General features: G+C 67.1%; 55 protein-coding genes and 1 riboswitch. Of the genes, 30 read left to right on the forward strand and 25 right to left on the reverse strand.

Going from position 1 to position 56,208, the window contains the following annotated elements:
* Positions 1-73: 73 nt before the first annotated feature.
* The 3 genes from AWC12_RS05025 to AWC12_RS05035 are packed head-to-tail and all read right to left on the reverse strand — an operon-like array spanning position 74 to position 2,910.
* Positions 74-1,162 (reverse strand): adenosine deaminase, encoded by a 1,089-nt coding sequence (locus tag AWC12_RS05025; RefSeq protein WP_085172739.1) that lies wholly within the window; start codon positions 1,160-1,162, stop codon positions 74-76.
* 9 nt (positions 1,163-1,171) lie between these two features.
* Positions 1,172-2,491 (reverse strand): thymidine phosphorylase, encoded by a 1,320-nt coding sequence (locus tag AWC12_RS05030; protein ID WP_085172741.1) that lies wholly within the window; start codon positions 2,489-2,491, stop codon positions 1,172-1,174.
* Positions 2,488-2,910, reverse strand: coding sequence for a cytidine deaminase (locus AWC12_RS05035; RefSeq protein ID WP_085172743.1), 423 nt, complete (start codon positions 2,908-2,910; stop codon positions 2,488-2,490). The genes AWC12_RS05030 and AWC12_RS05035 overlap by 4 nt, the downstream gene beginning before the upstream one ends.
* Before the next feature lie 217 nt (positions 2,911-3,127).
* Here AWC12_RS05035 and sdhC point away from each other — a divergent pair, with 217 nt between their 5' ends.
* From sdhC to AWC12_RS05060, 5 genes are read left to right on the forward strand one after another with little or no spacing between them, the layout of a single operon-like run.
* Positions 3,128-3,556 carry a succinate dehydrogenase, cytochrome b556 subunit gene (sdhC, locus tag AWC12_RS05040; protein ID WP_082909394.1) on the forward strand — a complete coding sequence of 143 codons (429 nt, stop codon included), beginning with the start codon at positions 3,128-3,130 and terminating at the stop codon, positions 3,554-3,556.
* The gene (locus AWC12_RS05045) at positions 3,557-4,030 is read left to right on the forward strand and encodes a succinate dehydrogenase hydrophobic membrane anchor subunit (RefSeq protein ID WP_085172745.1); all 474 of its coding nucleotides are present in this window, start codon (positions 3,557-3,559) and stop codon (positions 4,028-4,030) included.
* Between the two features lie 14 nt (positions 4,031-4,044).
* Positions 4,045-5,799, forward strand: a complete 1,755-nt coding sequence (gene sdhA / locus AWC12_RS05050) for a succinate dehydrogenase flavoprotein subunit (RefSeq protein WP_085172747.1) — start codon at positions 4,045-4,047, stop codon at positions 5,797-5,799.
* Positions 5,800-5,839: 40 nt separating this feature from the next.
* Positions 5,840-6,622, forward strand: coding sequence for a succinate dehydrogenase iron-sulfur subunit (locus AWC12_RS05055; protein ID WP_024448951.1), 783 nt, complete (start codon positions 5,840-5,842; stop codon positions 6,620-6,622).
* A gap of 1 nt (position 6,623) precedes the next feature.
* A complete protein-coding gene (locus AWC12_RS05060; protein ID WP_085172749.1) occupies positions 6,624-7,532 on the forward strand; it encodes an alpha/beta hydrolase in 909 nt (302 codons plus the stop codon).
* Here AWC12_RS05060 and AWC12_RS05065 read toward each other — a convergent pair.
* Complete coding sequence (locus AWC12_RS05065; RefSeq protein WP_085172751.1) at positions 7,529-8,395, reverse strand: alpha/beta fold hydrolase; 867 nt, start codon at positions 8,393-8,395, stop codon at positions 7,529-7,531. The two genes, AWC12_RS05060 and AWC12_RS05065, sit on opposite strands and share 4 nt — an antisense overlap.
* An 86-nt stretch (positions 8,396-8,481) precedes the next feature.
* Between AWC12_RS05065 and AWC12_RS05070 the strand changes: the two genes are divergently transcribed.
* Positions 8,482-8,985, forward strand: coding sequence for a CGNR zinc finger domain-containing protein (locus AWC12_RS05070; RefSeq protein WP_085172753.1), 504 nt, complete (start codon positions 8,482-8,484; stop codon positions 8,983-8,985).
* Positions 8,986-8,989: 4 nt separating this feature from the next.
* Here AWC12_RS05070 and AWC12_RS05075 read toward each other — a convergent pair whose 3' ends face one another.
* A complete protein-coding gene (locus AWC12_RS05075) occupies positions 8,990-10,156 on the reverse strand; it encodes an AI-2E family transporter (RefSeq protein WP_085172755.1) in 1,167 nt (388 codons plus the stop codon).
* 200 nt (positions 10,157-10,356) lie between these two features.
* On the opposite strand from AWC12_RS05075, the gene AWC12_RS31975 reads away from it, so the two are divergent.
* From AWC12_RS31975 to AWC12_RS05090, 3 genes are read left to right on the forward strand one after another with little or no spacing between them, the layout of a single operon-like run.
* Positions 10,357-10,737, forward strand: a complete 381-nt coding sequence (locus AWC12_RS31975; protein WP_085172757.1) for a CsbD family protein — start codon at positions 10,357-10,359, stop codon at positions 10,735-10,737.
* Positions 10,738-10,792: 55 nt separating this feature from the next.
* The gene (locus AWC12_RS05085) at positions 10,793-11,368 is read left to right on the forward strand and encodes a carboxymuconolactone decarboxylase family protein (protein WP_085172759.1); all 576 of its coding nucleotides are present in this window, start codon (positions 10,793-10,795) and stop codon (positions 11,366-11,368) included.
* 43 nt (positions 11,369-11,411) lie between these two features.
* Positions 11,412-12,002 (forward strand): TetR/AcrR family transcriptional regulator, encoded by a 591-nt coding sequence (locus AWC12_RS05090; protein WP_085172761.1) that lies wholly within the window; start codon positions 11,412-11,414, stop codon positions 12,000-12,002.
* Here the strand turns inward: AWC12_RS05090 and AWC12_RS05095 are convergent.
* On the reverse strand, positions 11,973-12,959 hold the full coding sequence (locus AWC12_RS05095) for an NAD-dependent epimerase/dehydratase family protein (protein ID WP_085172762.1): 987 nt from the start codon (positions 12,957-12,959) through the stop codon (positions 11,973-11,975). The two genes, AWC12_RS05090 and AWC12_RS05095, sit on opposite strands and share 30 nt — an antisense overlap.
* A gap of 35 nt (positions 12,960-12,994) precedes the next feature.
* Here AWC12_RS05095 and AWC12_RS05100 point away from each other — a divergent pair, with 35 nt between their 5' ends.
* Complete coding sequence (locus tag AWC12_RS05100) at positions 12,995-14,164, forward strand: NADH:flavin oxidoreductase (protein WP_085172763.1); 1,170 nt, start codon at positions 12,995-12,997, stop codon at positions 14,162-14,164.
* Here the strand turns inward: AWC12_RS05100 and AWC12_RS05105 are convergent.
* Positions 14,150-15,046: a sigma-70 family RNA polymerase sigma factor gene (locus tag AWC12_RS05105; RefSeq protein WP_024448962.1), complete on the reverse strand. Its 897-nt coding sequence runs from the start codon at positions 15,044-15,046 to the stop codon at positions 14,150-14,152. The two genes, AWC12_RS05100 and AWC12_RS05105, sit on opposite strands and share 15 nt — an antisense overlap.
* A 123-nt stretch (positions 15,047-15,169) precedes the next feature.
* Between AWC12_RS05105 and AWC12_RS05110 the strand changes: the two genes are divergently transcribed.
* Entirely contained in the window at positions 15,170-16,681 is a 1,512-nt protein-coding gene (locus tag AWC12_RS05110) for an APC family permease (RefSeq protein ID WP_085172764.1), read from the forward strand.
* A gap of 15 nt (positions 16,682-16,696) precedes the next feature.
* Positions 16,697-17,560, forward strand: coding sequence for a universal stress protein (locus AWC12_RS05115; RefSeq protein ID WP_085172766.1), 864 nt, complete (start codon positions 16,697-16,699; stop codon positions 17,558-17,560).
* A gap of 84 nt (positions 17,561-17,644) precedes the next feature.
* Here AWC12_RS05115 and AWC12_RS05120 read toward each other — a convergent pair whose 3' ends face one another.
* Positions 17,645-19,120 carry a gamma-aminobutyraldehyde dehydrogenase gene (locus AWC12_RS05120; RefSeq protein ID WP_085172768.1) on the reverse strand — a complete coding sequence of 492 codons (1,476 nt, stop codon included), beginning with the start codon at positions 19,118-19,120 and terminating at the stop codon, positions 17,645-17,647.
* A gap of 123 nt (positions 19,121-19,243) precedes the next feature.
* Between AWC12_RS05120 and AWC12_RS05125 the strand changes: the two genes are divergently transcribed.
* The 4 genes from AWC12_RS05125 (at position 19,244) to AWC12_RS05140 (ending at position 22,708) form a co-directional block, all read left to right on the forward strand.
* On the forward strand, positions 19,244-19,765 hold the full coding sequence (locus AWC12_RS05125) for an Lrp/AsnC family transcriptional regulator (protein ID WP_024448966.1): 522 nt from the start codon (positions 19,244-19,246) through the stop codon (positions 19,763-19,765).
* Positions 19,762-21,150, forward strand: a complete 1,389-nt coding sequence (locus AWC12_RS05130) for an aspartate aminotransferase family protein (RefSeq protein WP_024448967.1) — start codon at positions 19,762-19,764, stop codon at positions 21,148-21,150. The genes AWC12_RS05125 and AWC12_RS05130 overlap by 4 nt, the downstream gene beginning before the upstream one ends.
* 93 nt (positions 21,151-21,243) lie before the next feature.
* Positions 21,244-22,242, forward strand: coding sequence for an SMP-30/gluconolactonase/LRE family protein (locus tag AWC12_RS05135; RefSeq protein ID WP_024448968.1), 999 nt, complete (start codon positions 21,244-21,246; stop codon positions 22,240-22,242).
* Between the two features lie 166 nt (positions 22,243-22,408).
* Positions 22,409-22,708 (forward strand): hypothetical protein, encoded by a 300-nt coding sequence (locus AWC12_RS05140; protein WP_024448969.1) that lies wholly within the window; start codon positions 22,409-22,411, stop codon positions 22,706-22,708.
* 112 nt (positions 22,709-22,820) lie between these two features.
* On the opposite strand, the gene AWC12_RS05145 is transcribed toward AWC12_RS05140, so the two are convergent.
* Positions 22,821-23,711, reverse strand: coding sequence for a LuxR C-terminal-related transcriptional regulator (locus AWC12_RS05145; RefSeq protein WP_085173099.1), 891 nt, complete (start codon positions 23,709-23,711; stop codon positions 22,821-22,823).
* Between AWC12_RS05145 and AWC12_RS05150 the strand changes: the two genes are divergently transcribed.
* Both AWC12_RS05150 and AWC12_RS05155 read left to right on the forward strand, forming a co-directional pair.
* Positions 23,710-25,398 carry an AMP-binding protein gene (locus tag AWC12_RS05150; RefSeq protein ID WP_085172770.1) on the forward strand — a complete coding sequence of 563 codons (1,689 nt, stop codon included), beginning with the start codon at positions 23,710-23,712 and terminating at the stop codon, positions 25,396-25,398. The genes AWC12_RS05145 and AWC12_RS05150 overlap by 2 nt on opposite strands.
* The gene (locus AWC12_RS05155) at positions 25,398-27,011 is read left to right on the forward strand and encodes an AMP-binding protein (RefSeq protein ID WP_085172772.1); all 1,614 of its coding nucleotides are present in this window, start codon (positions 25,398-25,400) and stop codon (positions 27,009-27,011) included. The genes AWC12_RS05150 and AWC12_RS05155 overlap by 1 nt, the downstream gene beginning before the upstream one ends.
* Before the next feature lie 335 nt (positions 27,012-27,346).
* Here the strand turns inward: AWC12_RS05155 and AWC12_RS05160 are convergent, their stop codons facing one another.
* Positions 27,347-28,534, reverse strand: coding sequence for a metallophosphoesterase (locus AWC12_RS05160; RefSeq protein ID WP_085172774.1), 1,188 nt, complete (start codon positions 28,532-28,534; stop codon positions 27,347-27,349).
* A 222-nt stretch (positions 28,535-28,756) separates the two neighbouring features.
* On the opposite strand from AWC12_RS05160, the gene AWC12_RS05165 reads away from it, so the two are divergent.
* Entirely contained in the window at positions 28,757-29,983 is a 1,227-nt protein-coding gene (locus AWC12_RS05165; protein ID WP_024448974.1) for a D-alanyl-D-alanine carboxypeptidase family protein, read from the forward strand.
* Here AWC12_RS05165 and yhjD read toward each other — a convergent pair.
* The 3 genes from yhjD to AWC12_RS05180 are packed head-to-tail and all read right to left on the reverse strand — an operon-like array spanning position 29,980 to position 32,470.
* The gene (gene yhjD / locus AWC12_RS05170; protein WP_024448975.1) at positions 29,980-31,020 is read right to left on the reverse strand and encodes an inner membrane protein YhjD; all 1,041 of its coding nucleotides are present in this window, start codon (positions 31,018-31,020) and stop codon (positions 29,980-29,982) included. The two genes, AWC12_RS05165 and yhjD, sit on opposite strands and share 4 nt — an antisense overlap.
* A gap of 16 nt (positions 31,021-31,036) precedes the next feature.
* A complete protein-coding gene (gene trpS / locus AWC12_RS05175) occupies positions 31,037-32,050 on the reverse strand; it encodes a tryptophan--tRNA ligase (RefSeq protein WP_024448976.1) in 1,014 nt (337 codons plus the stop codon).
* A gap of 33 nt (positions 32,051-32,083) precedes the next feature.
* Positions 32,084-32,470, reverse strand: coding sequence for a MarR family winged helix-turn-helix transcriptional regulator (locus AWC12_RS05180; RefSeq protein ID WP_051226923.1), 387 nt, complete (start codon positions 32,468-32,470; stop codon positions 32,084-32,086).
* A gap of 22 nt (positions 32,471-32,492) precedes the next feature.
* Here AWC12_RS05180 and AWC12_RS05185 point away from each other — a divergent pair, with 22 nt between their 5' ends.
* On the forward strand, positions 32,493-33,323 hold the full coding sequence (locus AWC12_RS05185; protein WP_234813831.1) for an esterase/lipase family protein: 831 nt from the start codon (positions 32,493-32,495) through the stop codon (positions 33,321-33,323).
* Between the two features lie 66 nt (positions 33,324-33,389).
* On the opposite strand, the gene AWC12_RS05190 is transcribed toward AWC12_RS05185, so the two are convergent.
* Positions 33,390-34,202, reverse strand: a complete 813-nt coding sequence (locus AWC12_RS05190; RefSeq protein ID WP_085172778.1) for an exodeoxyribonuclease III — start codon at positions 34,200-34,202, stop codon at positions 33,390-33,392.
* 70 nt (positions 34,203-34,272) lie between these two features.
* Here AWC12_RS05190 and AWC12_RS05195 point away from each other — a divergent pair, with 70 nt between their 5' ends.
* The 4 genes from AWC12_RS05195 to AWC12_RS05210 all read left to right on the forward strand — a co-directional run bounded on the left by AWC12_RS05195 (position 34,273) and on the right by AWC12_RS05210 (position 38,530).
* Positions 34,273-35,106 carry an epoxide hydrolase EphH gene (locus AWC12_RS05195; protein ID WP_085172780.1) on the forward strand — a complete coding sequence of 278 codons (834 nt, stop codon included), beginning with the start codon at positions 34,273-34,275 and terminating at the stop codon, positions 35,104-35,106.
* Between the two features lie 53 nt (positions 35,107-35,159).
* Positions 35,160-35,279: riboswitch (SAM riboswitch) on the forward strand.
* A gap of 42 nt (positions 35,280-35,321) precedes the next feature.
* On the forward strand, positions 35,322-36,662 hold the full coding sequence (locus AWC12_RS05200; protein WP_085172782.1) for a bifunctional o-acetylhomoserine/o-acetylserine sulfhydrylase: 1,341 nt from the start codon (positions 35,322-35,324) through the stop codon (positions 36,660-36,662).
* 12 nt (positions 36,663-36,674) lie between these two features.
* Complete coding sequence (gene metX / locus AWC12_RS05205) at positions 36,675-37,802, forward strand: homoserine O-acetyltransferase MetX (protein WP_085172784.1); 1,128 nt, start codon at positions 36,675-36,677, stop codon at positions 37,800-37,802.
* On the forward strand, positions 37,799-38,530 hold the full coding sequence (locus AWC12_RS05210; RefSeq protein ID WP_085172786.1) for a class I SAM-dependent methyltransferase: 732 nt from the start codon (positions 37,799-37,801) through the stop codon (positions 38,528-38,530). Before metX ends, AWC12_RS05210 begins: the two co-directional genes overlap by 4 nt.
* 105 nt (positions 38,531-38,635) lie before the next feature.
* Here the strand turns inward: AWC12_RS05210 and AWC12_RS05215 are convergent, their stop codons facing one another.
* Both AWC12_RS05215 and AWC12_RS05220 read right to left on the reverse strand, forming a co-directional pair.
* Positions 38,636-38,920: a DUF3017 domain-containing protein gene (locus AWC12_RS05215; RefSeq protein WP_024448984.1), complete on the reverse strand. Its 285-nt coding sequence runs from the start codon at positions 38,918-38,920 to the stop codon at positions 38,636-38,638.
* Complete coding sequence (locus AWC12_RS05220; RefSeq protein WP_207576379.1) at positions 38,917-39,768, reverse strand: bifunctional methylenetetrahydrofolate dehydrogenase/methenyltetrahydrofolate cyclohydrolase; 852 nt, start codon at positions 39,766-39,768, stop codon at positions 38,917-38,919. The genes AWC12_RS05215 and AWC12_RS05220 overlap by 4 nt, the downstream gene beginning before the upstream one ends.
* 27 nt (positions 39,769-39,795) lie before the next feature.
* On the opposite strand from AWC12_RS05220, the gene AWC12_RS05225 reads away from it, so the two are divergent.
* On the forward strand, positions 39,796-41,001 hold the full coding sequence (locus AWC12_RS05225) for an NADH:flavin oxidoreductase (protein WP_024448986.1): 1,206 nt from the start codon (positions 39,796-39,798) through the stop codon (positions 40,999-41,001).
* Here AWC12_RS05225 and AWC12_RS05230 read toward each other — a convergent pair.
* The gene (locus AWC12_RS05230; RefSeq protein ID WP_024448987.1) at positions 40,985-41,548 is read right to left on the reverse strand and encodes a TetR/AcrR family transcriptional regulator; all 564 of its coding nucleotides are present in this window, start codon (positions 41,546-41,548) and stop codon (positions 40,985-40,987) included. The two genes, AWC12_RS05225 and AWC12_RS05230, sit on opposite strands and share 17 nt — an antisense overlap.
* A 48-nt stretch (positions 41,549-41,596) precedes the next feature.
* On the opposite strand from AWC12_RS05230, the gene AWC12_RS05235 reads away from it, so the two are divergent.
* From AWC12_RS05235 to AWC12_RS05245, 3 genes are all read left to right on the forward strand, one after another.
* A complete protein-coding gene (locus tag AWC12_RS05235) occupies positions 41,597-41,992 on the forward strand; it encodes a nuclear transport factor 2 family protein (protein WP_085172790.1) in 396 nt (131 codons plus the stop codon).
* A 54-nt stretch (positions 41,993-42,046) separates the two neighbouring features.
* The gene (locus AWC12_RS05240; protein WP_085172792.1) at positions 42,047-44,665 is read left to right on the forward strand and encodes an FHA domain-containing protein; all 2,619 of its coding nucleotides are present in this window, start codon (positions 42,047-42,049) and stop codon (positions 44,663-44,665) included.
* A gap of 143 nt (positions 44,666-44,808) precedes the next feature.
* Complete coding sequence (locus AWC12_RS05245; RefSeq protein WP_085172794.1) at positions 44,809-45,372, forward strand: TetR-like C-terminal domain-containing protein; 564 nt, start codon at positions 44,809-44,811, stop codon at positions 45,370-45,372.
* Positions 45,373-45,375: 3 nt separating this feature from the next.
* Here AWC12_RS05245 and AWC12_RS05250 read toward each other — a convergent pair whose 3' ends face one another.
* From AWC12_RS05250 to AWC12_RS05270, 5 genes are read right to left on the reverse strand one after another with little or no spacing between them, the layout of a single operon-like run.
* Entirely contained in the window at positions 45,376-45,927 is a 552-nt protein-coding gene (locus AWC12_RS05250; RefSeq protein ID WP_085172796.1) for a pentapeptide repeat-containing protein, read from the reverse strand.
* Between the two features lie 4 nt (positions 45,928-45,931).
* Positions 45,932-46,501, reverse strand: a complete 570-nt coding sequence (locus tag AWC12_RS05255) for a GTP-binding protein (protein WP_024448992.1) — start codon at positions 46,499-46,501, stop codon at positions 45,932-45,934.
* The gene (locus AWC12_RS05260; protein ID WP_085172798.1) at positions 46,482-46,859 is read right to left on the reverse strand and encodes a DUF742 domain-containing protein; all 378 of its coding nucleotides are present in this window, start codon (positions 46,857-46,859) and stop codon (positions 46,482-46,484) included. The genes AWC12_RS05255 and AWC12_RS05260 overlap by 20 nt, the downstream gene beginning before the upstream one ends.
* Before the next feature lie 7 nt (positions 46,860-46,866).
* On the reverse strand, positions 46,867-47,286 hold the full coding sequence (locus tag AWC12_RS05265; RefSeq protein WP_024448994.1) for a roadblock/LC7 domain-containing protein: 420 nt from the start codon (positions 47,284-47,286) through the stop codon (positions 46,867-46,869).
* On the reverse strand, positions 47,283-49,832 hold the full coding sequence (locus tag AWC12_RS05270) for a sensor histidine kinase (protein ID WP_234813832.1): 2,550 nt from the start codon (positions 49,830-49,832) through the stop codon (positions 47,283-47,285). Before AWC12_RS05270 ends, AWC12_RS05265 begins: the two co-directional genes overlap by 4 nt.
* A gap of 361 nt (positions 49,833-50,193) precedes the next feature.
* Between AWC12_RS05270 and AWC12_RS31845 the strand changes: the two genes are divergently transcribed.
* Together AWC12_RS31845 and AWC12_RS05275 are read left to right on the forward strand one after the other, a co-directional pair.
* Positions 50,194-50,325 carry a hypothetical protein gene (locus AWC12_RS31845; protein ID WP_268743654.1) on the forward strand — a complete coding sequence of 44 codons (132 nt, stop codon included), beginning with the start codon at positions 50,194-50,196 and terminating at the stop codon, positions 50,323-50,325.
* A 32-nt stretch (positions 50,326-50,357) separates the two neighbouring features.
* Complete coding sequence (locus tag AWC12_RS05275) at positions 50,358-50,822, forward strand: tRNA (cytidine(34)-2'-O)-methyltransferase (protein WP_085172802.1); 465 nt, start codon at positions 50,358-50,360, stop codon at positions 50,820-50,822.
* 3 nt (positions 50,823-50,825) lie between these two features.
* Here the strand turns inward: AWC12_RS05275 and AWC12_RS05280 are convergent, their stop codons facing one another.
* The 3 genes from AWC12_RS05280 to AWC12_RS05290 form a co-directional block, all read right to left on the reverse strand.
* Positions 50,826-51,485 (reverse strand): nitroreductase family protein, encoded by a 660-nt coding sequence (locus AWC12_RS05280; RefSeq protein ID WP_085172804.1) that lies wholly within the window; start codon positions 51,483-51,485, stop codon positions 50,826-50,828.
* 138 nt (positions 51,486-51,623) lie between these two features.
* On the reverse strand, positions 51,624-54,923 hold the full coding sequence (locus AWC12_RS05285; RefSeq protein WP_085172806.1) for an error-prone DNA polymerase: 3,300 nt from the start codon (positions 54,921-54,923) through the stop codon (positions 51,624-51,626).
* Positions 54,924-54,954: 31 nt separating this feature from the next.
* Positions 54,955-56,121, reverse strand: coding sequence for a diguanylate cyclase domain-containing protein (locus AWC12_RS05290; RefSeq protein WP_085172808.1), 1,167 nt, complete (start codon positions 56,119-56,121; stop codon positions 54,955-54,957).
* Positions 56,122-56,208: the final 87 nt, after the last annotated feature.

Below are 56,208 nucleotides of genomic sequence, written 5' to 3' on the forward strand. Positions count from 1 at the left end.
ACCACCGCGGCCACACCGCACTCGGCGGTCAACCACCAGCCAGCCGCGTACCTAACCTCTCAGGTCAGTACAACTAGCCGACCAGCACGGCGTAGCGGGGCTTGATCACCTCGTCGATGATCGCCAGCCGCTCGTCGAAGGAGATGAACGCCGACTTCATTGCGTTGATCGTGAAGCGCTGCAGATCACTCCACCCGTAACCGAACGCCTCGACCAGACGCAGCATCTCCTGGCTCATCGTGGTGTCGCTCATCAGCCGGTTGTCGGTGTTCACGGTGACCCGGAACCGCAACTTCGCGAGCAGCGCGAACGGATGCTCGGCGATGCTGGCGACGGCTCCGGTCTGCACATTGCTGCTGGGGCACAGCTCCAGCGGAATCCGCTTGTCCCGCAACAGGGACGCCAGCCGGCCGAGCGTCGCATCCCCGTCGTCGTTGACGACGATGTCGTCGACGATGCGCACGCCATGGCCGAGACGGTCGGCGCCACAGAACGCGATCGCCTCGTGGATGGACGGCAGGCCGAACGCCTCGCCCGCGTGAATGGTGAAGCGCGCGTTGTTGCCTCGCATGTACTCGAACGCGTCGAGGTGACGGGTGGGCGGGTAGCCCGCCTCGGCGCCCGCGATGTCGAAGCCGACAACGCCCTTGTCCCGGAACCTGATCGCCAGCTCGGCGATCTCCCGCGACCTCGCTGCGTGCCTCATCGCCGTCACCAGACAGCGGACCGTGATGGAGCGCCCCTCCGACGCGGCGGCCTTCTCCCCGTCGGCGAAGCCGGCCAGCACCGCGTCGACGACGGCATCCAGCGACAGTCCGCCGTCAATGTGCAGTTCCGGCGCGAACCGGACCTCTGCGTAGACGACGTGGTCGGCGGCCAGGTCTTCGACGCACTCCCGCGCAACCCGGTGCAGCGCATCCGCGTTCTGCATGACGCCGACGGTGTGTGCGAACGGCTCCAGGTAGCGCACCAGCGACCCGCTGTGCGCGGCGGTGCGGAAGAACGTCGCCAGACCGTCCGCGTCGGTGACGGGCAGCTCGCGATACCCGTACTGCTCGGCAAGGTCGAGAACCGTCGACGGCCGCAGACCCCCGTCCAGGTGGTCGTGCAGCAACGCCTTCGGTGCCTGCCTGATGTTGTCGAGAGTGAGCGGTGTCTTCACTGATCCCCCTCAGATGGTGATCCGGTCGATGATGAGCGGCCGCACCGGTGGCGCCGACGGGCCGACGCTCCACGCGCCGTCGAGTTCGCGCAGCGCGGGCATGAGACGCTCCGGTGTATCGGTGTACAACGTGAACAGCGGTTCGCCTGCGGTGACGGGTTCGCCGGGCCTGCGATGGATGCGGATCCCCGCGCCGAATTGCACCTGCTCGCCAGGGACCGAGCGGCCTGCCCCCAGCCGCCACACCGCCAGTCCCACCGCCATCGCGTCGATGTCTCCCATCGTGCCACCATGGGCGGCGTTGACGGTTTCGGTCTGCGAACCCAGAGGCAGCGCAGCGGTCGCGTCTCCACCTTGCGCGGCGACCAGTGCGCGGAAGCGATCCATCGCGGTCCCGTCGCGAAGCGTCGCCGCGGGATCGACCTCGTCCAAACCGGCGGCGTCACACATTTCACGCGCCAGTGCCAGCGTCAACTCCACCACGTCGGCTGGTCCGCCACCGGCGAGCACCTCCAGGGATTCGACGACCTCGATGGCGTTGCCCACCGTGCGCCCCAGAGGCACGTGCATGTCGGTGAGCAACGCCCGCGTGTCGACGCCGTACTCGGTGCCGAGTTCGACCATGGTGCGCGCAAGCTCGCGCGACTCCGCCTCGGTGTCGAGAAATGCTCCCGAGCCGACCTTCGAGTCGAGCACCAAAGCCCGAGTGCCTTCGGCGATCTTCTTGCTCATCACCGAACTCGCGATCAACGGCAACGACTCCGTTGTTGCGGTGACGTCGCGTAAGGCATAGATCTTGCGATCGGCCGGCGCGAGCTCACCGGCAGCGAAGATCGCCGCGCCGAGGTCGCAGAGTTGTTGGCGTATCTGAGATTTCGCGATCTCGGCGGTGAAGCCCGGGATGGATTCCAGTTTGTCGAGTGTGCCGCCGGTGTGACCGAGCCCGCGCCCGGCCGCCTGCGGCACCGCGCCTCCGCAGGCCATCACGATCGGCACCAGGGGGATCGTGATCTTGTCGCCGACCCCGCCGGTGGAGTGCTTGTCGACCAGCGCGAGGGGTTTGCCGCCGCGGCGGAGGTCGCTGAAGTCGAGCCGCTCCCCCGAGGCGATCATCGCCGCCGTCCAGCGGGCGATCTCGCCGTTGGTCATGCCGCGCAGGAAGATCGCCATCAGTAGGGCTGACATCTGTGCATCGGCGACACGACCATGGGTATAGGCGTCGATCACCCAGTCGATCGCCGCATCGGACAGCACCCCGCCGTCGCGCTTGGTCCGGATGATGGACGGAGCATCGAGATGCGACACGGGTGCCGCGGCGTCGAACGTCATGGGGTCTCGTCGAGGGGATGACGGTTCCGGTTGAGGTCGTCGGGCCCGAACGCATCGGGCAGAAGCTCGCGCAGTGGTTTGGGGCCCTGCGGGTGGTCGATCAAAAGCTCGCCTCCCCCGTGCTCGAGGAGCACCTGCCGGCACCGGCCGCACGGCATCAGAACGTTGCCGTCAGGGCCCACGCAGGACAGCGCGACCAGGCGCCCGCCGCCCCCGGAATGTAGGGCACAAACCACTGCGCACTCGGCACAGAGACCTACGCCATATGAGACATTTTCCACATTGCATCCGGCCACGATCCGGTCATCGTCGACCAGTGCCGCCGCCCCCACCCGGAAGCGCGAGTACGGCGCATAGGCGTTGGCCGAAACGTCAATAGCCTTGCGGCGCAACACTTTCCAGTCGATATCGGTCGTCATGACATACCGCCCGGAGGCATTCTGAATGCATTCCGAACCCGCAGCGAAGAACCACGAAGTTGCAGATAGGGCACCCTAACTCGGTGTTCATTCGGTGACATATCGCCACACGCTAGTTCGTTGAGGAGTACGAAGGGGATTAGAGTCGCCCCGAGGTTTGGGGGCCGGTAAGCAACACCGTGTTCGCAAGCCTCCACCGATGCCGTTGGAGGGACCTATGAGTACGGCAACACCAGCCGATACCGATGTGCCGGCACCGCGCTCGAAGCCGGCGCGCCGCCGCACGTTCTACCGTGGCGACCCGGGCATGTGGTCGTGGGTACTGCACCGCATCTCGGGTGCGACGATCTTCTTCTTCCTCTTCGTGCACGTGCTCGACACTGCCCTCGTGCGCGTGAGCCCACAGGCTTACAACGAGATCATCGAGACCTACAAGACGCCGATCATCGGGCTCATGGAGATCGGACTCGTCGCCGCCGTTCTCTACCACGCGCTCAACGGCATCCGGATCATCCTCGTCGACTTCTGGTCCGAGGGTCCCCGGCACCAGCGCACGATGCTCTGGGTCGTGGCCGGCGTCTTCCTCGCGGTGTTCATCACCTCGTTGGGAATCATCGGCATGCACATGGCGGAGAGGTTTCTGTAGATGCCTGAGAATCCGTACGACCACATCACCGATCGCGGCGGTCCGGCGCCCGTCATGCAGCGCAGCTACGACCGCCCGCCCGGACTGGACAACCCGCGCGCCCCGCGCCGCGCCGGTGGCATGCCGAACTTCGAGAAGTACGCCTGGCTGTTCATGCGGTTCTCGGGCATCGTGCTCGTGTTCCTGGCCCTGGGCCACCTCTTCATCATGTTGCTCTGGGAAGACGGTGTGTACCGCATCGACTTCAACTACGTCGCCGAGCGGTGGTCCTCGCCGTTCTGGCAGACGTGGGATCTGCTGCTGCTGTGGCTGGCCCAGCTGCACGGCGGCAACGGCATGCGCACGATCATCGCCGACTACACCCGCAAGGACTCCACCAAGTTCTGGCTGAACACTCTGCTGGCGCTGTCCATGGCGTTCACGCTGGTGCTCGGGACCTACGTCCTGCTGACGTTCGACGCGTCGATTTCCTGAGAAGGAGAAGCCCAATGATTGTTGAACACCGCTACGACGTCGTGATCGTCGGCGCCGGTGGAGCGGGCATGCGAGCGGCCGTCGAATCCGGGCCGCGCGCCCGGACCGCGGTGCTGACCAAGCTCTACCCGACCCGCTCTCACACCGGTGCCGCTCAGGGTGGCATGTGTGCCGCGCTGGCCAACGTCGAGGAAGACAACTGGGAGTGGCACACCTTCGACACCGTCAAGGGTGGTGACTACCTGGCCGACCAGGACGCCGTCGAGATCATGGCCAAAGAAGCCATCGACGCGGTGCTCGACCTGGAGAAGATGGGGATGCCGTTCAACCGCACCCCCGAGGGCCGCATCGACCAGCGCCGTTTCGGTGGCCACACCCGCGATCACGGCAAAGCGCCCGTGCGCCGCGCCTGCTACGCCGCCGACCGCACCGGCCACATGATCCTGCAGACGCTGTACCAAAACTGCGTCAAGCACGACGTCGAATTCTTCAACGAGTACTACGCCCTCGACATCGCGCTGACCGAGACGTCGTCGGGCCCCGTGGCCACGGGTGTGATCGCCTATGAACTCGCGACAGGTGACATCCACGTCTTCCACGCCAAGGCGATTGTCTTCGCCACCGGCGGTTCAGGCCGGATGTACAAGACCACCTCGAACGCGCACACGCTGACCGGCGACGGGCTGGGCATCATCTTCCGCAAGGGACTTCCCCTGGAAGACATGGAGTTTCACCAGTTCCACCCGACGGGCCTGGCCGGCCTGGGCATCCTGATCTCCGAGGCCGTGCGCGGCGAGGGCGGGCGACTGCTCAACGGAGAGGGCGAGCGCTTCATGGAGCGCTACGCACCCACCATCGTCGACCTGGCTCCGCGCGACATCGTGGCGCGCTCGATGGTTCTCGAGGTGCTCGAAGGCCGCGGCGCCGGCCCCAACAAGGACTACGTCTACATCGACGTGCGGCACCTCGGCGAGGACGTGCTCGAAGCCAAGCTGCCCGACATCACCGAGTTCGCCCGCACGTACCTCGGCGTGGATCCGGTCAAGGAGCTGGTCCCCGTCTACCCGACGTGCCACTACGTCATGGGCGGAATCCCGACAACCGTCAACGGCCAGGTTCTGCGCGACAACACCACCGTCATTCCCGGTCTCTACGCCGCAGGAGAGTGCGCGTGCGTGTCGGTGCACGGGGCGAACCGGTTGGGTACCAACTCGCTGCTCGATATCAACGTGTTCGGACGCCGCGCCGGTATCGCCGCCGCGAACTACGCACTGGGACACGACTTCGTTGAACTTCCGGAGAACCCCGCCGAGATGGTGGTCGGCTGGGTCGGGGACATCCTCTCCGAGCACGGCAACGAGCGGGTGGCCGACATCCGCGGCGCGCTGCAGCAGTCGATGGACAACAACGCCGCGGTGTTCCGCACCGAGGAGACCCTCAAGCAGGCGCTGACCGACATCCACGCCCTCAAGGAGCGGTACTCCCGAATCACGGTGCAGGACAAGGGGAAGCGCTACAACAGCGATCTGCTCGAGGCGATCGAGCTGGGCTTCCTGCTCGAGCTCGCCGAGGTCACCGTCGTCGGGGCGCTCAAGCGCAAGGAGTCTCGCGGCGGACACGCCCGCGAGGACTACCCCAACCGCGACGACACCAACTACATGCGCCACACGATGGCCTACAAGGAAGGCTCCGACCTTCTGAGCGACATCCGGTTGGACTACAAGCCCGTGGTCCAAACGCGGTACGAGCCAATGGAACGGAAGTACTGACCCTCATGACTTCCGACGAGCGCTTGCGCGAGGAGACGAGATGACCTCCGTTTTGGAGAAGCCCGGCACCGGCGATTCCGAGCTGCCGCCCGTGCCAGAGGGCGCGGTGATGGTGACCCTGAAGATCGCCCGCTTCAACCCTGAGTCGCCTGACGACGCCGGGTGGCAGAGCTTCCGCGTGCCGTGCCTGCCGTCGGACCGCCTGCTCAATCTGCTGCACTACGTGAAGTGGTACCTGGACGGGACGTTGACGTTCCGCCGGTCCTGCGCGCACGGCGTGTGCGGATCCGATGCCATGCGCATCAACGGCGTGAACCGGCTGGCGTGCAAGGTGCTGATGCGCGACATGCTGCCGAAGAACCCGAAGAAGCAGTTGACGATCACGATCGAGCCGATCCGCGGACTGCCGGTGGAGAAGGACCTCGTCGTCGACATGGAGCCGTTCTTCGACGCGTTCCGCGCCATCAAGCCGTATCTGATCACATCGGGCAATCAGCCTACGCGCGAACGTATTCAGAGCCAGACCGACCGGGCCCGCTACGACGACACCACCAAGTGCATCCTGTGCGCGTGCTGCACGACGTCGTGTCCGGTGTACTGGAGCGAAGGGTCCTACTTCGGCCCCGCGGCGATCGTCAACGCGCACCGGTTCATCTTCGACTCGCGTGACGAAGGCGCCGCCGAGCGGCTCGACATCCTCAACGAGGTCGACGGCGTCTGGCGCTGCCGCACGACGTTCAACTGCACCGAAGCCTGCCCACGCGGCATCCAGGTGACCAAGGCGATCCAGGAAGTCAAGCGCGCGTTGATGTTCGCGCGCTAGCGTGTCGCTGCTGTCCTGGCAACCCGTCGCCGACACGGCGGCGCGGCTGTTCGCACTGACCGTCAACCCGGCGCCGAAGCCGGCCGTTCGGTTTCCTGACATCGAAGGCATCGTCGAGAGCGACACCGTCGCCACCCGGCACGGACCCACCCCGGTCACGATCTACCGTCCGCCCACGTCCACCGGCCGCCCCGCCGTCTACGTCAACATTCACGGCGGCGGCTTCGTCGTCGGCCATCCCGAGCAGGACGACCCGTGGTGCCGGTATCTCGCCGCCCACGCCGGCGTGGTCGTCGTCAACGTCGACTATGTCCTGGCCCCCGCTCGCCGTTTTCCGGCCGCGGCGGAGCAGGTGTTCGACGTGGTCCGCTGGGCCAGCGCCGCCGAACGCGACTGGGACGGCAGCCGGCTCTGCGTCGGCGGCCAGAGCGCGGGCGGCAACCTGTCAGCGGCGGTCTCGCGGATGGCGCTGGAAGCCGGCGGACCGCGTATCTCTGCGCAGGTGTTGCACTATGCCCCATTGGATTTGGTGACGCCCACATCGGAGAAGAAGTCTCCGATCGGCTCCCGCGCGATCCTGACGCCATGGATGGGTGAGGTCTTCGACACCGCCTACCTTCCGCGCCGCGAGGACCGGGAGCACCGATTCGCCTCGCCCGCTTGGGGATCGAATGCCGACGACATCTCCGGCATCGCGCCCGCGATCGTCGTCACCACCGAGTACGACCGGTTGCGCGACGAAGGCGTGCGCTACGCCGCGAAGCTCGACGAGGTCGGCGCGCTGATGCGCCACTACGACGTGGCGGGCGTCGACCACGGCTACAACATCATGAGCGACGACGTCGACACCACGCGGCGGATGTACGACGCACTGGTAGCCGACGTCGTCGCGGCCACCGCTCCCGCTTAACGGTTGCGGCGTGCCAGGAAGTCGCGAATCAGATCCGTGACGGCGTTGAAGTCGCTCTCCAGCAGGAAATGGCCGCCGTCGCGAAGGTGGATCTCCGCGTCCACCGCGTCCTGGGCGAAGGCCCTCGCGCCATCGGGCCCGAAGAACGGATCCTTGTCGCCCCAGACGGCCAACAGCGGAACGCCGCTGGCCCGCAGGTAGTCGTGCAGCGCGGGATAGAGCTTCGGGTTGGTGGCGTAGTCGAGAAACAACTTCAACTGGATCTTGTCGTTGCCCGGCCGCGACAGCAGCGCATAGTCGTGATGCCACGTGTCGGGGCTGACCACGGACTCGTCGGGAACACCGGCGACGTACTGCATCTTCGTCGTCTCGAAGGTCAGGATCTGCCGCAGCGCCGACTCGGTCTCCGGCGTCTGCTCCCGCTGATAATCCCAGGCCGGCTGCCAGCCGTCGGCGACGAATCCCGCCTCGTACCCGTTGCCGTTCTGCGTGATGATGGCCGTGATCGCCTCCGGGTCCCGCAGAGCGAGGCGCCAGCCCACGGGCGCGCCGTAGTCCTGGACGTAGATCGCATAGCGCGACACCCCGAGTTGGGTCAGCAGATCGGCGACATGGTCGGCCAGGGCGTCAAAGGTGTAGTCGAACTCGTCGACTGTCGGGGCGTCGGAATAGCCGAAGCCGAGATAGTCGGGGGCGATCACGCGATACCGGTCGGCCAGCGCCGGGATCAGGTTGCGGAACATGAACGAGCTGGTCGGGAACCCGTGCAGGAGCACGACGACGGGCGCATCGAGGGCGCCCGCTTCCCGATAGAAGACCTGACGGCCGCGGACAGTGGCGTAGCGATGGTGAACCTCGAGCACGACTAACTCCTATAAGTAGTTTTGATGGTTATAGGCAGTTAACCGCGTCGTTGTGTAACCTGTCAACAGTCTTTTGGAGGTTAGTTATGGAGCTTCGTGTCACCACCGCGTCCGACGAGGCATTCCTGCTCGATCTGCTCAACACCACGCCGGTCGTCGACGGCGTGCCGACCGATGCACTGCCTGACCTCGCCACGTCCGCCGACTGGTTGGCCGCCCACGGGGTGCCTGTGCGCACCCAGGAGTGGGCGGCGCTGGTCGAAGCCAGAGCCGCATTGCAGGCGGTGGTTCGCGGCGACGCGTCGCCCGCGGTTCTTCAGCCGTTCGTGACCGACGTCGTCGTGACACCGACCGTCGGCGACGACGGGGTGACATGGCAGCCGCGCGGGATGGAAGGGGCTGCGCGGGCGGTGCTGGCCTGGGACGGACTGCGGGTGCACAGCCCCGGCCGGCTACGTCCGTGTGCGAACACCGATTGCCACCTGTTCTTGATCGACAGGAGCAAGCCGAACACCGCCCGGTGGTGCTCGATGGCGATCTGCGGCAACCGGATGAAGGCCCGCAGGCACTATCACCGTTCCCGCGGCTAGGGCCTCACTCGCCCTTCTTCGGGTCCGCGACGCCTGCGGGGTCGGGTTCGTCCTCGGCAGGCTCGGGAGGCTCGGGCTCGGTGCCCTCGCCTGTCCGTTCGGCGACCTGCTCGTCGTAGTAGCGGATGACGACCGCCAGCGCCGCGGCGACCGGGACGGCCAGAAAAGCACCGATGACGCCGAACGCCGACGCGCCCAGCGTCACGGCCAGCAGCACGAGCACGGCGTGCAATTTCATCGACTTCGACTGCAACCACGGCTGCAGGACATTGCCCTCGAGCTGCTGTACGGCCAGGATGATCCCCAACACGATCAGCGCCGTCACCGGACCGTTGGCAACCAGAGCGACCAGCACCGCCAGACCGCCGGCGACAAAGGCACCGACGATCGGCACGAAGCCACCGATGAACGTGATGACCGCCAGCGCGTAGGCCAACGGCACACCGAGGATGACCAGCCCGATGCCGATGAGCACCGCATCGACGAGGCTGACCAGGGCCTGCGTGCGAATGAAACCACCCAGCGTCGTCCACATCCGCTCCAGCACAGCGGCCAGATGCGGCGCCGCGGGATGCCCTGCCGCGCGCCGCAGCCACGGAATGAAGCCGGGCCCGTCCTTGAGCAGGAAGAAGGTGACGACCACAGCGGTGAAGAAGGTCACCAGCGCCGAGGTCGCAGCGCCGACGCCGGTGAACACTCCCGACGCGATCTGCGCGCTACTGGAGTTGAGTCGGTCGGTGATGGCGGCGACCGCCGAATTGAGTTGCGCCTCACTGATGTTCAGCGGAGGTCCACCCAGCCAGTCCCTGACTTTGACGACGCCCGCGCTAGCTTGCTCGGCCAGTTCGGTGGATTGCTCGACGATCGCCGGGGCGATCGCGGCGACCACTCCGCCGACGACGCCCAGGGCCACCAGCAGCGCCAGCAGAACCGCCGCGGCCGGGGGCACCCCCTTGTTGCGCAGCCACCGCACCGGCGGCCACAGCACGGTACACACGATGAGTGCCAGCGCCACCGGCAGAAGAATCACCCAGGTCTCACCGACCACCCATGCCAGCACCCACAGCGCCGCGGCGATGGCAAGGAACTGCACCGCCACGACGGCACTGGACCGCAGGTGGCTGGCGTAGACCGCACCGCGGCCGGGCAACGTGCTCGATCTGTCGTCCACGCTTCCTTCGTACCCCGCGGCGGCCGTTTCACGTGTGCACCGCGCGCCAAACGGGCCGATCTGTCAGGTGAGCTGCCCATCCCCGCCGTGCGACAGGTCACAGCTGCGCCGCGTTCGGTTTCGGCCGTTCGTCACGTCGGTACATACAACCGACCAACATCCGTCCCGCATACCAGGGACGGCGCAAAGGAGACACGACGATGGGTGAACTGTCCAACGGTGCCGAGAAGCTGACCGGAGCCGCCAAGGAAGCCGCCGGCAAAGCCCTCCAGGACGACCAGCTGCAGACCGAGGGCAAAGCCGATCAGGTCAAGTCCGATGTCACCAAGGCAGTCGACGACGCCAAGGAGGTGGCGGCCGAGAAGGCGCAGGACGTCAAGCAGACCATCAGCAGCACCGCCGACGATCTTGCCGCCAAGGCCGACAGCGTCAACGGCAAGGGTGTGGCCTTCGGCATCGGGGCCGCGGCCCTCGCTGTGGGAGCTGTCTGGGTCGCCTATCGGGTGGCCAAGGCGTCGGCGAAGCGCCATCCGGCCGTCCGGGTCGCGCGGTCGGCGGTGCACGCAGTCCGCGAGCGCTGAGCCCGGCGGTGCGGCGCGGCTGTCACATTCGGCCGCGCTGCGCCGTCTCATGGGTATGACGCCAACACGCATCGCACCCGTACCCCCGCAACGCGCATCGCTGATGACCCGGCTGATGTGGCGCTACGCCAAACGCCGTTTCGGCGAAGTACCGGAACCGTTCGCGATCTACGCCCACCATCCCGGTGTGATGATCGCGGGTGCCATGCACGAGGGCATGCTGGAACGGGCCTCCACCGAGTTGCCGGCCAGCGTGCGCGAACTGGCCGTCTACTGGGTTGCCCGGCAGATCGGCTGCTCGTGGTGCGTCGACTTCGGGGCGATGCTGATGCGCCTGGACGGCCTGGACATGGCCCGGCTCAAAGACATTGACGACTACGCGACCTCCCCGAACTTCTCCGACGACGAGCGCGCCGCCATCGCCTACGCGGCGGCGATGACGACAGACCCGCACACCGTGACTGACGAACAGGTCGACGATCTTCGCCGCCGGTTCGGGGACAAGGGCGTGATGGAGCTGACCTACCAGATCGGTGTGGAGAACATGCGGGCCCGGATGAACGCCGCGCTGGGGATCACCGAGCAGGGCTTCAATTCGGGCGATGCCTGCCGGGTGCCCTGGCGTACCTGACGCCGGTGCCTGGACTCCGGGTGAATGCGGTTGAATCGACCTGATGAGTGAGGACGAAACCCGCACCGGTGGACGGCCGCGCGACGCCTCGATCGATCAGAAAGTGCTGTCGGCGACGCGCGAACTGCTCATGGAGGTCGGGTGGGACGAGCTCAGCGTGCGCATGGTCGCCACGCGGGCAGGTGTCGGCCGCGCGAGCCTCGCCCGGCGCTGGAACTCGAAGGCCGAACTGGTGTTGCACGCGATCCTCGGTGAATCCCCTGACCTCTCACCGTTCTCGGGAACCGACCTCGCCGGCTGGATCGACTGGGTCGTGCGGGGCAGCCACGAGCTGTTCAGCGCCCCCGACGTTCGCGAAGCAGTCCCCGGCCTGCTGCTCGCGCTTCGGGAGAACGCCGACCTGCGCAACGCTCTGTGGGCTGATTTCAGCGGCCCAGCCGTCAAACTTTTCACCGAGCACGTGGAGTCCGGCACACCTGCGCAACGCAGACGGGCCGCGTTGGATGCCAAGGCTCTACTCGTGATGGCAGCGGGCGCAGCACTTTTCATGACCAGCATCGCGGTCGAGGATGACTCCGATGCCCTGCGTAAACGCATCACCGCGCTACTGCAGGCCGGCGTGCGACGCGAATGACTCGACGATGGCGGCCTGCGGGGATCGCCATTGCAGGTCGAGGTCGCCCAAGGTGGCGCTGTCGTCGGTGGGCGTCGCCGCGGTCAGCAGGGTCATGGCTTCATAGCTCAGTCCGTCAGGCAGCGCGATGAACCGCGACAACAGATCTGCGGCGCGGGCCGCGGTCAGCAGTGCGCCCACCGGTACGCGAACGCGGCGGATCCGCCTGCCCAGGCCACGCTCGAGCGCATCGATCATCTCGTCGAACGTCAGCAGCACCCCGCCGCAGACATAGCGGCGTGGCCCCTGGCCGGGCCTCATCACCCGGGCGTGCACCTCGGCGACATCGCGAACGTCGATCATCTGCATGCCGCCACGCAGCCTCGGCGCCACGGCGTGGCGTATTAGCGGCGCCCACCCGCGTTCGGTGACCCCCGCGGCGGTGTGGAAGGGGGCGCCGACGACACTCGACGGGTAGGTGACCACCACAGGCGCACCGCCGCACTGCAATTCGCGCGCCACCCGATCGGCGTAGCTCTTCGTCTTGGCGTAGGCACTGCGTCCGTCGGCCGGAGGGGTGTCGGGCGTGATGACGCCGTTCGCGGGCGGAAACAGCGCGCTGTAACTGCTCACGGACACCACCGGATCGAGCCCGGCCTCGACGGCGCGCCGCATGATCGATTCCGCCGCATAGGCATTCACGTCCCACATCAATCGGCTTCGGCGCTCGTCGGTGCCCACCACCCCTGCCGCGTTCACCACGGCGTCGACACCTGTGAGCAGCCTGGCGATGTCAGCATCCCGTCGGACGTCTCCAACGACGATCGTCACGGATCCGAGCGCGCGCAACGCACCGATGACGGGCGCAGTGTCCTCGCCTGGTGGCACCAGCAGACGGACGTCATGCCCGGCCGTCAGCAGCCCGCGAGCGATATGGGCGCCGAGATATCCGGTCGCGCCTGTCATTGCGACGTACACGGGACGACCTCCTGTGGTGGTAAGTTACGGTGCCAATGGTATCGAAAAAGGCATTCGCCCCCGCGCGGCTGGGTCCCCTCACCCTGAAGAACCGGTTCGTCAAAGCCGCGACCTTCGAGGGAGTCATGCCGCGCGGACAGGTCACCGAGGCCCTCGTCGACTTCCACGAAGCGGTCGCCCGAGGCGGGGCGGCGATGACGACAGTCGCCTACTGCGCCGTCTCCCCCGGCGGACGGGTGCACCGGGACACCGTCGTCCTCGACGCCGACCGTGCAGCACAGCTGCGGAAAGTGACGAGCGCCGTGCACGATGCGGGCGCGTTGGCGTGCGCGCAGATCGGCCATGCCGGGCTTGTCGCCAACACGCTGTCGAACCGAACGCCGACACTCGCGCCGTCGACCCGTCTGAGCGCACCGGCCATGGGCCTGGTCAGAGGTGCCACCGGAGAGCAACTGGAATCGGTGGTCGACGACTTCGGAGCGGCGGCCGCCCGCGCCGTCGACGCCGGCTTCGACGCGATCGAAATCCACATGGGCCACGGTTATCTGCTCAGCTCGTTCTTCAGCCCCAAGCTCAACAAGCGCACGGACCGCTACGGCGGCGACGTCACCCGCCGCGCCGAGCTGGCCCGCCGCGTCGCCGAGCAGGTCCGGCGCTCCGTCGGCGAAAACGTTGCTGTCACAGCCAAGTTCAACATGGACGACGGGGTGCGCGGCGGCTTCTGGCTGACCGACAGTGTGCCGACCGCTCGGCTCCTGGAGGCCGACGGCCACCTCGATGCCCTTCAGCTGACCGGCGGAAGTTCCCTGCAGAACCCGATGTACTACTTCCGCGGAGACGTACCGATGGACGAGTTCATCGCCTCACAGCCCCGAGCCGTGGGGCTCGGTCTACGCGTCATCGGCAAGCGGCTGTTCCGGTCCTACCCCTTCGAGGAGGCGTTCTTCCTGCCACTGGCCCGGCAGTTCCGCGAGCAGCTGTCGATGCCGCTGATGCTCCTCGGCGGCATCAACCGGCTCGACACCGCGCAGCAGGCACTCGCGGAGGGTTTCGAGTTCGTGGCGATGGCGCGCGCATTGCTACGGGAGCCCGATCTGGTCAACCGATTCCGCGACGACGTGGCCGAGGAAGGTCTGTGCATTCACTGCATGAAATGCATGCCGACCGTCTACAGCGGCACGCACTGCGTGCTAGTGCAACGGTGAGCCGGTGAACTTGTCGGGGTTGGCGACGTCGTAGATCGCGACCACCCGACCGTCGCGCACCGTGAGCGCCTGGATGCGCGCCATGATGGCCGGCGCGTCGTCGGTGGCGTCCGCGCCCGGCGAATAGACCCCCAGTTCGCCGTTGACCAATCCCAGCACGCTGTTGGCCAGCAGGCGTTCCGGTCCGTACTTGGCGCCGAGGCCGAGCAGGAAGCGGGCCACCTTGTCCCGTCCGTGGATGACACGAGCCGCCGTCGGCGCTTTGCGGTTCGAATCGCCGGTGAAGGTCACGTCGGGATGCAGCAGCGACACCACGACATCCAGGTCCCCCGAGGCCATCGCCGCCAGCAGCTTGCCGACGACCTCGGCATGCTCAGGAGCTGGAGGCGGAGCCGACGACACCGCCCGCCGTGCCCGCGATGCCAGCTGACGGGCCGACTCCGGCGTCGACCCGAGAATCTCGGCGATCTCGGTGAACGGCACCGCGAAACCGTCATGCAAGACGAACGCGACCCGCTGATCCGGCGTCAGATTCTCCAGCACCACCATCGCCGCGAAGCGTGCGTCCTCGTCAGCCACCACCGCGGACAACGGGTCGTCTCTGTCCAATCCCGTCACCACAGGTTCAGGCAACCACTCGCCGACATAGGTCTCACGTCGGTGCGCCGCCGACCGCAGACGGTCCAGCGCGAGACGGCTCACCACCGTCGTCAACCATGCCTTCAAATCGTTGACCGCGGTCCCCGGATTCGCCGCCCATCTCAGCCACGCATCCTGAACAATGTCTTCAGCGTCGGCGACGGTGCCGGTGAGTCGATAGGCGACCGACAGCAGGTGCGGTCGCATCTGCTCGAACTCGCCGACGCGCGCGGTGGCGGTCATGTGTCGAGTCTAGAACCGACGGATCGGTGCTGCCTGACGGCGGAATCCGTCGCCAAGTTTCCTCCATGCAACGATTTCCGCGTACGCGGCGCATAGCCACCACCGGAACCGTATATTTCGCCCATGGCTATCACGGAGGATCCGTCGACTCCCGCGGTCGGCGCCAAGGGGTTGCAGGCGGGCGCCCTGGGTCTGGTCGGCAACGTCGTCATCGGATTGGCGGCCGTCGCACCGGCCTACAGCCTGGCGGCGACCCTGGGCTACGTCGTCCTCGGAGTCGGCGAAAAGGCTCCGTCCATGTTCGTCCTGGCGTTCATCCCGATGCTGCTCGTCGCCTTCGCCTACAAGGAGCTCTCGCAGGACACCCCCGACTGCGGCACGACATTCACCTGGGGCACGAAAGCCTTCGGGCCGTGGATCGGCTGGATCGGCGGGTGGGGGCTGGCGGTGTCAGCGATCATCGTGCTGGCCAACGTCGCCGAGGTGGCCGCCATCTACCTGTACGCGTTCCTGGGGCTCGACTCCCTCGCCGAGAGCGTGCCGGCGACGGTCGGTCTCGGGTGCTTCTTCATCATCGCCATGACGCTGCTGTCCGCACGCGGGATCGTGGTGAGCGAGCGCGTGCAGAACGTGCTCATCGCGATCCAGTTCGGCGTGCTCATCGTCGTCAGCGTGATCGCCCTGGTGCGGGTGTTCAGCGATACCGCCGGAGCCCAGGCCATCAGCCCCGAATGGTCATGGCTGTGGCCCAGCGGGCTCGACGTCTCGCAGATCGCCGCTGCCGTCATCTTGTGCATCTTCATCTACTGGGGCTGGGACGCGTGCCTGGCCGTCGGCGAGGAAACCAAGGATCCCGGCAAGACGCCGGGCATCGCCGCAGTCATCACCACGCTGATCCTGGTGTGCACCTACGTGCTGGTGGCCTACGCGCTGCAGTCGTTCGCCGGTTTCAGCGAAGTCGGCATAGGCCTGAACAACCCGAACAACACCGACGACGTGCTGACCGTGCTCGGGGAACCCGTCGCCGGGCAGATCGCCGCTTCGGCGCTGCTACTGACGGTCTCGGTGTCGGCGTTGTCCTCCACGCAGACGACCATCCTGCCCACTGCCCGCGGCATGCTGTCGATGGCGGTCTACGAGGCGATCCCGAAGCGGTTCGCCAGCGTGCATCCGCGCTACATGACCCCCGCGTTCGGCACGATTGTCATGGGCATTTCGGCGCTGTTCTTCTACCTGGTGCTCAAAACCCTGTCGGAGAACGCGCTTCTGGATTCGGTCGCCTCGCTGGGCCTGGCCGTCGCGTTCTACTACGGCATCACCGCATTTGCCTGTGTCTGGTACTTCCGCAGGACATTGTTCACCTCCGTGCGAAACCTGTTCTTCCGCGGCATCTTCCCGCTCCTCGGTGGCATCGCGATGGGCGCCGCATTCGGCATCAGCGCCAAGGACATGATCTCGCCGGACTACGGCTACACCGCGTTCGGCCCCATCGGCGGCGTGTTCGTCCTCGGAGTGGGCATGCTGGTGCTGGGCATCCCGCTGATGCTGGCGTGCTTCGCCTTCGGCACCAAACGATTCTTCCGCGGCGAGACGCTCGATGCGTCGACCGAGGTCAAAGTACTGGACAACTTCTAAAGAGAGAGTCCCGCAATGCATTTGACAGTCGGCTATCTCGCCACACCCACCGGAGACGACGGCATCGCGCTCGCCAGCGCGCTCGCCAGGACCTTCGACGCGACGGTGGACGTCGTCATCGTGGTTCGCGAAGAACTGCCCGACGGCCATCCCGGCCGCGCGGAGTATCAGCAGATGCTCGTCGCGCGCGGCGAGCAGTGGGTGGCCAAAGCCGTTGCCTCCCTTCAGGCCGACGGTGTGACGGCCGGATCCACGGTCATCGTCGGCGAGTCGTTCGCCCAGGAGCTCGTCGAGTTCGCCGAAAGCAAGTCCTCCGATCTCATCGTGGTCGGCGGAGCGCGGGACGGGTTCTTCGGCAGGCACACCATCGGTCCGGTCACCGGAGCGCTGCTGCACATCTCGTCGATCCCCGTGGCATTGGCGCCCCGCGGCTACGCCGAGGACCCGGACGAATCCATCACCGCGGTGACGGCGGCGGTGCCCACGCGACCGGGTGACGACAACCCGCTGCCGTTCACGATCACGCTCGCCAGCGCTGCGGGCCTTCGGGTCCGGATGCTGTCGCTGGTGTCAGCCGAGAACCTCGCCGAGGCCGGCAGCGCCAAGGAGGTGCGGGCATTGCAGCGTGCCGCCGCCGAGGAGAACCTCGCCGTCGCCGCCCGCGCGCTGCCCGATGCCCCGGAGATCGAGTCTCTGGTCGCCGACGGCATGACTCTGGAGTCGGCGCTGAAGAAGCTCAAATGGGACGACGGCGATCTGCTTGTGGTGGGCTCGTCGCGCTTCGCCGCGCCGCGGCGGATCTTTCTCGGGTCGACGGCCTCGCGGATTCTCGCCGGCGTCGATGTGCCGGTAATCGTGGTGCCGCGCGACGAGGAGTAGTTACGATCGCCGTTCGCGAAGGTGCAGTGACGGTAGCCCCGCGGGCCTCGCAACTACCGTGTTGGCGGTTTCGCGAGATGCAGGCTACCGCTTGGTGAAGATCGTTCGGTGCCAAGCTTTGTCGACCGTGCCGGTGATATCGCTCATCACGTGCTTGATCGACAGGTACTCCTCGAGTGAGTACTGGCTCATGTCCTTGCCGAAGCCCGACGCGCCGAAGCCACCGTGCGGCATCTCCGAGATGATCGGGATGTGGTCGTTGATCCACACACAGCCGGCGTGGATCTCGCGTGAAGCCCGTTGTGCGCGATACACATCCCGCGTCCACGCCGACGCCGCCAGACCGTACTTCGTGTCGTTGGCCTGCCGGATCGCATCGTCGTCATCGGTGAACGACCGTGCCACGAGTACCGGACCGAAGATCTCGTCCCGCCATACCTCGGACTGCTCGGACACATCGGCGATCAGCGTCGGGCGGTAGAACGACCCCGGGCCGTCGGGCGCGAGCCCGCCCGTGACGATCCGTCCGCCCTCCCCCGGCGCTCGCTCCACCATGCCGGCCACCTTCGCTCGGTGCGCCATCGAGATGAGCGGACCGAGGTCAGTGTCGGGATCCTGCGGGTCCCCGATGACGATCGACGACATCACCTCGGCAACCCCCGCCACGAAGTCGTCGTAGAGATCCCGGGCCACGATGGCGCGCGTCGCCGCCGTGCAGTCCTGGCCCGTATTGATGAGCGCCCCCGCCACCGCACCCTGGATCGCCGCGTCCAGGTCGGCGTCGTCGAACACGACGAACGGCGCCTTGCCGCCGAGCTCCAGCTGCGTCCGGTGCCCATGAGCCGCTGCGGCCAGCATTACCTTGCGGCCCACCGGTGTCGACCCGGTGAACGTCACCATGTCGACGTCGGCATGCCCGGCCAGCGCGGTCCCGACATCCACGCCGGCGCCGGTCACCACGTTGAACACCCCGTCCGGCAAGCCGGCCTCCGACGCCAGACGGGCGAGGGTGAGCGTCGTGAGCGGGGTGATCTCGGCGGGCTTTATCACCACGGAGCATCCGGCGGCCAGCGCCGGGAGCACCTTCCACACCGCCATCTGCAGCGGGTAGTTCCATGGCGTGATGGTGGCGACGACGCCGACGGCCTCACGCCTGATCGACGACGTGTGGTCGCCCGAGTACTCCGCCGAGGCCTTACCTTCCAGGTGCCGTGCGGCGCCGGCGAAGAAGTCGATGTTGTCGACGCTGCCCGGCACGTCGAACTCGGTGGCCAGCCGCACCGGCTTGCCGGTCTGGCTGACCTCTTCGTCCACCAGCGCCGCGGACGCCTCGTCGGCCAGCTTCGCGAGCTTGGCCAATACGGCCGACCGCTCGGCCGGGGTGGCCCCGGCCCAGCCAGGAAGCGCCGCACGCGCCGACGACACGGCCCGGTCGACATCACCCGGCTGCGCCAGCGCGAACTCGGCGACGGGCGCGCCGGTCGCGGGGTTGATCACGGTGTGCTGCGCGCCGCCGGTCTTCACCAGGGCGCCGTCGATCCAGCTGCTTGCCACGGTCATGGGGCCAAACCTAGCGCGCCCGACCGCCGGAAGCTACGCATTACGTCAGCGGCGGCTATACCGAACGATTGATTTCGCCGTCGTGGTTGCTTGTCACGACGGATTCCGTGCACAATCTCAGGCATGGCTAACCCCGGGTTACCGCATGCCGTCGGACCCGTCTCGTTCCGTGTCAATCAGTCTCGCCCGGGCGCCGCTTTTCAGCTCGATGAACTGTCCAAGGCGATCATCGAGAAGCTGCAGCAGGACGGCCGACGCTCCTACGCGGGTATCGGCAAGGCCGTCGGACTCTCGGAGGCCGCAGTGCGCCAGCGCGTTCAGCGCATGGTCGACGCGGGCGTCATGCAGATCGTCGCGGTGACCGATCCCTTGCAGCTCGGCTTCGCGCGTCAGGCCATGATCGGCATCAAGTGCACCGGCGACACCACCAAGATCGCCCAGAAACTCGCCGAGATCGAATCTGTCGACTACGTCGTGCTGACCGCGGGCTCGTTCGACGCCATCGTCGAGGTCGTCTGCGAAGACGACGACAGCTTGCTCGAACTCCTCAACACCCAGATCCGCGCGCTACCGGGAGTGATATCCACCGAAACCCTTGTCTATTTGAAACTCGTTAAGCAGCAATACAATTGGGGCACACGATGACCATCATTTCCGAAACCGATCAGTCCACGACCTCCGCCATGGGCGCCACAGCCAATCGCCATCTGTGGGGTCACTTCGCACGCCACGGCGCAGGCATCACCCCGACGATCATCACCCGCGGTGAAGGCGTCCACATCTGGGACAGCGAAGGCAACCGCTACATCGACGGACTGTCCGGCCTGTTCGTCGTCCAGGTCGGGCATGGCCGCGCCGAACTGGCCGAGGTCGCAGCCAAGCAGGCCGAAACCCTGGCGTTCTTTCCGCTGTGGTCGTTCGCGACTCCGCCCGCCATCGAGCTCGCCGAACGGATCGCCAACTACGCGCCGGGTGATCTGAACCGCGTCTTCTTCACCACCGGCGGCGGCGAAGCCGTCGAAAGCGCCTGGAAGCTGGCCAAGCAGTACTTCAAGCTGACCGGCAGGCCCGGCAAGTACAAGGTGTTGTCGCGGTCCATCGCCTATCACGGCACGCCGCAGGGAGCGCTGGCCATCACCGGCATCCCGGCGTTCAAGGCGCCGTTCGATCCGCCCACCCCCGGCGGTTTCCGCGTGCCCAACACCAACTTCTACCGGGCTCCGGAGCAGTTCAGCACCGACCCCAAGGCGTTCGGCCGCTATTGCGCCGACCGGATCGCCGAGGCGATCGAATTCGAAGGCCCCGACACCGTCGCCGCGGTCTTCTTGGAGCCCGTGCAGAACGCCGGCGGCTGCTTCCCGCCGCCGCCGGGTTACTTCGAACGGGTCCGCGAGATCTGCGACGAATACGACGTGCTGCTGGTTTCCGACGAGGTGATCTGCGCCTACGGCCGCATCGGATCGATGTTCGCGTGCAACGACTTTGGTTATGTTCCTGACATCATCACCTGCGCGAAGGGCTTGACGTCGGGGTATTCGCCGATCGGCGCGATGATCGCCAGCGACCGGTTGTTCGAGCCGTTCGACGACGGGCAGACGGTGTTCGGGCACGGTTACACCTTCGGCGGCCATCCGGTCTCGGCGGCAGTCGCGCTGGCCAACCTCGACATCTTCGAGCGTGAGGGCATCAACGACCACGTCAAGCAGAACGCTCCGGCCTTCCGGGCGACCCTGGAGAAGCTCTACGACCTGCCGATCGTCGGCGATGTCCGCGGCGAAGGCTTCTTCTACGGCATCGAGCTCGTCAAGGACAAGGCCACCAAGGAGACCTTCAACGACGACGAGTGCGAGCGATTGCTGCGCGGCTTCCTCACCCCCGCCCTGTTCGAGGCGGGGCTGTACTGCCGCGCCGACGACCGCGGCGACCCAGTCGTGCAGCTCGCGCCGCCGCTGATCAGCGGGCAGGCCGAATTCGATGCCATCTACGACATCCTGCGCAACGTCCTCACCGAGGCCTCGGCCCGGATGTAGCACCTCCGCCGAAACTGCATTCCGTGCGGCCGAAACGCGCTCGGGACCGCATGGAATGCAGTTTCGGGGATTGATGGCTCTACCGTCGTTGTCGTGGGCTCTTCGAAACCGCCGATCGATCCGGTGCGCTGGCAGGCACCGCCGGTCGAACCGCTCCCTGAGTTCCCCGGCGCCGACCTTGCTCTGATCGACGTGCCCGGCGGCGATCCGGAGGACGTCGTCGTCGACAGCGCCGGTCACCTCTGGGTCGGCGCCCGCAACGGCAACATCGTGCGGTTTCGTCCGGACGGCACCGCACCCGAGGTGATCGCCAACACCGGCGGCCGACCGCTCGGCCTCGGCTTCGCGCGCGACGGCCGACTTCTGATCTGCGACAGCCCCCGCGGACTACTCGCCCTCGACACTGCGACCGGCCGTATCGAGACGCTCGTAACGTCGATCGCGGGACGCAGGCTGACGTTCTGCTCCAATGTCACCGAAACAGCCGACGGCACTGTGTATTTCACTGAGTCCACCAGCGCGTTCGCCATCGACTGGTACATGGGAGCGATCCTGGAGGCGCGGGGCCGCGGCGCACTGCACCGCCTCAATTCCGACGGCACTGTCACCACGCTGGTCGACGGTCTGTATTTCGCCAACGGCGTGACGCCGACGGCGGACGGTTCGGCGCTGGTCTTCGCCGAGACGCAGGGCCGCCGGTTGTCGAAGTACTGGCTGACCGGACCCCGGGCCGGATCAGTGACGCCGTTGGCCGTGCACCTGCCCGCGATGCCCGACAATTTGTCGACCGGTGCCGATGGCCGGATCTGGTGTGCGATGGTTACGCCGGCCAGTCCGCTGGCCGACCGGCTCGCTGCGGGGCCACCCTTGATGCGCAAGCTGATCTGGCGCCTGCCCGAACGTCTGCAGCCCAAGCCGGAGGCCGTGGTGTGGGCCGTCGCGTTCGACCCCGACAGCGGGCAGGCCGTCGCGGGGATCACGATGACCCATCCCAACTTCTGCATGGCGACAGGCCTGGTCGAGGCGAACGGCCGGCTCTGGCTCGGAAGCATCGGCGGGCCCCACCTCGGTTGGGTGCCGCTTCCTGCGTGACCTCGAGCCCCGAGATCGCCGCTGCGGCATCGAACACCACATCTAGGGGATAACCCCCAGACCGATTACTGCCAAGAGACATCCAAATCCTGCCACGTGAAATGAACCTGGGGGGTCGCGGGTTTATCACTGCAGAACCGATCAAAAGGGAAGAGCAGGAACCAAAATGAAGAACTTTGCGATCGCCACCACAGCCGGAGCTGCCCTCACCGCCGGGCTTTTCGCCCTGGCCGCCCCCGCCGCAGCCGCACCCAGCGGCGGCGACGCCCAGGAGACCATCAGCCAGCTTGAGGCCGACGGCAACCGCGTAATCGTCAACCGCCTGTCCGACACGCCGTTGTCGCAGGCCACGGTGGTCGGCGTGAACCCGGGCGCCGACATCCGCTCCACTGTTCAGGGCACCGGCGACAGCAGCGCACAGCAGCAGACGATCACGGGCAAGGTCTACTACGTCAACGTCCGCTGAGCGGACAATCGACAGAAGTCCGCTGAGCGGACAATCGAGCCGACGTGCGGTAATCCCGAGACTCAAAGGGGCGCCTCCCACTCCCCCCGCCGGAGGCGCCCCTTTGCCATGTCTAGGGGATCAACCGCAGGCGTCGGGCCTTGGACACCGATTCGTATCGCGTGTGCGCCCCGAGTTTGGTTGCGGCGCTGCGCAAATAGCTCTTGACGGTTTCGGGCTTCAACGAGAGTCGCCGGGCCGCTTCGGAATTGGTGCAGCCGAGCGCCACCTGGGCGAGGACGTCGAGCTCTCGCGGTGTCAGACCTGGACCGCCAGGGTCCGGGTCATCGTCTCCGGACAGTTTGTCGGCCAGCACTCGAAGCCGGTCCTGTAGTGCGGCCGGCGCGGAGACGGCCAGCTGCCGCAGTTCGGCGTGCACCTCCCGGATCTGCTCGGCACCCACCGCTGCGCTGTTGGCCAGATGCGCCTCCCGCCATCGCAGCCGCCGGTCGACCTCGTCACGAATGCGGATCTCGTCGCTGAGCCGTTGGGCCGCTTCCACCACCAGATCTGCCGCGCGTCCGCCGAACGGGGCCCCGGTCCGGTACGCGCCGTACAGCATCGCCCGGGCCCGCCCGTCGACCAGGACCGGGACGGCGAGCACCGACCGGATGCCCTCCGAGAGCACCGGACCGTCGTAGTCGTGGGTGATCGACGACGCGGTGCGGTAATCGGCCACCGCGAGCGGACGACCGGCGACCATGCTGGCCCCGCCGAGGCCTGAGTTCGACCGGACCGCCAGTCCGCGCAGCCCGCCGGTCCGCACCCCGTGGTACTCGGAGATCAACAGCGTGTCCCCGTGCACCTCCCCGCCGAACATCACCGGTAGGTCCCCGAGGACCGCGACCCGCCGCAGCTCGGCGCGCAGCGCATCGCCGTCGCGGGGCCGAAGAAGAGCCACGGAGCCGGTACCCACTTTCGGGGGTAGTGGACGGACGAGTGTGACCTGGATCCTATTAGGCATGGCCACCAACACCGATCTCTTTCGCTCTGCCCGGGACCACCTGGTCGACGTCATGGCCGACTACGACACGGCTGTTGCCACCTTCTCGTGGCCCGAGCTGACCGGCCCGTTCAACTGGGCGACGGACTGGTTCGATGCGATCGCGCGCGGCAACGATCGGATCGCGCTGTGGATCGTCGAAGAAGACGGCACCGAGGAGAAGGTGACGTTCGATGAGATGGCCCGGCGCTCCGACCAGGTGGCGACATGGCTCGCCGGCCTCGGGGTCGGGAAGGGTGACCGCGTCATTCTTATGCTCGGCAACCAGACCGAACTGTGGGAATCCATGCTGGCCGTGGCCAAACTGGGCGCTGTCATCATGCCGACCACGGGCGCGCTCGGCCCCGCTGATCTCGCGGATCGCATCGAGCGGGGCGGGGCGGGCTTCGTCATCGCCAACACCGGCGACGCCTCCAAGTTCGACGCCGTACCCGGGCACTATGTGCGCATCGCCGTCGGTGGCGCAGTGTCCGGCTGGCACTCCTACAGCGACGCCGCCGCCGTCGATGCCGCGGCGCACGACCCGAACACGACGGTCGACGATCCACTGCTCGTCTATTTCACCTCCGGCACCACCAGCAAGCCCAAACTTGTGGAGCACTCCCAGATCAGCTATCCCGTCGGCCATTTGACGACGATGGCGTGGATCGGCGTGAAGCCCGGTGACGTGCATCTGGCGATCAGCTCCCCCGGCTGGGCCAAGCACGCGTGGAGCTGCTTTTTCGCGCCGTGGATCGCCGAGGCGACGATCTTCGTCTACAACTACGGCCGCTTCCACGCGCGGGAGCTGCTCGAACAGATCCGGCGGGCGGGCGTCAGCACGTTCTGCGCACCGCCCACGGTGTGGCGCATGCTCATCCAGTCCGACCTCGGCGAGCGTCCCGCCGGCTTGCGAGAGGTGCTCGGCGCCGGCGAACCGCTGAACCCGGAGGTGATCGGTGCGGTCGAGCGGGCCTGGGGATTGACGATTCGCGACGGGTTCGGCCAAACCGAGACCACCCTGCAGATCGGCAACACCCCCGGCCAGCGCGTCAAGGCGGGATCGATGGGCCGGCCGATGCCCGGCGTGCCGGTCGTTCTGGTGGATCCGCTGACCGGGAAGCTCGCCGACGAGGGCGAGATCTGCCTCGACCTCGCGAAGAAGCCGCTGAATCTGATGACCGGATATCTGGGCGACGACGACCGCAACGCACTCGTGATGCGTGACGGCTACTACCACACCGGTGACGTCGCCAGCCGTGACGCCGATGGCTACATCACCTACATCGGCCGCACTGACGACGTCTTCAAGTCCTCGGACTACAAGGTGTCCCCGTTCGAACTCGAGAGCGTGCTGATCGAGCACCCGGCTGTCGTCGAGGCCGCCGTGGTGCCTCAACCGGACGACACCCGGCTGGCGGTACCCAAGGCGTACATCGCACTGGCCGAAGGATGGGCCGCCGACGTCGAGACCGCCAGGGCGATCCTCGAGCACTCACGGGATCACCTCGCCCCGTATCTCAAGGTGCGGCGTGTCGAGTTCTCCGACTTGCCGAAGACGATCTCGGGCAAGATTCGCAGGGTGGAGTTGCGCCGCCGCGAAGAGGAGGCGCATCGCGATGGTGAGACGATCGACACCGAATATCGATACGAGGATCTGGTGCAGTGATGAAGTCCTACGACGCGGGCCCGACCGAGACCCCGATTCTCGAAGAGACCATCGGGGCCAACTTCGAGCGGATCGCCGCCACCTATCCCGACCACGAGGCACTGGTCGACGCACCGAGCGGACGGCGCTGGACCTACGCCGAGCTCGATGCCGAGATCGACACGGTGGCAAAGGGTTTGATGGCGCAGGGGATCGAGCGCGGTGACCGGGTGGGCATCTGGGCGCCGAACTGCCCGGAGTGGACGATCGTCCAGTACGCGACCGCGAAGATCGGCGCGATCCTGGTGAACATCAACCCCGCATACCGGACCCACGAACTGCGGTACGTGCTCGACCAGTCCGGGGTCTCGACCCTCATCTCGGCCACGCAGTTCAAGACGTCCGACTACGTCGCGATGGTCGACGAGGTGCGATCCGATACCGTTGCGCTGCAACGCGTTCTGTTCATCGGCACCGCCGACTGGGAGAAGCTGCACACCGCGGCTGATGCGGTCGACGACCGGGCGCTGCGCGCGCGCAGTGCCGAGCTGTCCAACACCGACCCGATCAACATCCAATACACCTCGGGCACCACGGGATTCCCCAAGGGCGCCACGCTGTCGCACCGCAACATCCTCAACAACGGCTTCTTCGTCACCGAGCAGATCCGCTTCGGCCCCGGCGACCGGCTGTGCATCCCGGTGCCCTTCTATCACTGCTTCGGCATGGTGATGGGCAATCTGGGGTGCACGACGCATGGTGCGACCATGGTGATCCCGGCGCAAGCCTTCGATCCCGGACTGACCTTGCAGACCATCGAAAAAGAGAGGTGCACAGGGGTTTACGGTGTTCCGACGATGTTCATCGCGATGCAGAACCACGTCGACTTCCCCCAGCGCGACCTGTCGTCGCTGCGCACCGGCATCATGGCGGGCGCGGTGTGCCCCGTCGAGGTGATGAAGCGCTGCATCGAGGAGATGCACCTGACCGAGATGTCGATCGCCTACGGGATGACCGAGACGTCGCCGGTGTCATGCCAGACCCTGTTCGACGACGACCTGGAGCGGCGGACGTCGTCGATCGGTCGCGTCCACCCCCACGTGGAGGTCAAGATCGTCGACCCGGACACCGGGGTGATCGTCGAACGGGGCGACCCGGGCGAGTTCTGCACGCGCGGCTATTCGGTCATGCTGGGGTATTGGCGCGACGAGGAGAAGACTGCCGAGGCCATCGATGCCGACGGCTGGATGCACACCGGGGACCTGGCGGTGATGCGCTCCGACGGGTACTGCAACATCGTCGGCCGCATCAAGGATCTGGTGATCCGCGGCGGCGAGAACATCTATCCGCGGGAGATCGAGGAGTTCCTGTACACCCATCCCGATATCGAGGACGCCCAGGTGATCGGTGTGCCCGACGAGAAGTACGGCGAAGAGCTGTGTGCCTGGATCCGGATGCGGCCGGGCCGCGACGCACTTGACGCCGCCGCGCTTCGCGAATTCGCCTACGGCAAGCTCGCCCACTACAAGATTCCCCGCTACGTGCACGTCGTCGACGAGTTCCCGATGACCGTCACGGGCAAGATCCGCAAGGTCGAAATGCGAGAGGTGAGCGCGCGCCTTCTCGGCCTCTAGACACGAAGAGGGGCGCCCCCACCACCTGGGGCGCCCCTTCCGCGCGGTTAGACCACCTTCAGCGGTGGGTTCAGCGTGCGGGACTGAAAAGCCGGATGCCGTCGCATCGCTTCTTCTCGTTCGCGGGACCGCCGCTCTGCGGCTTTCCACGCAGGATGGGTGTCGAGTCGAACAACAACGGCGCCTGTTTCCGTCATCATCCAAGCCCCTCTCATTGAACGCTGTGTCTGATGCAACGCTGTGTTCTTTAAGGGTGCTGGCCGCTCCTGAGCGTCATGACCAGGATTGACCGTGAAGTTGCTTAGAAAATGCCCCCTCAAATGCACATGTAAACCTCAGCCACCGACAAGTTCGATCACGCTGATGTCCGGCGGTGCGCCCACCCGCACGGGGGGCCCCCAGAACCCGGCGCCGCGGGAGACGTAGAGCTGGGTGTCCTGCACTGTCGACAGTCCGGCCAGCGACGGCGCAGCCAGCTCGACGGCGTAGTGGAAGGGCCACATCTGGCCACCGTGGGTATGACCGGACAGCTGCAGATCCACGCCGCGCGCAGCGGCCTCGGTCACCTGGATCGGCTGATGGGCGAGCAGGACCGTCGGACCGTTCGGGCTCACGCCGTCGAGCGCCCGGTCGAAGTCGGGCGGATCGTTTCGTTCCTCGCCGGCGATGTCGTTGACGCCCGCCAGGGCGAACGCGGCTGCGCCCCGCGAGATCCGCGTGTTCTCGTTGCGCAGCACATCCAGGCCGAACCGTTCGAGCTCCCGGATCCAGGAGGCGGTGTCGTCGACGAAGTACTCGTGGTTGCCGGTCACGAAGAACGCACCTTCGCGCGTCACCAGATCCTGCAGTGGCTCGGCGGCGGGCCCGAGTTCCTCCACGGTGCCGTCGACCAGGTCGCCGACGACAGCCACCAGGTCGGGTTCGGTCTCGTTGATCATCCGCACGATCCGTTCGGTGTGGGCACGCCCCAGCAGCGGACCGAGGTGGATGTCGGACACCACCGCGATGCGGAAATTGTCGAAGGCCGGGTCGAGGCGGCGCAGCCGTACCGGGATGCGAAGGACGTCGGGCGGCCCGAGCGCGCGGGCAGCACCGAACCCGGTCACTCCGACCGCGGCCACGCCGGCGGTCACAGCAGCGGTGCGGGCCAGGAACATTCGCCGGTCGACGGCGCGTCGCTGCGGCTCCTCGGAGGTCACGGGTGCCTCAGGGTCGGTGGCGGCCGGGCCGCGCGTGACCCATCGACGCAGAGCCAGCCGCACCGGCTCGAGGACGAGCGTCGCAAGGAACAGATAGGCCAGCAACCCGAACCACAGATAGCCCGGCCACGCGAACCACCCCGATTCCTCGACACCGAAGACGCGGGGCACGAACAGCGTGGCGATCAGCAGCAGCAGCAGCGCGGCGACGAGCGCGGACAGCAGCAGGCGGGAACGGCCGGGACGGGTGGTGTCCCTGACCATTCGTTTCCAGACGTAGGCGTGCATGAGCAGAAGGACGGAACCGAGAACAAGAATGAACATGCACGCCCTTCACGCGGCTCACAGGAAACCACCAGCCTAGTTGGGCTAACGACCTGCGCCGGAATTGCATTCCAGCAGGGGTTTTGCGAGTGAACGCCTGCTGGGACCCAATTGCTGCGGGCGGTGACGGTACCCCGGTGAGTCACATTTGAAACTCTGACCCCACCAGTCACCGCGTGGCTCACCGATCAAAGGCCGCCCATCGCCTACTGTGCGCAGACGATGGGCACCTTACGGACTGTCGTGACGCGGTCATCCGCGCTGGTCATCGCGTCGATGCTGGCCATGGCGCCGGTCGCCGCCGCGCAACCCGACCCTGCACTCGACGCCAACACCTGCCCGTACCGGGTGTCGACGCCGCCGGCGGTCGACGCGTCCGAAGTCCCCAAGCCGGGCGACCCGACTCCCGGGCCGCTTCCGGTTCCCGCCACCCCGATGGGCGGCGACGCGCTGGCCGGCTGCGGCATCATCACCGCACCCGGAGCACCGCCGGCGCCTGGCGACGTCTCCGCCGAAGCGTGGCTGGTCGCCGACCTCGACACCGGCGACGTCATCGCCGCCCGCGACCCGCACGGCAGGCACCGCCCCGCCAGCATCATCAAGGTGCTGACCGCAATGCAGGCGATCACGGACCTGCCGCTGATGAAGACGGTCCCGGGCACGGCAGAGGACGCCGCCCAGGAAGGCACCAAGGTGGGTGTCGGCGAAGGCGGCATGTACACCGTCAACGACCTGCTGCACGGCCTGCTCCTGTACTCCGGCAACGACGCCGCCCACGCGCTGGCCATGCAGATGGGCGGCATGCAGACCACCCTGAACAAACTCAACGTGCTGGCGGGCAAGTTGGGCGCGAAAGACACCCGGGTCGCCACCCCGTCGGGGCTCGACGGTCCCGGCATGAGCACCTCGGCCTACGACATCGGACTGTTCTATCGGTACGCGTGGCAGAACCCGGTCTTCACCGACATCGTCGCCACGCGGGCATCGGAGTTCCCAGGCCGCGACGGTGCCGGGTATCCGATCGAGAACGACAACAAGCTGCTCGCCAACTACCCCGGCGCGATGGGCGGCAAGACCGGCTACACCGACGACGCCGGCCAGACGTTCGTCGGTGCCGCCAACCGCGACGGCCGCCGCCTGGTCGCAGTCCTGATGCGCGGTACGCGGCAGCCGATCGCTCCGTGGGAGCAGGCAGCGCGCCTGCTCGACTACGGCTTCGCGTCCCCTCCCGGCACCAAGGTGGGCACCTTGGTCGAGCCGGACCCGTCGCTGCGCGGCACCGAAGCGGACGCCGCCACAGCGGCATCGGCGACGAAGACCAATGCCAATGCCGTCCTGCCCGACGTCGACGCGATGCCGGTCCGGATCGGCGTCGGCGTGATCGGGGCAGTGATCGTGTTCAGCCTCATCATGGGCGCACGGGCGCTCAACCGGCGCCCGGCCCGCTAGCGTTTACGTCGCGAAAAGCTCAGCGCACCGAGTGCTCCCAGTGCGGCTGCGGTAGCAGCCTGCCAGATCTGCAGACCCGGCCGCGCAACGATGCGGTTGTTGATGATCGCGGGCGGCGGCGCCGGAATCTCGTCCTCGCGCATGTTCTCCGGCGTCGTCGCCGCCCAGCACGTCGAGAACAGGATGAGCCGAGACGTGATGTAGGCGAACACCATCAGGCCGAGCACCGGGCCGAACGTCGCACCGGCCGGCCCGGTCAACACCGACCGCAAGTAGATCGACGCGACCAACTTGAACACTTCGAACGCGACAGCGGCGAGCAACCCCGCACGCACGCTGCTGCGGAAGCTGATCGATTCCCGGGGCAGCCTGGCGATGATCCATGTGAACAACAGCCACGACACCAGGATCGACACCGCGATCGACGCCATCCGCAGCACCACCGACAGCACCGGCGAGTCCGGAAACCCCAACCAGTTCAACACGTTTTCCATCACCGACGAGTTGCCGAGAGCGGACAGCGCCAGCGTGACCACGATGGCCAAGAACGTCGACAGCAGCGCTCCCAGGTCCGAGAGCTTCGTGCGGATGAAGCCGGGGGCCTCATCGCGGAACAAGCCCCACATCTGGCTCAGTGCCTCACGAAGATTCGCCATCCACCCGAGACCGGCCCACGCTGCGGTCGCCAGCCCGATGACGCCGACGGTGCTGCGAGATTCGATCGCCGAATCCATCAGGGTGATGATCTGCTGGCCGAGATCTCCGCTGAACGTCGTGCGGATCCGCCCCTCCACGTCGTCGAGCAGTTCGGGCTGGCTGGCCAGCACGAAACCGGCGATCGCGAATCCGACCATCAGCAAAGGGAACAGCGCAAAGATGGTGAAGTACGTGATGCCCGCGGCGTAGAAATCGCCCTTGCAGTCGTTGTAGCGCCCCTGCGCGCGCATCACATGGTCGAACCAGGGCATCCGTGCCCGCAACCTGTCGAGGAAGCCCGGCTTCTCCTCGGGGTCGGCCGTCGCGGGTTGCGCTGTCATCCGACCCCCTGTGTGGCTATTGAGACGCTAGGAACCCTAGCCGGTCATATACCCGGCGCAACGTTTCCCCAGACACCTCGCGGGCCCGCTGCGCTCCCCGGGCCAGCACACCCTCCAGTTCTGCGGGGTCAGTGAGGAATTCGTCGACCCTGGCCTTGATCGGTGTGACGAACTCGACGACGGCCTCGGCCGTCTCCTTTTTCAGGTCTCCGTAACCGCGTCCCGCGTAGCCGTCGACGAGCTTGTCGATGTCGGCGCCCGTCACCGCGGACTGGATGGTGAGCAGATTGGACACGCCGGGCTTGGCATCGCGGTCGAACCGGACCTCGCGCTCGCTGTCGGTGACCGCGGAGCGGATCTTCTTGGCGGTTTTGGCCGGATCGTCGAGCAGGCTGATCAGGCCCGCGTCGGATTCGGCGGACTTGCTCATCTTTGCCGTCGGATCCTGCAGGTCATAGATCTTGGCGGTGGCCTTGGGGATCATGGCCTCAGGCACCACGAAGGTGTCGGGGAACCGAGCGTTGATCCGTTGCGCGACGTCGCGGGCGAGCTCGAGGTGCTGGCGCTGGTCCTCGCCGACGGGCACGAGCTCGGTGTCGTAGAGCAGAACGTCGGCCGCCATCAGGACGGGATAGGTGAACAGCCCGACCGTGGTGGCCTCGGCACCCTGCTTCTGCGACTTGTCCTTGAACTGCGTCATCCGCGAGGCCTGGCCGAAGCCGGTGAAACACCCCAACACCCAAGCCAATTCGGAGTGGCTGGGCACGTGGCTCTGCACAAAGACCGTCGCCCGCGCCGGGTCGATGCCCAACGCGAGGTACTGGGCGGCGGTGACGAGGGTGCGCTTGCGCAGCGTCGCGGGGTCCTGCGGAACCGTGATCGCGTGTAGGTCGACGACGCAGAAGTAGGCGTCGTAACCGTCCTGCAGGCTCACCCACTGGCTGACCGCACCCAGCGCATTTCCCAGATGCAGTGAGTCAGACGTCGGTTGTGCGCCCGAGAAAACGACGGGCCTGGGTGTGTTGCTCATGGTGAGACCATCTTTCCACTGGCATCCGCGCCGTCATCCCGGGGTCAGACGGCGCAGCGCGCGCAGAAAGACGGTGCGCTCCTCGGGAGTCAACTCGCCCAGCCATCGTTCCTCCCCGCGCTGAATCTCGGCCCGCACCGCATCCTTGACCCGGCGCCCCTTGTCGGTGATCGCCAGCAGCCGAACCCGACGGTCGTCGGGGTCGGGATAGCGCTCGATGTAGCCGTCGTCCTGCAGTTCGTCGAGGGTGCGGATGATGCGGGTTTTGTCGGCATTGATGGCTTCGGCGAGCGCTGCCTGCGTGCGGAATGCGCCGCGGTCGAGCGTCGAAAGCACCGCATAGCCCCACATCGTGATGCCGTGGCTGGCGAGAATCGGTTCTTCGGCCGCGATCAGTTCTCGCACCAGGGGCGCGAGCATCGCCGCCAGGTCGGGACGGGGTGTGGACGGCACCGACACAGCCTTGCGACAGGAACTGCTGGCCCACGGCTACCGGGTCTTCACCTCGCCCGCACTGGCGGGCCGCGGCCCAGTCGTCGACCAGGGCGGTTTCGGCGCCTTCGGTGACTGCCCGATCACGTTGCCCGAGAACATGACCGTCAACTCCACCGGCAGCATCGACACGGCGGGCGAACATCTGGCCCGGTTCCTCACCTACCTGCGCGACAGCTACGGCGTCGACGAGATCGATGTCGTCGGCCATTCGATGGGCGGGCTGTACTCGCGGGCGGCGTTCCGCGTTCTGCAGGGCCTCGGCGTGCCGATCCGGATCAGATCGCTGACGACGATCGGCACGCCATGGCAGGGCTCATATCTGTCGGACTACGCCAACGGCATCACGCCGAAAGCCGATTGCCTCGGCGACCGGTTCTGCGAGGTCGCGATGGACGGCATGAAGGCCGAAGTCGAGCGGTTGATGGCCGGATCCGGGCGCGAGGTCAATCAGGCGTTCCTGATGGGTCCCGACGGGTGGAACGAGTACCAGGCCGGGGTGCTGGACCGGATACCGGTCACCCTGATCGCCGGGAACCGCTTCGCCGCGCCGTCGAGCCCGGCGAATCCGACCGTGTGGCCCAATGACGGCCTCGTGGCGCAACGCAGCGCCTTGGCCACCGACATCAGCGCGCGCGTGCTACCGAACCGGCGGACGTTCACCTTCGATGACACGCACAGCATCTATGTGTCCAACGAGGCCGGCCTGCCCTGGGAGACGGGCCTGACGTGGGATCCGCGGGTGTTCGAGGTGGTTCGGGGTGCCATCGACGCTGCGTGAGCGCGCGCGAAATGCCAGAAATTGCGGCGCGTCGCCGAGCAGACGCGCGCGCTCGCGGTGCGAACCTCAGCCGTAGACGACTGTCACCGGGCAGTGGTCCGACCACCGCAATGCATACGCCGACGGCCGTTCGGTGGTCACGGACACGACGCGGCCCGCCAGCGCGGGCGTTGCCAGGTGGTAGTCGATGCGCCAACCGGCGTCGTTGTCGAACGCCTTGCCGCGCCATGACCACCACGCGTAGGGCCCCGCGACGTCGGGGTGCGCCGCGCGCACCACGTCAACCCAACCGGTATCCAGTAGGTCGGTGAGCCACTGCCGTTCCTGCGGTAGGAACCCCGCCTTCTTGACGTTGCCCTTCCCGTTCTTGATGTCGTTCTCGGTGTGGGCGATGTTCCAATCGCCGCAGAGCACCGCGTCTTTCCCGGCCGCCAGCAGCGCAGCCATCCGCGCCGCCACGGCCGCCATGAACCGTTCCTTCTCCCGCTGCCGGTCCGTCTCTGCCTCACCGGTCGGGAAGTACACGCTGCCCACCGTCAGCCCGGCCGTATCGGCCTCGACATAGCGTCCATGCGTCACGAATTCCTCTGCACCGCAACCGATCCTGATGTCCTCGATCGGGGTGCGCGAGAGCACGGCCACACCGTTGCGACCCTTTATCGACGGCTCGGCCGACGCCAGATGCCAGCCATCGGCGAGTACCGGCGCCAAAGCCTCGGCCAGTTGATCGTCGTCGGCGCGGGTCTCCTGCAGGCACACGACGTCGGCCGTCGTTTCCTTGAACCATGGCAGCATCCCGAGGTTCTCCGACGACCGCTCCTTGACCGCCGCGCGGATGCCGTTGACGTTGATCGTGCTGACCGTGATGGGACGCGTCACGTCCGCAGACCCTAACCGAACCGTGTCACCGCTTCTTGCGGTACCGGCGGTATCACCTTATCGTCGCCCCATGGCACCACGAGAGCCGATCCACGAGGGTTCCGGCGAACCAATTCTTTTGCTGCATCCCTTCCTGTGCTCACAGAACGTCTGGCGCGCCGTCGGCGGGCAGCTCGCCGACACCGGCCGCTTCGAGGTGTTCGCACCGACCATGCTGGGCCACCACGGCGGCCCCAAGTCGCCGACGTGGATGCTCCACACCGAGATGCTCGTCGACGACGTCGAACGGCGGCTTGATCAGCTGGGGTGGGAAACCGCCCACATCGTCGGGAACTCGCTGGGCGGCTGGGCCGGCTTCGAGCTTGAACGCCGCGGGCGCGCCCGCACCCTGACCGCGATCGCGCCGGCCGGCGGATGGTCACAGCACTCGCTCACCAAATACGAGACCGTGCTGAAGTTCATCGCAGGCGGGCCCGCGCTGATCGCCGCCCGCCTGCTCGGGCCCCGGATCCTGAAGCTGCCCGGTGCGCGAAGGCTCGCGACACTCCCGGTCAGCGGGCCGGCCGACGGTCCGTCCGAGGCCGATCTGCTGGCGCTCGTCGAGGATGCCACCCATTGCAGTGCCTACATCCAACTGCTGGTCAAGACGCTGCGGCTGCCCGGCCTCCTTGAGCTGGCCAACCTCGGCGCACCCACCCAGCTGGTGCTCTGCGAGAAGGACCGGGTGTTCCCGACCCCGCGCGGCAACCGCTACTTCCTCAACCACATGCCCGACCACGCCCGTGTGGTGCGCCTCGACGGGGTCGGACACATCCCGATGCTGGAAGCCCCCGGCATCATCACCGAACTGATCGCGGGCTTCGTCGACGAACACACGACCCCGGATTCCAAAGCCATCAGCTGACGGCGAAGCCACCTAGTGGCACGGTCCGCGCTGCGTGCGCTAGAGTTCGACTCGGTCATGAGTGCCAGCGAATAGCCCCGGCTTGCTGGCCGGCAACCCTCCAACCGCGGTGGGGTGCCCCGGGAGACGACCAGGTTGAGTAGCCGATCCCGGCTATAAGGCAAGCGCGGGTCCGCCGTGAAACGGGCCCCCCGGTTTCATGGAGGAGTACGTCGATGACCGAACCCGACCCCACGTCAGGCTGGGCGTTCGAGACCAAGCAGGTACATGCGGGGCAGACCCCCGACATCGCGACCAATGCGCGCGCCCTGCCGATCTACCAGACCACGAGCTATACGTTCAACAGCACCAAGCACGCCGCGGCGCTGTTCGGGCTCGCCGAGCCCGGCAACATCTACACCCGCATCATGAATCCGACGCAGGACACCGTCGAACAGCGCATCGCCGCGCTGGAAGGCGGAGTCGCGGCCCTGTTTCTGGCGTCCGGCCAAGCGGCGGAGACGTTCGCGATCCTCAACATTGCCAACAACGGCGACCACATCGTGTCGAGCCCGCGACTCTACGGCGGCACCTACAACCTCTTCCACTACACGCTGCCCAAGCTCGGCATCGAGGTCACGTTCGTGGAGAACCCCGACGACCTGGAGTCGTGGCGCGCGGCAGCCCAGCCGAACACGAAGGCGTTCTTCGCCGAGACGATCTCCAACCCCCAGATCGATGTGCTCGACATCCCCGGTGTCTCCGGCGTGGCCCATGAGGTAGGCGTTCCGCTGATCGTCGACAACACCATCGCCACGCCGTACCTGATCCAGCCGCTGAGCCACGGCGCCGACATCGTCGTGCACTCGGCGACCAAGTATCTGGGCGGACACGGTACGGCCATCGCCGGCGTCATCGTCGACGGCGGCACGTTCGACTGGACGGCCAGCGGACGCTTCCCTGGGTTTACCAGCCCGGACCCGAGCTATCACGGCGTGGTGTTCGCCGAACTCGGCCCTCCCGCATACGCATTGAAGGCGCGCGTCCAGTTGCTGCGAGATCTGGGCTCGGCCGCGTCCCCGTTCAACGCATTCCTCATCGCGCAGGGCCTCGAGACGTTGAGCCTGCGAATCGAGCGGCATGTGGAGAACGCGCAGAAGGTCGCGGAGTACCTCGAAGCCCACCCCGACGTGACCTCGGTGAACTACGCCGGCTTGCCGTCCTCACCGTGGTACGAGCTGGGGAAGAAGTTGGCGCCCAAGGGAACCGGGGCCGTGCTGGCCTTCGAGCTGGCCGGCGGCATCGAGGCGGGCAAGGCGTTCGTGAACGCGCTGACGTTGCACAGCCACGTCGCCAACATCGGCGACGTACGGTCGCTGGTGATCCACCCGGCGTCGACCACGCACCAGCAGCTGTCCCCCGAGGAGCAGCTCGCCACCGGTGTCACGCCGGGCCTGGTGCGTCTCGCCGTCGGCATCGAAGGCATCGACGACATCCTCGCCGACCTCGAACAGGGCTTCGCGGCGGCCAAACCGTTCGCCGCCAAGACGGATCCGCATGCGGTTGCGTCGTTCTAGGGATTCTGTGACGTGACCATTGTGGATCTGACAACGGATCTCGTGACCCTCCCGCCGGAAGGCGAAATCGGCATCGTCGAGATCGGCAACCTGACGCTGGAGAACGGCGAGGTCATCGAAGACGCGTTCATCGCCGTGCAGCGATGGGGCAAGCTCTCCCCCGACCGCGACAACGTCGTCGTCGTACTGCACGCACTGACCGGCGATTCCCACATCACCGGTCCCGCCGGACCCGACCACCCGACGCCGGGCTGGTGGGACGGCGTGGCAGGCCCCGGAGCGCCGATCGACACCGACAGGTGGTGCGCGATCTCGACCAACGTCCTCGGCGGCTGCCGCGGTTCGATCGGCCCGAGCTCTGTCGCACCCGACGGAAAGGCTTGGGGCTCAAGGTTCCCGACGATCTCGGTGCGCGACCAGGTGACTGCCGACGTGGCCGCACTGGAGCGTTTGGGCATCACCGAGGTCGCCGCGGTGATCGGCGGGTCGATGGGTGGTGCGCGGGCCCTGGAGTGGGCCATCAGCTATCCCGAGAGTGTCCGCGCCGCGCTGGTGCTGGCGGTCGGGGCGCGGGCGACGGCAGACCAGATCGGTACGCAGAGCACCCAGGTGGCGGCCATCAAGGCCGACCCGAACTGGAACGGCGGCGACTACCACGACACCGGCCGGTCCCCCGACGCCGGCCTCGAGATCGCCCGCCGCTTCGCGCATCTGACCTACCGCGGCGAGGTAGAACTCGACGAGCGTTTCGGCAACGACGCCCAGCCCGGCGAAGACCCGGGCAGTGGCGGGCGGTACTGCGTGCAGAGCTATCTGGAGTACCAGGGTCGAAAGCTGTTGGCGCGCTTCGACGCAGGTACCTACGTCACGCTCACCGATGCGTTGTCGAGCCACGACGTGGGCCGCGGCCGGGGCGGAATCGAAGCGGCGCTGCGCGGGTGCACGGTTCCGACGGTCGTCGGGGGAATCACCTCGGATCGGTTGTACCCGTTACGGTTACAGGACGAGATCGCCGAGCTGCTCCCCGGTTGCGACGGACTCGACGTGGTCGAGTCGGCGTATGGACACGACGGGTTCCTGGTGGAGACCGACGCCGTCTACAAGCTGATCCGGCGAACGCTGGAGCTGGCGTCACGGTGAGTCGCTCACCGGACCCCCGCCCGCTGTCGTTCGGCGCGGAGGCGGCCGCGTACGAGCGGGGCCGGCCGTCGTACCCGCCCGAGGCCATCGACTGGCTGCTCCCCCACCGGGCTCGCGACGTGCTCGATCTCGGTGCCGGCACCGGCAAGCTGACCACCCGGCTCGTCGAACGCGGCCTCAATGTCTTTGCCGTCGACCCGATCCCGGAAATGCTCGAGTTGCTGACCTCGTCGCTGCCCGAGACCCCGGCACTACTGGGCACCGCCGAGGAGATCCCGCTGCCCGACGATAGCGTCGACGCCGTCCTGGTGGCCCAGGCGTGGCACTGGTTCGACGAGGAACGGGCGGTCAAGGAGATCGCGCGCGTGCTGCGCCCCGGCGGACGCCTCGGCCTGGTATGGAACAACCGCGACGAGCGGCTCGGCTGGGTCAAAGATCTCGGCCAGGTCATCGGCCACGAGGTGGACCCGTTCAGCCAGATGGTCGAGTCCGCCCCGCCCTTCGCGGATTCAGAGCGGCATCTCGTCGAATGGACGAACTACCTGACACCGCAGGCGCTAATCGATCTGGTGGCCTCGCGAAGCTACTGCATCACCTCGCCCGAACAGGTGCGCACCCGCACGCTGGACCGGGTGCGCGAGCTGCTCGCCACCCATCCCGCACTGGCCAACAGCAGTGGACTGGCGTTGCCCTACGTCACGGTGTGCATCCGCGCGACGCTGGCCTGAACACGCGCAACGGCCCGGCCCCGGCTGGCGGTTTCGCGAGAGCGCCCACACGGTAGCCAAAAGGCCCCCGCGGCTACCCTGGTGGCGCTTTCGCGAGACGGCGCGTCAGCTGGTGCCGAGCGGATCGATCGTCCACGCGATGTAGAGCATCGCGGCGCTGACCGACGCGGTGGTGACGAAGTCGACAGTGCGCGTGCGCACCGCGAGCAAACCGACCCGGTCCTCGGACAGCGTGAGCCGCAGCGCGGCAGCCACCGCGACGCCGATCGCCATCACGAGGGCGCCGCGACGCCAGTAGCCCGCGGCCACCAGCGCGAACGCCGCGATCAGGAACAGCGCGACCACCAGGATGGGCCACTGGCCCGCGAACACCTTGCGGGCCAACCTCATCGGCCTGCTTCGGCCCGTTCCACGACGTTGGTCAGCAAGAATGCCCGTGTCAGCGGGCCGACGCCACCGGGGTTCGGCGACACGTGACCCGCGACGTCCCACACGCCCGGGTGGACGTCTCCGACGAGCTTGCCCGCATCGTCGCGGCTCACCCCGACGTCGACGACGGCCGCGCCTGGCCGCACCATCTCTGCGGTCACCATGTGGGGTACGCCCGCGGCGGCGACGATGATGTCGGCCTCCCTGGCGATCTCGGGCAGGTGCCGAGTTGCGGTGTGACACAACGTGACCGTCGCGTTCTCCGAGCGCCGGGTCAGCAGCAGGCCGAGCGGCCTGCCGACGGTGACCCCGCGCCCGATCACGACGACGTGCGCGCCGGCGATCTCCACTTCGTAGCGGCGCAGCAGATGCACGATGCCACGCGGGGTGCAGGGCAGGGGCGCGGGTTCGTTGAGCACCAGCCTGCCCAGGTTGGTCGGATGCAGGCCGTCGGCGTCCTTGGACGGGTCGATGCGCTCCAGCGCGGCGTTCTCGTTGAGGTGCTTGGGGAGCGGAAGCTGCACGATGTAGCCGGTGCACTCGGGGTTGGCGTTGAGCTCGTCGATGGTTTCGTCGAGCGTCGCCTGGCTGATGTCGGCGGGCAGGTCGCGGCGGATCGAGTTGATACCGACCTTGGCGCAGTCGGCGTGCTTGCCGCGCACGTAGGCCTGCGAGCCCGGGTCGTCCCCGACCAGCACCGTGCCTAGTCCCGGCGTCCGTCCCGCCGCGGTGAGCGCATCGACGCGCTCCTTGAGGTCGACGAAGATCTCGTCGCGCGTGGCCTTGCCGTCCAAAGTGATCGCACCCACGGGCCTCATTGTGACAGGCTCCGTGACATGACAGCCCAGCACGATGTGTTCACCCCGGCCACCCTCGGTCCGGTAACGCTGCGCAACCGCATCATCAAAGCCGCCACGTTCGAGGCGTCCACTCCGAATGCGCTGGTGACCGACGATCTGATCACCTATCACCGGCTGCCGGCGGCCGGCGGTGTCGGCATGACCACCGTCGCCTACCTCGCCGTATCCCCGGGAGGCCGGACCGAGGGCAAGCAGATCTACTGGCGTCGGGAGGCGATGCCGGGGCTGCGGCGGCTCACCGACGCCATCCACGCCGAGGGTGCTGCGATCTCCGCGCAGATCGGTCACGCCGGGCCGGTCGCCAACGCCAAGTCCAACAAGGCCAAGGCCTACGCGCCGGTGCGGTTCTTCAACCCGCTGTCGATGCGATTCGCCAAGCACGCCACCCGCGACGACATCGACGACATCATCGAGGCCCATGCCAATGCGGCGAGGATGGCCATCGACGCCGGATTCGACGCCGTCGAGGTTCACCTCGGGCACAACTACTTCGCGAGCTCGTTCCTGTCCCCGCTGATCAACCGGCGCACCGACGAGTTCGGCGGATCGCTGGAGAACCGGGCCAAGGTGGCGCGCGGCACGGTGCTCGCGGTGCGGAGGGCGGTCGAGAAGGCAGGAACGCCGATCGCCGTGACGGCCAAGCTGAATATGTCCGACGGCGTGCGCGGCGGCATCTCGACCGAGGAGTCGCTGCAGACGGCCACGTGGCTGGAGTCCGACGGCGGGCTCGACGCCATCGAACTCACCGCAGGCAGCTCACTGGTCAACCCGATGTACCTGTTCCGCGGCGACGCCCCGATCAAGCAGTTCGCCGGCGCCTTCAAGCCGCCGCTGCGGTGGGGCATTCGGATGACGGGCACGAAGTTCCTGCGCGAGTACCCGTACCGGGAGGCTTACCTTCTGCGTGACGCCAAGCTGTTTCGCGCCGAATTGAAGATGCCGCTGATCCTGCTCGGCGGTATCACCAACCGCGAGACGATGGATCTCGCGATGGCCGAGGGCTTCGACTTCGTGGCGATGGGGCGCGCGCTGCTGGCCGAGCCGGACCTGATCAACCGCATCCGGGCCGACGGCGCTGCCCGCTCGATCTGTAATCACTGCAACCAGTGCATGGCGACGATCTACAGCCACACCCACTGTGTCGTGACGGGCTCGCCGTCCCCGGTCAATTCGGGGATATGAGCGCGCGGGCGCAGGTGGCGACGATCTCGTCCGCGCTCGGCGGAATGGCCTGACGCGCCCGCAAGTGGCGCCGCACCACCGCCGCGGGCACGTCCATGATCGCGGCGGTGACGCGTCCGCCCTCGTCGGGGAGCTCGGCGAGGACCTTGCGAAGCTTGCGCTGCAAGCGTTTCCGCCGTCCAGCCACCGTCTCGGGCCACTCGCTCATGCCGAGGTCGTTGGGGCCGGCGAGTAACACCTGCGCCTCGACGGGATGGTCGCGGCACCATTGCACGATCCGCAGCGCACCGGCCACGCAACGCTGCTGCGGGTCGTCATCGCCGGAGAGCGCTTCGAGCAATCCCTCCTGGAAGCGCTCCTCGGTGCGCACCCACAGCTCGCCGCACAGCGCCGCTCTCGTCGGGAATCGGTGGTAGACCGAGCCGCTGGGTGCGCCGGTGCTGCGGGCCACGGCCGACATCGTCACGGCCCCAGGCCCTTCGGCGGCGAGGAGCTCCGCGGCTGCGTCGAGCAGGACGTCAGCGGTGTATCTGGCGGGCCGCGGCATTGCTCCACCCTAAAATAGAGGTTAATCTCTAAAAAGAGAGGAGACGCCATGGGAACGGCTCAAGACGTCGCGGGAAGCTTCTATCGCGCACTTTCCGACGGCGACGGAAACGCGCTATTCGCTTTGCTCACAGACGATTTCGAAGGGGTCGTCAGCGCAGGCATGCCTCACGGGGTAGGTGGTGAACACCATGGGCGTGTCGCGATGATCACCGAGGTGTGGGGACGCATCGACGCGGCCTACGACATCGAGGTAGTGCCCCGTGAGTATCTGACGACCGAGCATCGGGACCAGGTCGTCGTTCTCGGCACCTACCGCGGATCTGCACGGGGTGCCGACGAACGCGTCGACGCGGCGTTCGCATACGTCATCACGGTGAAGAACGGCCAGATAACAGCGCTGCAACAGATCACCGACACCGCCAGGTGGCGCATCCCCGCGTAGGCCGATACCGATACAGTTGTCCGCGATGTCTATTGTCGCCGCCGGAGCGGCTCTGTGAGCCGACCAGCATCCCCCGCGCTGACCGTTCGGTACGACGGATCCACCCGCACCTTCGCCGCGGGCAACGACGTCGTCGTCGGCCGCGACCTGCGGGCCGACGTGCGGATCGCCCACCCCCTGATCTCGCGCGCCCACCTGGTACTGCGATTCGATCAGGGCCGGTGGGTCGCCATCGACAACGGCAGCCTCAACGGCATGTTCGTGGGCGGCAGGCGAGTTCCCGCCGCCGACATCGCCGACGGGGGCCAGATCCATGTCGGAAACCCCGACGGCCCGCTGCTGACGTTCGAGGTCGGCAGGCACCAGGGTTCAGCGGGCACGCCGCCGCCGACGGTCGCGGTGCCAGTGGCGTCACCGGGCCGGCCGAGCACCACGTGGCCGTCCCATCAGCCGCCGCATCAGCCGCCACCGACGGGTCGTCCGCCGGCGTACCGACCACCGACGCAGGCCCCGCACCCGCCGAGTCAGCCGCAGTACGTGCCGCCTCCGCCGCCGAGCCAGCCGCGCCCGGTGGCGCAGTCCCACTCCGCTCCGGTCCAGCAACCCATCTCCGCCCCGGCAATGGATCCGGTGACCGTGATGGGCCCCGCCGCGGCGCCGCGGTCCGGCGGCGACGGCAACCTGGCCACCAGCATGCTGAAGATCCTGCGGCCCGGCAGCCCGCCGAAGGCGCCGCCCGGGTCGATCAAGATCGGCCGCTCCAGCGACAACGACATCGTCATCCCCGACGTGCTGGCCTCACGCCACCACGCGACCCTGGTGCCGACCCCCGGCGGCGCCGAGATCCGCGACAACCGCAGCATCAACGGCACATTCGTCAACGGCGCCCGCGTCGACAGCGCGCAGCTCACCGAAGGTGACACGGTCACCATCGGCAACGTCGACCTGCTGTTCCGCGACGGCACGCTGGTCCGCCGCACCGAGACCGCGGCGGCGACCGCCACCGGCGGCCTCGAGGTCCACGGCGTCACCTGGACGATCGAGAACAACAAGACACTCCTGGACAACATCTCGATCTCCGCGCGACCCGGCACGCTGACCGCGGTGATCGGCCCCTCCGGTGCAGGTAAGTCGACATTCGCGCGGCTCGTCGCGGGCTACACCAGCCCGACGACGGGGCAGGTGTCGTTCGAGGGCCACGATGTGCACGCCGAATACGCCTCGCTGCGCTCCCGCATCGGCATGGTGCCGCAGGACGACGTCGTCCACGGCCAGCTCACCGTCCGCCAGGCGTTGATGTACGCCGCCGAGCTTCGGCTGCCGCCCGACACCACCAAAGCCGACCGCGAGCAGGTCGTCAGCGAGGTGCTCGAGGAGCTCGAGATGACCAAGCATCTCGACACCCGCGTCGACAAGCTGTCCGGCGGCCAGCGCAAGCGTGCGTCCGTAGCCCTCGAGCTGCTCACCGGGCCGTCACTGCTGATCCTCGACGAACCCACCTCGGGTCTGGACCCGGCGCTGGACCGCCAGGTCATGACGATGCTGCGCCAGCTGGCCGACGCCGGCCGCGTCGTGCTCGTCGTGACCCACTCGCTGACCTACCTCGACGTCTGCGATCAGGTGCTGTTGCTGGCGCCCGGCGGCAAGACGGCCTTCTACGGGCCGCCGAGCCAGATCGGCCCGTCGATGGGCACGACCAATTGGGCCGACATCTTCAGCTCGGTGGCAGGCGATCCCGACGCCGCAGCGCAGCGCTATCTCGCCCAGCACGGGCCGCCGCCGCCCCAACCGCCGGCACTCACGCCGTCGGAACTGGGCAACCCGACACGCACGAGTCTGCGACGCCAGCTGTCCACGATCGCGCGGCGCCAGATCCGGCTGGTGGTGTCCGACCGCGGCTACTTCCTGTTCCTGATGCTGCTGCCGTTCATCATGGGTGTGCTGTCGCTGTCGGTGCCAGGCGACGTCGGGTTCGGCGTCCCGAAGACCGCGCTGGAGGGCGGTGAGGCGCCGAACGAACCCGGGCAGATCCTGGTGATGCTCAACGTGGGCGCCATCTTCATGGGCACGGCGCTGACGATCCGCGCGCTGATCGGTGAACGCGCGATCTTCAAGCGTGAGCAGGCGGTCGGGTTGTCCACCTCGGCGTACCTGCTGGCGAAGGTGGTCGTGTTCACGGCCTTCGCCATCATCCAGGCGGCGATCGTCACGTCGATCGCGATCGTCGGAAAAGGTTGGGGCCCAGGCGCGGTCGAGCGCGGCGCTGTGATCGGCAACCGCAGCGTCGAACTGTTCGTCGACATCGCGGTGACATGTGTGGCGGCGGCGATGGTCGGTCTGGCCCTGTCCGCGATCGCCAAGTCCGCCGAGCAGATCATGCCGCTGCTGGTGGTGGCGATCATGTCGCAGCTGGTGTTCTCCGGCGGCATGATCCCGGTCACCGATCGCATCGTCCTCGATCAGATGTCGTGGTTCACCCCGGCGCGGTGGGGATTCGCCGCGTCGGCGTCGACCGTCGACCTCATCAGGCTGGTACCGGGTCCGTTGACGCCGCAGGACCGCCACTGGGAACACACCTCGGGCGCCTGGCTTTTCGACATGGGCATGCTGCTGGCGATCAGCATCGGCTACCTCGCGCTGGTGCGGTGGCGCATCCGCCTGAAAGCCGCCTAACCCTCGGGGCTAGGCGAACACCGACACGTCGGACCGACCAACCGATACGCCGCTGTGAGACTGCTGTGGCCACGAAAATCGTTGAAATGCACAGCACATCTGCCCCATTTCCGTACGCTTTGCCTCGGGCAAGGGGGGATCGCATGTCGGACACCGAGGCCACACAGCGCGCGGCGGTACTGGAGGCTGCCCTCGCAGAAGTGCAGCAGTGGGGTGTCGACCGATTCCGGCTCGAAGGCGTGGCACACCGCGCCCGGCTCGACCCCGACTATGTGCGGCAAACATGGGCCAGCGAGCACGAACTCATCGCCGAGGCGCTGCTGAGCTACAGCCAGACGATGATCCAACTTCCCGACACAGGTTCCTTACACGGCGACCTGACCGAGCTCGCCCTGGCGCTGGCCAGGTACCTCAACGAGCCGGTCGGACGCAGGATCTCGCGCATGCTGGTCATCGACAGCAAGTCCGAGGCCGTCGATCCCAACACCCGGGGCCATTTCTGGGAGATCAGGCGGGAGAAGGTCGAAGGCATCTTCCGACGTGCCGCTGAACGAGGCGAATTGCGCGGCGACGTCAAACCGACTGTCGCGCTGCAACTGCTGACCTCGCCGCTGCACACCTTCGCGCTGTATTCCAACGGCCCCATCGGCCAGGATTACTGCCGCACGATCGCGACCCTGGTGACCCGCGCGATCAGTGAGAACTAACCGCTAGCCGCCGATGTCGAGGCCGTGCGCCGCGGCGAATGTGATCGCCTGTTCGATGTCGACTTTGGCGCCACGCAGCTTGGCGGTCGTCCAGAACGTGGGGTCGGCGCGGGCACCACGCAGGTCTGCCTGTTCCAGCCGGGCGTCTTGAACGCGGGCCCCGGTAAGGTCGGCGCGCGCCAACGTCGCCTCGCGCAGATCGGTTCCCACCAGGCTGGTTTCGCGCAACCTGCAGTCCGACAGGTCCGCCTTGCGCAGATCGGCGCCTGCGAGTACGGCAAGCGTGAAATCGGACTCGACGACTGTCAGCGGTCGCAAACGGCATTCGGCGAAGGTCGAGCCCAGGAAGCTACAGTGTCGAAATGTACTGTGCCACAGTGATGTTCGACGGAACGTGCAGTTACGGAACGCCGATCCGGTGTGCTCGGAGTCGGACAGGTCCGCACCGGTGAAGTCACATTCGGTGAAAATCACCCGCTCGGTGCGCAGCCGGCTGAGATCTTCGTCGCGGAAGCTCTGCCCCTCGAACTCGCGATCGGCGACGTAGGCGTCCATGCGCTCAGCCCGCCGGCGAGAGCCGGCTCAACGCGTATTCCGCGACGGCGATCAATGCCGCCTTGGCCGATTCGCGACTGCGGGCGTCGACGGAGATCACCGGAATGTGCTCGCCCAGTGCGAGCGCTTCCCGCACCGCGGCCAGCGCATGGCGGGGTGCGCCGTCGAACTCGTTGACGGCAACCAGGAACGGCAACTTGCGCGCCTCGAAGAAGTCCACGGCCGCGAAGCTGTCCTCGAGACGGCGGACGTCCACCAGGATGATCGCGCCGATCGCGCCGCGAACCAAGTCGTCCCACATGAACCAGAAGCGACGCTGCCCCGGCGTACCGAACAGGTACAGCACGAGATCGTCGCCGAGGCTGATGCGCCCGAAGTCCATCGCGACCGTCGTCGTCGACTTGTCCGGTGTCGCCTCGAGACCGTCGAAACCTTGCGACGCGTTGGTCACCAGCGCCTCGGTCCGCAGCGGCACGATCTCCGACACCGCGCCGACGAACGTCGTCTTGCCTGCGCCGAACCCACCGGAGACGACGATCTTGGTCGACGCCGATCTAGAGTGCCCTGAGGCCACGCAGTGTCCTTCCGATCAGTTCTCGCCGTTCGTCGGCCGTCGCGGCCTCACCCAGGGTGGCGTGTACCCGTAGATGACCCTGCACCACCAAGTCCCCCACCAACACCCGCGCCACGCCGAGCGGCAGACAAAGACGCGAGGCGATCTCGGCGACCGACGGACGTTCGGCGCACAGTGCGACGATCTGCCTCCTGACGTCGCCGGCCGGCCACATCGTGAGCCGGGCCGGGGTCACGATACCCACCGGAGCCTCCAGCGGAAGCTGCACGCCCGCATCGGTGCGACCCGCCGTCAGTGTGTACGGACGTACCAGATTGGGCGTCGCATGCGCCTGCTCGGGCCTGTCGTGCGCACCCATCGACCACTCACCGGTGCTGCGGGCGGCGCCGCTGCGACTGCACGACTGCGCCGACCCGCTCCACGAGAATCGCCATCTCGTAACCGATCTGGCCGATATCGCAGTGCCGGGCGGCCAGCGTCGCGAGATTGGACCCGTCGCCGACCCGCATCAGCAACAGGTAACCGTTCTCCATCTCGACCACCGACTGCAGTACGTGTCCGCCGTCGAACAATTGCGCGGCACCCGTCGACAAGCTGGCCAGGCCCGACGCGACAGCAGCGAGCTGATCGGCGCGCTCCCCCGGGATGTGCTCGCTGGCAGCCACCAGTAGACCGTCCGCCGACACCAGGATCGCGTGCGACACCCCTGGGACGTCGTTCGCGAACCTGGCGACGAGCCAGTCCAGCGAGGATTCCGAGTTCGACGGCGCAGGCTGAGCAGTCACTGGTTGTCGGTTCCTCCCGCTTCCTGGGCCCGGCGGCGCCCGGCGTGCACGCCACCGAAGTGACTACCGATGCTGGTTCGCACGGCGTCGGGATCGCGGACGGGCAGCGCGTGCCCGTTCTCGGGCCCGTCCGCCGATGCTAACGACCGCTCGTCGGCGTGACCGGGGACCAGACGGGCACCCGGCTGCCGGACGGGCAGCCCGTCGACGGTTCGCTCACGCACCGGGGTGGCCTCCGCGGCCTGCGCCGCCGACCAGCCGTTGTCCCACACCGACTTCCAGTTGAGGTCGGAGCTGTGGGACAGCTCGTGCGGGTCGACCAGCCATTCCGACAGCATCTTCTGGTAGATCGCGTCGTCGTCATCGTCGAGGGTCGCGTGCCCCGCGCGCGGCGCCTCGGGTTCCGGCGGGGCCGGCGGTTGCGGGCGCACCGTGAAGAATGAGGCGACGCTCGGCCGGGGCGGTTCAGCCGGGCGGGGCTCGGGCGGCGTCACTTTCGCAGCGGGCGTCGGCTCGACGATCCCGCTCGCCCCAGGGCGTCGCTGGGGCAGCGCCGCATCGACGGGTGCGATGGCCGGGGCCGCAGCGGGACCGGATATGACGGATTGGACGGCTGCGGGGCGGGCGCCTTCCAGTGAGGGCGCGGCGGCCTGGCCGGCGTGCGCATCGGCACGGGTCTGCTCGTCAGTGCTGCCGCGCACAACGGAGCGGGCGCCAGTCAGCAGACGACTCGGTACGTACACGCCCGCGGTGGTCCCCGAGTCGGCCTGCCCGGCCACAGTGCTGCGCAGCCGAACGACAAGCCCATGCTTGGCGGCCAGACGCCCCACCACGAACAGGCCCATGTGTCGCGCCGTGTACGGATTGACCTCACCGCCGGATTCCAGGCGAGTGTTGGCGACCCGCAGGTCTGACTCGGTCATCCCCAGACCGGTGTCGCTGACCTCGATCACCAGGCCGTTGTTGCCTGTGGGCACGGCCGACACCTGAACCGTCGTGCTCGGCGGCGAGTAGCGCAGCGCATTGTCGATCAACTCGGCCAGCAGATGCGCGAGGTCACCGGCGACCGCACCGTCGATCCCGTTGTCGGGCAGGCCTGCCGTGACGACCCTGGTGTACTCCTCGACTTCGGATGCGGCGGCGTTCACGAGTGCGGCGACGGGCACCGGGTCGGCTTGTTCCCGTGACATCTGCGCCCCCGCCAGCACCATCAGGTTGGCGCCGTTGCGTCGCATGCGCGCCGCCAGGTGGTCGAGCCGGAAGAGACTCTCCAGCCGGCCGGGGTCCTGCTCATCGCGTTCGAGCTGATCGATGAGCGAGAGCTGTTGGTCGACCAGCGAGCGGTTGCGTCGCGACAACGTCTCGAACATGTCGGTCACCTGGAGCGCAAGGCGGGCCTGCTCACCGGCGAGCATGATCGCCTGCTGGTGCAACTCATCGACTGCGTGGGCAACCTGGCCGACCTCCTCGGTGGTGTGCACCGGAATCGGCTGTACCGGGAACTCCTTGCCGTCGCTGCGCACATGCTCGACCTCGCGGGCCAGATCTTCGTGGGCCACCTTGAGGGCGCTGTCGCGCAATGTCCGCAGCGGTCGCACCAGCGAGCGGGCAACGAGAGTGACGAGGATCAACGCGACGAGGATCGCGGCGCCGACCAGTGCCGCGTCCCGGATCGCCGCGGCGCGGGCGTCGTCGGCCAGCTGTGACACCGTCGCCGGAATGGCATTCGTGGTCTGGGCGATGACGCCGTCGGCGATATCCGCCGTGACCTGCTGTGACGCCAACAGCTCGGGGTTTCCGACCAGAACCGAGGCGGGGTCGGAGATGACTGCCAGCCGCTTGACCATCTCCGAGCGCAGCGACGCCGCCTGGTCGGTGGCACCGCCGAGAAAAGCGCCGATCGCCGAGACGGTCGCGGGTTCGGTGCCTGCGATCGTCACGATCGCCGAGCGCAGCGCGGGTTCGGCTAGCTCACCTCCGCGGGTGACCAACATGCGCTGCATCGCCATCTGCCCGCGGGCTCCGACCGCGCGCGACAGCACCTCCCCTTCGGCCCGCACCGCGGCGTCGTCGCCGACGAGGCCGGTGATCGCCGTCTCAGCGGTGATCAGCAGCGGCGCATACGTCATCACCCGCGCCCGGAGGTCCACGGAGCGGGCCGTGACCTTGTCGATCAGGTCCTGCCCGTAATCGATCAGGGTGTTCGTGGCCAGCCGCACGCTGTCGTCGACCTCGGTGGCGCCGAGCAGATGCTGTAACTCGGACTTGCCTGCGTCGAATGCCCGCACCGCCGCCTCGGTGTCGCCACCCTCGGTGGCCGTCACCATCGCTTTCTCCAGTGCGGCCATGTAGTCGACGACGGCGGGCACCATCTCGGCGCGATCGGCAGCTCGGCGTAGATCCAGCGCCTCCGAAGTACTCGACCAGACGCGCAGCCCTCCGAACGCACACGCCAAAACCAGCGGGACGATGACGATGGCGAGCACCTTCGCTCGGACGGGCCAGTTGGACGGCGCCCACCGCGACGGTCGCCTGTCGAGGCTCACCGGGTGCTCGCGACGTGACTCGGGCGCGCGCAGATCATTGATCGAGCGTCGTTCATAAAGGCTTCCTGCGGATGGGCCGACAAATGGGCCTGGCAATTCGACGAGTATGCCAGCCCTGCGACACGCCTTCCACAGCTGGCACTGTGCGCCACGAGTCGGCAAACGCGCTGACCCGGCCCGATTTTCGGCGAGCAGCAAACACCCGAACCGGTAGACGATCGTTACCGCTTCGACGTTGAGGGCGCCGAGTGGTAGGGAAGAATTAGGAAGAATTAAGAGGAACACGCCGGTTTCGGCGGCGTTGCTACGGGAAACCAAGTTGCACAATGGAGGTGCGATGATGGTCCGAAATGGTGTTGAGGTGGCCATGCTGGCCGATGCCTCGGAGATCGGCGACTCGCCCATGATGCGGGCGATGAGCAGTGAAGTGGTCGACATCGACACGCTTGACAGCCTGGTTGCCATCGCCAGCTACGAAACCTGCCTCGACTGAAACACAGTTCCAACCAGACGTACCCTGCCTAGGTGTTCAGGGTGCTGTTCTTCTCGCCGCGCATCGCACCCAATACCGGCAATGCGATTCGCATGGTCGCAGGTACCGGGTGCGAGCTGCACCTGGTGGAGCCGCTCGGATTCGACCTCTCCGAGCCCAAGCTCCGTCGCGCCGGCCTGGACTACCACGACCTCGCCTCGGTGACCGTGCACCCGGACCTGACGTCGGCGTGGTCGGCTCTGATGCCCGCCCGCGTGTTCGCGTTCACCGCGCACGCCAGCACCTCGTTCGCCGACGTCGATTACCAGCCGGGCGATGTCCTGATGTTCGGTCCGGAACCGACCGGCCTCGACCAGGCCACCCTTTCTGACCCGCACGTCACGTCGCGGGTACGCATTCCGATGCTGAGCGGTCGCCGCTCGCTGAATCTGTCGAACGCAGCCGCCGTCGCCGTTTACGAGGCGTGGCGCCAGCACGGGTTCACGGGCGCAGTCTGAGCATCACCACTCATTCCAGTGCGTCAACTGCTCGGCGGGCAGCCGCTTGGCCTTCTTGAAGTCGGTGCCCACCGTGTAGGCGATGGGGAACAGCCCGCCCTGTGAGTACTTGTCGAACGGGATACCGAGGACGTCGGCGGCCTGCTTCTCACCGTCGCCGAGCAGGTGCAGTGTCGTCCACGCCGAGCCCAGACCTCGCGAGCGCAGCGCGAGCATGAAGCTCCACGCGGCGGGTAGCAGCGATCCCCAGAATCCTGCGCTCATGCCCGCCGGGGCACCGTCCGGCCGGCCCTCCAGGCACGGGATCAACATGACGGGCACTTCGTGCAGACGGTCGTTGAGGTACTTGGCGGAGTCGACAACCAGGGGCGTGCGCTCGTCCCGAATATCGCCGTAGGTGGGCTTCTCCTGCTCGAGGTACGGGGTCGCGTTGGTTCGGTAGATGTCGGCGAGCGCCTTCTTCTTCTCGGGGTCGTCGACGAACACGAATTGCCAGCCTTGGGCGTTTGATCCCGTCGGCGCCTGCAGCGCGATGTCGAGGCACTCCATCAGCACTTCACGCGGCACCGGCTTGTCGAAATCGAGGCGCTTGCGCACCGAGCGGGTCGTCGTCAGAACTTCATCAGCAGACAGGTTGAGCGTCTCGCTCTTTTTCAACGTCATTATGCCGAGACTACATTCGGCCGATGGCAATCGATCGTCTCGCCGAGGTCACCCGAGTTAGATCGGCGAGCGTGCGCGAAATTCGCGGATTGCTCGGCGTGTCGCCGTGCAAACGCGCACGGTCGCGGTGAGGGGGGCTCAACGGAAGTCACGGGACTTCGACGTCACCCGCAGGTTGATCGGACCCATCCGGTCTGCCACCACGGTGACCGCACCGGTGGCGTTCTGCACGATGCCGCGGACCACCAGGGCTGAAGCGGTCTGGGCCAGCTTGCGATGACGGCCCCACACCCCTTGGGAACACAGCACATTGACCATTCCGGTCTCGTCCTCGAGATTCATGAACGTCACCCCCTGCGCGGTGGCAGGCCGCTGCCGGTGCGTCACCGCTCCCGCCACCAGCACCCGGGTACCGTCGCGCACCGACAGCAGCTGATCGGCGGGCACCACCCCCATCGCGTCGAGATCCTCGCGGAGGAACTCCGTCGGATAGCGGTCCGGTGACACCCCGGTCGCCCAGACGTCCGCGGCCGTCAGCTCGAGTTCGGTCATGCCGGGTAGCGACGGCACATGTGACGACGATCCGACACCGGGCAGCCGGTCGGGCCGTTCCGTCGCTGCCGCCCCTGCCGCCCACAGGCCTTCACGTCTGGTGATCCCGAAACACCCCAGCGCACCCGCCGTGGCCAGCGCCTCGGTCTGCGGCACCGACAGCTGCACCCTTCTGGTCAAATCGGTGAGAGTCCTGAAGAGGCCGTGCGCTTTTCGTTCCTCGACCAGGAGCTCCGCGAGGTCGGTGCCGATATGGCGGACGTTGCCCAGCCCCAGCCGCACCTCCAGGCCCGCGTTTTCCAGTGTGGCGTGCGAGAGGCTGGCGTTCACGTCGGGCCCATGCACGACGACGCCGTGCCTGCGGGCATCGGCGACCAGCGTCTGCGGTGAGTAGAACCCCATCGGCTGGGCCCGCAGCAGCGCCGCGCAGAATGCCGCGGGGTGGTGCAGCTTGAACCACGACGAATAGAACACCAGCGACGCGAAGCTCAGCGAATGGCTCTCCGGAAATCCGAAGTTGGCGAACGCCTCCAGTTTCTCGTAGATCCGCCTGGCCACGTCTCCGGTGATGCCGTGGAGTTCGGCCATGCCGTCGAAGAACCTGCTGCGCAGCCGTCGCATCTTCTCGGTCGAACGTTTCGAGCCCATCGCGCGACGCAACTGGTCGGCCTCCGACGCCGAGAATCCTGCGCAGTCGACGGCCAGCTGCATCAGCTGTTCCTGGAAAAGAGGCACTCCCAACGTTTTCCGCAGCGCCGACTCCATCGACGGGTGGTCGTAGGTGACCTCTTCCTGCCCGTTTCGCCGCTTGATGTACGGGTGCACCGATCCGCCCTGGATCGGTCCGGGACGGATAAGGGCGACCTCGACCACCAGGTCGTAGAACTGCCGTGGCTTGAGCCGAGGAAGCGTGGCCATCTGGGCGCGCGATTCCACCTGGAACACCCCGACGGAGTCGGCCCGCTGCAGCATCTCGTAGACCGCGGGCTCGGACAGGTCGAGCTTGGCCAGGTCGACCTCGAGCCCCTTGTGCTGGGCGACCAGGTCGATGCAGTAGTGCAGTGCCGAGAGCATTCCGAGGCCGAGCAGGTCGAACTTCACCAAACCGATTGCCGCACAGTCGTCTTTGTCCCACTGCAGGACACTTCGGTTCTCCATCCGGGCCCATTCGACGGGGCACACGTCGGCGATCGGGCGGTCGCAGATCACCATGCCGCCGGAGTGGATACCCATGTGCCGCGGCAGGTTCGAGATCTGTTTGGCCAAGTCCACCACCTGCTCGGGGATGTCCTCTACGTGGGTGGCGTCGGCGAGGTTGCCCCACTGGCTGATCTGCTTGCTCCAGGCGTCCTGCTGCCCTTGCGAGAATCCCAGCGCGCGGGCCATGTCGCGGACGGCGCTGCGGCCCCGGTAGGTGATCACGTTGGCCACCTGGGCGGCATACTCCCGCCCGTACCGCTGATAGACGTACTGGATCGCCTCCTCACGCAGGTCGGATTCGATGTCGATGTCGATATCGGGTGGCCCGTCGCGGGCAGGCGACAGGAAGCGTTCGAACAGCAACTCGTTGGCGATCGGGTCGACGTTGGTGACCTTGAGCGCATAGCAGACCGCCGAATTGGCGGCCGAACCTCTGCCCTGGGACAGGATATTGTTCTCCCGGCAGAACCGGGTGATGTCGTGCACCACCAGGAAATAGCCGGGAAAGTTCAGCTGCTCGATGACCCTGAGCTCGTGCTCGATCTGAGTGTAGGCGCGGGGGGCGTGCTCCGGCGGCCCATACCGCTCGCGGGCACCCTGCATCACCAGGTGCCGCAGCCAGCTGTCCTCGGTGTGCCCCTCGGGCACGTCGAATGGCGGCAGCTGCGGAGCGATCAGCGCAAGACCGAACGCGCACTGCTCCCCCAGTTCGGCAGCCGCCGAGACCACCTCGGGACAGTGCGCGAACACCCGCGCCATCTCCTCCCCCGACCGAAGGTGCGAACCACCGAGCGGCGCAAGGTAACCCGCAGCCTCGCCGACCGAGTTCCTGGCGCGGATGGCTCCCATCGCCATCGCGAGCCTGCCCCGCCCCGGTTCGGCGAAGTGAGCCGCGGTGGTGGCGATGACGCCGACACCGAACCGCGGCGCGAGTGCCGCCAGTGCGGCATTGCGCTCGCCGTCGAGGGGGTGCCCGTGATGGGTGAGCTCGACGGTGACGCGGTCTGGGCCGAACCGGTCGACAAGGTCGGCAAGTGCCGCCTCGGCAGCCTCGGGCCCTCCTCGCGACAGCGCTTGACGGACATGACCTTTGCGGCACCCGGTCAAGATCTGCCAGTGCCCGCCCGCCGCGTCGGTCAGCGCGTCGTAGTCATAGCGCAGCACCCCCTTCTCACCCCCGGCCAGATGCGCTGCGGCCAGCTGCCGCGACAGCCGTCGGTAGCCTTCCGGCCCGCGGGCGAGCACAAGAAGGTGGGGGCCGGGGGGATCGGGAACGTCGGTGCGGGTGCCACCACCCAGCGACAGTTCGGCACCGAATACCGTAGCCATGTCGAGCTCTCTGGCCGCCTCGGCGAACCGCACCACCCCGTATAGCCCGTCGTGGTCGGTGAGCGCGATGGCCTTCAGATCCAGCCGGGCCGCCTCCTCCACCAGCTCCTCCGGCGTACTGGCACCGTCGAGGAAGCTGTAGGCCGAGTGTGCGTGCAGTTCGGCATAGGGCACCGCGCCACGCATGCTGGGGCCCCGGACCTCCGGAGCCTCGTATTCTCCCCGCTTGCTCGACCAGGCCGGACTGTCCCCGCCATCACCGACCTGCGCGTCGATGGGCCAGCCGGCACGGCGCGGCTTGCCCTCCAGCACGCGCCGCATTTCACCCCAGCTCGGGGGACCGGTATGCCAACCCACCCCCGCAGTCTATCGAACAAATGTTCGATAGTCAGGCGGTCCTGCCGGTGTCATCGACCCCGGCGTTGCCCGGGTCTTCTTCCTCTTCGTCGAGGTTGGGCCGCAGCACGTAGCGGACCTGGTTGCCGCCGGTCATCCGCGCCTGCTCGATGGCCTGTCTGGCGATGCGAATCAACTTGTCGAGGACCTCGTCGGGTGGCTCGGCGGCCAGCGGAGGCAGCGGAGTGACGACCACTCCGATACTGGCGGTGAGGCGCTGCGGCGTCGCGGCGATGGACCCGCGGATACGTTCCACCAGAGGTGACGCGTCGGCGGTGGTGAAGGTGTCGGCGATCAGGAAGTCGTCATCGGCGACATGCGCGACGATCGCGTTGTGCCGCACCGTCTCGCGCAGCGCCTGCCCGACCGTGACGCGGGCCCGGTTGCCGCCTCCCGAGCCGGACAGTCCGAGCAGCAGCGAGAAGCTGTCGATGTTGACCGCGAGGACGACCAGATACTTGTCGTCGCTGCGGCTGCGCGACGCCAACAGGGTCGCGACGGAGCTGTAGAACGCGTCGCGGTGCAGCAGGCCGGTGAGTTGCTCGATGTCACCGTGGTGGGCGTTGGGTTGCAGCAGCTTGATCACTGCGCGGCACGAGATCGCCACGAACACGTTGAGCAACACCACGATGACCAACGCACAGATCGCCACCGCAAGGTCGGTCGCCATCAGCTCCAAGAACAGAATGCCGAGCACGACCGCGGCGATCACCCACGCGAAGGTGAGGAGCCGGACTGCATGGAAACACACGACGAACACGGTGATCACCACGTACGTCGCGGTACCGAGGAACCCGATGACGGGGTTGTCGACCATCAGCGAGGAAACCCCGACCCCGAGGGAGACGGCGACGACCGACGTCAGGGATTGCAGCCGGGTCGGCCAGCTGTCGCGCAACCACATAACAGCCAATGCCAGCGAACCGACGGCGATGACGGACGCGGCGATCCAGGCGCCTCGCGAGTCGGGGCCGTACGCGCTGGCCATCAGGCCCACGGGCAACAGTCCCAGCACCGTGATACACAGCGCTACCAGGCGACATGTCGCGGTCTGCAAACCGCGCGCCGCGAGTACAGCGGTGAACCAGTAGTACTGGTCGAAGCGCCACAATGCAGGGCCGAGTGCGGCAGCGGACGAATTCCGCAAACCCTCGAACATCGGCCCACCCCTGTCGCACGTGTCCCAGGTCCAGATCAAAACCCCCGCGCATCGGGAAGGCTACCAGCCCAGCAAACATTTTCCCAG

This window comes from Mycolicibacterium iranicum (assembly GCF_002101705.1).
Classification (GTDB): domain Bacteria; phylum Actinomycetota; class Actinomycetes; order Mycobacteriales; family Mycobacteriaceae; genus Mycobacterium; species Mycobacterium iranicum.

What these genes read in the sequence shown, in the direction of transcription:
- AWC12_RS05030 (WP_085172741.1), bottom strand. Translation starts at nt 2,491, where the DNA reads ATGACGTTCGACGCCGCGGCACCCGTGTCGCATCTCGATGCTCCGTCC.
- AWC12_RS05035 (WP_085172743.1), bottom strand. Translation starts at nt 2,910, where the DNA reads ATGACGACCGATATCGACTGGAAAGTGTTGCGCCGCAAGGCTATTGAC.
- sdhC (WP_082909394.1), top strand. Translation starts at nt 3,128, where the DNA reads ATGAGTACGGCAACACCAGCCGATACCGATGTGCCGGCACCGCGCTCG.
- AWC12_RS05045 (WP_085172745.1), top strand. Translation starts at nt 3,557, where the DNA reads ATGCCTGAGAATCCGTACGACCACATCACCGATCGCGGCGGTCCGGCG.
- sdhA (WP_085172747.1), top strand. Translation starts at nt 4,045, where the DNA reads ATGATTGTTGAACACCGCTACGACGTCGTGATCGTCGGCGCCGGTGGA.
- AWC12_RS05055 (WP_024448951.1), top strand. Translation starts at nt 5,840, where the DNA reads ATGACCTCCGTTTTGGAGAAGCCCGGCACCGGCGATTCCGAGCTGCCG.
- AWC12_RS05070 (WP_085172753.1), top strand. Translation starts at nt 8,482, where the DNA reads ATGGAGCTTCGTGTCACCACCGCGTCCGACGAGGCATTCCTGCTCGAT.
- AWC12_RS31975 (WP_085172757.1), top strand. Translation starts at nt 10,357, where the DNA reads ATGGGTGAACTGTCCAACGGTGCCGAGAAGCTGACCGGAGCCGCCAAG.
- AWC12_RS05085 (WP_085172759.1), top strand. Translation starts at nt 10,793, where the DNA reads ATGACGCCAACACGCATCGCACCCGTACCCCCGCAACGCGCATCGCTG.
- AWC12_RS05090 (WP_085172761.1), top strand. Translation starts at nt 11,412, where the DNA reads ATGAGTGAGGACGAAACCCGCACCGGTGGACGGCCGCGCGACGCCTCG.
- AWC12_RS05100 (WP_085172763.1), top strand. Translation starts at nt 12,995, where the DNA reads ATGGTATCGAAAAAGGCATTCGCCCCCGCGCGGCTGGGTCCCCTCACC.
- AWC12_RS05105 (WP_024448962.1), bottom strand. Translation starts at nt 15,046, where the DNA reads ATGACCGCCACCGCGCGCGTCGGCGAGTTCGAGCAGATGCGACCGCAC.
- AWC12_RS05110 (WP_085172764.1), top strand. Translation starts at nt 15,170, where the DNA reads ATGGCTATCACGGAGGATCCGTCGACTCCCGCGGTCGGCGCCAAGGGG.
- AWC12_RS05115 (WP_085172766.1), top strand. Translation starts at nt 16,697, where the DNA reads ATGCATTTGACAGTCGGCTATCTCGCCACACCCACCGGAGACGACGGC.
- AWC12_RS05120 (WP_085172768.1), bottom strand. Translation starts at nt 19,120, where the DNA reads ATGACCGTGGCAAGCAGCTGGATCGACGGCGCCCTGGTGAAGACCGGC.
- AWC12_RS05125 (WP_024448966.1), top strand. Translation starts at nt 19,244, where the DNA reads ATGGCTAACCCCGGGTTACCGCATGCCGTCGGACCCGTCTCGTTCCGT.
- AWC12_RS05130 (WP_024448967.1), top strand. Translation starts at nt 19,762, where the DNA reads ATGACCATCATTTCCGAAACCGATCAGTCCACGACCTCCGCCATGGGC.
- AWC12_RS05140 (WP_024448969.1), top strand. Translation starts at nt 22,409, where the DNA reads ATGAAGAACTTTGCGATCGCCACCACAGCCGGAGCTGCCCTCACCGCC.
- AWC12_RS05150 (WP_085172770.1), top strand. Translation starts at nt 23,710, where the DNA reads ATGGCCACCAACACCGATCTCTTTCGCTCTGCCCGGGACCACCTGGTC.
- AWC12_RS05145 (WP_085173099.1), bottom strand. Translation starts at nt 23,711, where the DNA reads ATGCCTAATAGGATCCAGGTCACACTCGTCCGTCCACTACCCCCGAAA.
- AWC12_RS05155 (WP_085172772.1), top strand. Translation starts at nt 25,398, where the DNA reads ATGAAGTCCTACGACGCGGGCCCGACCGAGACCCCGATTCTCGAAGAG.
- AWC12_RS05160 (WP_085172774.1), bottom strand. Translation starts at nt 28,534, where the DNA reads ATGTTCATTCTTGTTCTCGGTTCCGTCCTTCTGCTCATGCACGCCTAC.
- AWC12_RS05165 (WP_024448974.1), top strand. Translation starts at nt 28,757, where the DNA reads ATGGGCACCTTACGGACTGTCGTGACGCGGTCATCCGCGCTGGTCATC.
- yhjD (WP_024448975.1), bottom strand. Translation starts at nt 31,020, where the DNA reads ATGACAGCGCAACCCGCGACGGCCGACCCCGAGGAGAAGCCGGGCTTC.
- trpS (WP_024448976.1), bottom strand. Translation starts at nt 32,050, where the DNA reads ATGAGCAACACACCCAGGCCCGTCGTTTTCTCGGGCGCACAACCGACG.
- AWC12_RS05180 (WP_051226923.1), bottom strand. Translation starts at nt 32,470, where the DNA reads ATGCTCGCGCCCCTGGTGCGAGAACTGATCGCGGCCGAAGAACCGATT.
- AWC12_RS05195 (WP_085172780.1), top strand. Translation starts at nt 34,273, where the DNA reads ATGGCACCACGAGAGCCGATCCACGAGGGTTCCGGCGAACCAATTCTT.
- AWC12_RS05200 (WP_085172782.1), top strand. Translation starts at nt 35,322, where the DNA reads ATGACCGAACCCGACCCCACGTCAGGCTGGGCGTTCGAGACCAAGCAG.
- AWC12_RS05215 (WP_024448984.1), bottom strand. Translation starts at nt 38,920, where the DNA reads ATGAGGTTGGCCCGCAAGGTGTTCGCGGGCCAGTGGCCCATCCTGGTG.
- AWC12_RS05225 (WP_024448986.1), top strand. Translation starts at nt 39,796, where the DNA reads ATGACAGCCCAGCACGATGTGTTCACCCCGGCCACCCTCGGTCCGGTA.
- AWC12_RS05230 (WP_024448987.1), bottom strand. Translation starts at nt 41,548, where the DNA reads ATGCCGCGGCCCGCCAGATACACCGCTGACGTCCTGCTCGACGCAGCC.
- AWC12_RS05235 (WP_085172790.1), top strand. Translation starts at nt 41,597, where the DNA reads ATGGGAACGGCTCAAGACGTCGCGGGAAGCTTCTATCGCGCACTTTCC.
- AWC12_RS05245 (WP_085172794.1), top strand. Translation starts at nt 44,809, where the DNA reads ATGTCGGACACCGAGGCCACACAGCGCGCGGCGGTACTGGAGGCTGCC.
- AWC12_RS05250 (WP_085172796.1), bottom strand. Translation starts at nt 45,927, where the DNA reads ATGGACGCCTACGTCGCCGATCGCGAGTTCGAGGGGCAGAGCTTCCGC.
- AWC12_RS05260 (WP_085172798.1), bottom strand. Translation starts at nt 46,859, where the DNA reads ATGGGTGCGCACGACAGGCCCGAGCAGGCGCATGCGACGCCCAATCTG.
- AWC12_RS05280 (WP_085172804.1), bottom strand. Translation starts at nt 51,485, where the DNA reads ATGACGTTGAAAAAGAGCGAGACGCTCAACCTGTCTGCTGATGAAGTT.
- AWC12_RS05290 (WP_085172808.1), bottom strand. Translation starts at nt 56,121, where the DNA reads ATGTTCGAGGGTTTGCGGAATTCGTCCGCTGCCGCACTCGGCCCTGCA.